This is a genomic window from Alcaligenes sp. SJTW-7 (assembly GCF_047716895.1).
Classification (GTDB): Bacteria; Pseudomonadota; Gammaproteobacteria; order Burkholderiales; family Burkholderiaceae_B; genus Alcaligenes; species Alcaligenes ammonioxydans.
Map to the genome: position 1 here is coordinate 2,462,149 of NZ_CP136682.1, position 57,671 is coordinate 2,519,819.

The 57,671-nt window shown below is 54.8% G+C and carries 43 protein-coding genes, 1 tRNA gene, 1 other RNA gene, 2 pseudogenes and 1 riboswitch (1 of these 48 running past the window's edge); of the genes and pseudogenes, 29 read left to right on the forward strand and 18 right to left on the reverse strand.

Going from position 1 to position 57,671, the window contains the following annotated elements; genetic code table 11:
* Positions 1 to 93: 93 nt before the first annotated feature.
* The 3 genes from RSQ48_RS11085 to RSQ48_RS11095 all read right to left on the reverse strand — a co-directional run bounded on the left by RSQ48_RS11085 (position 94) and on the right by RSQ48_RS11095 (position 4,149).
* Positions 94 to 1,512: a hypothetical protein gene (locus tag RSQ48_RS11085; RefSeq protein WP_415301789.1), complete on the reverse strand. Its 1,419-nt coding sequence runs from the start codon at positions 1,510 to 1,512 to the stop codon at positions 94 to 96.
* Positions 1,509 to 3,272, reverse strand: coding sequence for a VPA1262 family N-terminal domain-containing protein (locus RSQ48_RS11090; protein WP_415301790.1), 1,764 nt, complete (start codon positions 3,270 to 3,272; stop codon positions 1,509 to 1,511). Before RSQ48_RS11090 ends, RSQ48_RS11085 begins: the two co-directional genes overlap by 4 nt.
* A 100-nt stretch (positions 3,273 to 3,372) precedes the next feature.
* Positions 3,373 to 4,149, reverse strand: coding sequence for a hypothetical protein (locus tag RSQ48_RS11095; protein ID WP_415301791.1), 777 nt, complete (start codon positions 4,147 to 4,149; stop codon positions 3,373 to 3,375).
* A gap of 286 nt (positions 4,150 to 4,435) precedes the next feature.
* Here RSQ48_RS11095 and RSQ48_RS11100 point away from each other — a divergent pair, with 286 nt between their 5' ends.
* The 5 genes and pseudogenes from RSQ48_RS11100 to RSQ48_RS11120 all read left to right on the forward strand — a co-directional run bounded on the left by RSQ48_RS11100 (position 4,436) and on the right by RSQ48_RS11120 (position 12,251).
* Positions 4,436 to 5,998 (forward strand): type I restriction-modification system subunit M, encoded by a 1,563-nt coding sequence (locus tag RSQ48_RS11100; protein ID WP_415301792.1) that lies wholly within the window; start codon positions 4,436 to 4,438, stop codon positions 5,996 to 5,998.
* Positions 5,988 to 7,319 (forward strand): restriction endonuclease subunit S, encoded by a 1,332-nt coding sequence (locus RSQ48_RS11105; protein WP_415301793.1) that lies wholly within the window; start codon positions 5,988 to 5,990, stop codon positions 7,317 to 7,319. Before RSQ48_RS11100 ends, RSQ48_RS11105 begins: the two co-directional genes overlap by 11 nt.
* Positions 7,316 to 9,463: pseudogene (locus RSQ48_RS11110) on the forward strand (type I restriction endonuclease subunit R); the annotation flags it as partial. The gene RSQ48_RS11105 and the pseudogene RSQ48_RS11110, both read left to right, overlap by 4 nt.
* Positions 9,464 to 9,529: 66 nt before the next feature.
* A pseudogene (locus RSQ48_RS11115) lies at positions 9,530 to 10,534 on the forward strand (DUF3387 domain-containing protein); the annotation flags it as partial.
* Between the two features lie 229 nt (positions 10,535 to 10,763).
* Complete coding sequence (locus RSQ48_RS11120; RefSeq protein ID WP_415301794.1) at positions 10,764 to 12,251, forward strand: Fic family protein; 1,488 nt, start codon at positions 10,764 to 10,766, stop codon at positions 12,249 to 12,251.
* Positions 12,252 to 12,643: 392 nt separating this feature from the next.
* On the opposite strand, the gene RSQ48_RS11125 is transcribed toward RSQ48_RS11120, so the two are convergent.
* Complete coding sequence (locus tag RSQ48_RS11125; protein WP_415301795.1) at positions 12,644 to 12,871, reverse strand: DUF6471 domain-containing protein; 228 nt, start codon at positions 12,869 to 12,871, stop codon at positions 12,644 to 12,646.
* Positions 12,872 to 13,032: 161 nt separating this feature from the next.
* On the opposite strand from RSQ48_RS11125, the gene RSQ48_RS11130 reads away from it, so the two are divergent.
* From RSQ48_RS11130 to RSQ48_RS11140, 3 genes are read left to right on the forward strand one after another with little or no spacing between them, the layout of a single operon-like run.
* Complete coding sequence (locus RSQ48_RS11130) at positions 13,033 to 15,786, forward strand: DDE-type integrase/transposase/recombinase (RefSeq protein ID WP_415301796.1); 2,754 nt, start codon at positions 13,033 to 13,035, stop codon at positions 15,784 to 15,786.
* On the forward strand, positions 15,786 to 16,787 hold the full coding sequence (locus RSQ48_RS11135; RefSeq protein WP_415301797.1) for a TniB family NTP-binding protein: 1,002 nt from the start codon (positions 15,786 to 15,788) through the stop codon (positions 16,785 to 16,787). Before RSQ48_RS11130 ends, RSQ48_RS11135 begins: the two co-directional genes overlap by 1 nt.
* The gene (locus tag RSQ48_RS11140; RefSeq protein ID WP_415301798.1) at positions 16,784 to 18,124 is read left to right on the forward strand and encodes a TniQ family protein; all 1,341 of its coding nucleotides are present in this window, start codon (positions 16,784 to 16,786) and stop codon (positions 18,122 to 18,124) included. Before RSQ48_RS11135 ends, RSQ48_RS11140 begins: the two co-directional genes overlap by 4 nt.
* A gap of 278 nt (positions 18,125 to 18,402) precedes the next feature.
* Here RSQ48_RS11140 and ssrA read toward each other — a convergent pair.
* Positions 18,403 to 18,764: a transfer-messenger RNA gene (gene ssrA, locus RSQ48_RS11145) on the reverse strand.
* A gap of 144 nt (positions 18,765 to 18,908) precedes the next feature.
* On the opposite strand from ssrA, the gene sstT reads away from it, so the two are divergent.
* From sstT to RSQ48_RS11180, 7 genes are all read left to right on the forward strand, one after another.
* Positions 18,909 to 20,135 carry a serine/threonine transporter SstT gene (gene sstT, locus RSQ48_RS11150; protein WP_240208549.1) on the forward strand — a complete coding sequence of 409 codons (1,227 nt, stop codon included), beginning with the start codon at positions 18,909 to 18,911 and terminating at the stop codon, positions 20,133 to 20,135.
* A 160-nt stretch (positions 20,136 to 20,295) separates the two neighbouring features.
* The gene (locus RSQ48_RS11155) at positions 20,296 to 20,928 is read left to right on the forward strand and encodes a LysE family translocator (protein WP_240208548.1); all 633 of its coding nucleotides are present in this window, start codon (positions 20,296 to 20,298) and stop codon (positions 20,926 to 20,928) included.
* A 176-nt stretch (positions 20,929 to 21,104) separates the two neighbouring features.
* Positions 21,105 to 21,608, forward strand: coding sequence for a nucleoside 2-deoxyribosyltransferase (locus RSQ48_RS11160; RefSeq protein WP_003802946.1), 504 nt, complete (start codon positions 21,105 to 21,107; stop codon positions 21,606 to 21,608).
* A 128-nt stretch (positions 21,609 to 21,736) separates the two neighbouring features.
* A complete protein-coding gene (locus RSQ48_RS11165; protein ID WP_240208547.1) occupies positions 21,737 to 22,576 on the forward strand; it encodes a MurR/RpiR family transcriptional regulator in 840 nt (279 codons plus the stop codon).
* 202 nt (positions 22,577 to 22,778) lie between these two features.
* A complete protein-coding gene (locus RSQ48_RS11170; protein ID WP_240208545.1) occupies positions 22,779 to 23,090 on the forward strand; it encodes a DUF485 domain-containing protein in 312 nt (103 codons plus the stop codon).
* Positions 23,087 to 24,751 carry a cation acetate symporter gene (locus RSQ48_RS11175; protein ID WP_003802942.1) on the forward strand — a complete coding sequence of 555 codons (1,665 nt, stop codon included), beginning with the start codon at positions 23,087 to 23,089 and terminating at the stop codon, positions 24,749 to 24,751. Before RSQ48_RS11170 ends, RSQ48_RS11175 begins: the two co-directional genes overlap by 4 nt.
* 125 nt (positions 24,752 to 24,876) lie before the next feature.
* Positions 24,877 to 25,539 carry a response regulator transcription factor gene (locus tag RSQ48_RS11180; protein WP_003802940.1) on the forward strand — a complete coding sequence of 221 codons (663 nt, stop codon included), beginning with the start codon at positions 24,877 to 24,879 and terminating at the stop codon, positions 25,537 to 25,539.
* Here RSQ48_RS11180 and RSQ48_RS11185 read toward each other — a convergent pair.
* Positions 25,526 to 28,969, reverse strand: a complete 3,444-nt coding sequence (locus tag RSQ48_RS11185; protein ID WP_415301799.1) for a NahK/ErcS family hybrid sensor histidine kinase/response regulator — start codon at positions 28,967 to 28,969, stop codon at positions 25,526 to 25,528. The two genes, RSQ48_RS11180 and RSQ48_RS11185, sit on opposite strands and share 14 nt — an antisense overlap.
* A gap of 456 nt (positions 28,970 to 29,425) precedes the next feature.
* Here RSQ48_RS11185 and RSQ48_RS11190 point away from each other — a divergent pair, with 456 nt between their 5' ends.
* On the forward strand, positions 29,426 to 31,135 hold the full coding sequence (locus RSQ48_RS11190; RefSeq protein WP_131070706.1) for a sulfate adenylyltransferase: 1,710 nt from the start codon (positions 29,426 to 29,428) through the stop codon (positions 31,133 to 31,135).
* A 243-nt stretch (positions 31,136 to 31,378) separates the two neighbouring features.
* Here RSQ48_RS11190 and speE read toward each other — a convergent pair whose 3' ends face one another.
* A complete protein-coding gene (gene speE, locus RSQ48_RS11195; RefSeq protein ID WP_003802934.1) occupies positions 31,379 to 32,656 on the reverse strand; it encodes a polyamine aminopropyltransferase in 1,278 nt (425 codons plus the stop codon).
* A gap of 174 nt (positions 32,657 to 32,830) precedes the next feature.
* The gene (locus RSQ48_RS11200) at positions 32,831 to 33,835 is read right to left on the reverse strand and encodes a sensor histidine kinase (RefSeq protein WP_230406176.1); all 1,005 of its coding nucleotides are present in this window, start codon (positions 33,833 to 33,835) and stop codon (positions 32,831 to 32,833) included.
* A gap of 935 nt (positions 33,836 to 34,770) precedes the next feature.
* Between RSQ48_RS11200 and RSQ48_RS11205 the strand changes: the two genes are divergently transcribed.
* A complete protein-coding gene (locus RSQ48_RS11205; protein ID WP_003802931.1) occupies positions 34,771 to 35,394 on the forward strand; it encodes a helix-turn-helix domain-containing protein in 624 nt (207 codons plus the stop codon).
* A gap of 203 nt (positions 35,395 to 35,597) precedes the next feature.
* The gene (locus RSQ48_RS11210; protein WP_415301800.1) at positions 35,598 to 37,304 is read left to right on the forward strand and encodes a methyl-accepting chemotaxis protein; all 1,707 of its coding nucleotides are present in this window, start codon (positions 35,598 to 35,600) and stop codon (positions 37,302 to 37,304) included.
* On the opposite strand, the gene RSQ48_RS11215 is transcribed toward RSQ48_RS11210, so the two are convergent.
* On the reverse strand, positions 37,301 to 37,885 hold the full coding sequence (locus tag RSQ48_RS11215) for a TMEM165/GDT1 family protein (protein ID WP_415301801.1): 585 nt from the start codon (positions 37,883 to 37,885) through the stop codon (positions 37,301 to 37,303). The genes RSQ48_RS11210 and RSQ48_RS11215 overlap by 4 nt on opposite strands.
* Position 37,886: 1 nt before the next feature.
* Positions 37,887 to 38,063, reverse strand: a riboswitch (yybP-ykoY riboswitch).
* A gap of 90 nt (positions 38,064 to 38,153) precedes the next feature.
* On the opposite strand from RSQ48_RS11215, the gene RSQ48_RS11220 reads away from it, so the two are divergent.
* The gene (locus RSQ48_RS11220; protein WP_003802925.1) at positions 38,154 to 39,716 is read left to right on the forward strand and encodes a glycosyltransferase family 39 protein; all 1,563 of its coding nucleotides are present in this window, start codon (positions 38,154 to 38,156) and stop codon (positions 39,714 to 39,716) included.
* 5 nt (positions 39,717 to 39,721) lie between these two features.
* Here the strand turns inward: RSQ48_RS11220 and RSQ48_RS11225 are convergent, their stop codons facing one another.
* Positions 39,722 to 40,630 carry a LysR family transcriptional regulator gene (locus RSQ48_RS11225; protein ID WP_003802924.1) on the reverse strand — a complete coding sequence of 303 codons (909 nt, stop codon included), beginning with the start codon at positions 40,628 to 40,630 and terminating at the stop codon, positions 39,722 to 39,724.
* Positions 40,631 to 40,755: 125 nt separating this feature from the next.
* On the opposite strand from RSQ48_RS11225, the gene RSQ48_RS11230 reads away from it, so the two are divergent.
* Positions 40,756 to 41,382, forward strand: coding sequence for an FMN-dependent NADH-azoreductase (locus RSQ48_RS11230; protein ID WP_003802922.1), 627 nt, complete (start codon positions 40,756 to 40,758; stop codon positions 41,380 to 41,382).
* A gap of 323 nt (positions 41,383 to 41,705) precedes the next feature.
* Here RSQ48_RS11230 and ribA read toward each other — a convergent pair whose 3' ends face one another.
* The gene (gene ribA / locus RSQ48_RS11235) at positions 41,706 to 42,377 is read right to left on the reverse strand and encodes a GTP cyclohydrolase II (RefSeq protein ID WP_003802920.1); all 672 of its coding nucleotides are present in this window, start codon (positions 42,375 to 42,377) and stop codon (positions 41,706 to 41,708) included.
* Positions 42,378 to 42,687: 310 nt separating this feature from the next.
* Here ribA and RSQ48_RS11240 point away from each other — a divergent pair, with 310 nt between their 5' ends.
* Positions 42,688 to 43,200 (forward strand): hypothetical protein, encoded by a 513-nt coding sequence (locus RSQ48_RS11240; protein ID WP_003802918.1) that lies wholly within the window; start codon positions 42,688 to 42,690, stop codon positions 43,198 to 43,200.
* A gap of 77 nt (positions 43,201 to 43,277) precedes the next feature.
* Positions 43,278 to 43,976, forward strand: coding sequence for a cytochrome b/b6 domain-containing protein (locus RSQ48_RS11245; RefSeq protein WP_131070709.1), 699 nt, complete (start codon positions 43,278 to 43,280; stop codon positions 43,974 to 43,976).
* A 156-nt stretch (positions 43,977 to 44,132) separates the two neighbouring features.
* Here RSQ48_RS11245 and RSQ48_RS11250 read toward each other — a convergent pair whose 3' ends face one another.
* Positions 44,133 to 45,779: an ABC1 kinase family protein gene (locus RSQ48_RS11250; protein WP_415301802.1), complete on the reverse strand. Its 1,647-nt coding sequence runs from the start codon at positions 45,777 to 45,779 to the stop codon at positions 44,133 to 44,135.
* A 263-nt stretch (positions 45,780 to 46,042) separates the two neighbouring features.
* Here RSQ48_RS11250 and RSQ48_RS11255 point away from each other — a divergent pair, with 263 nt between their 5' ends.
* The 5 genes from RSQ48_RS11255 to RSQ48_RS11275 all read left to right on the forward strand — a co-directional run bounded on the left by RSQ48_RS11255 (position 46,043) and on the right by RSQ48_RS11275 (position 50,350).
* Positions 46,043 to 46,897, forward strand: a complete 855-nt coding sequence (locus RSQ48_RS11255) for a neutral zinc metallopeptidase (protein WP_003802913.1) — start codon at positions 46,043 to 46,045, stop codon at positions 46,895 to 46,897.
* 72 nt (positions 46,898 to 46,969) lie between these two features.
* Positions 46,970 to 47,045, forward strand: a tRNA-Lys gene (locus tag RSQ48_RS11260).
* A gap of 373 nt (positions 47,046 to 47,418) precedes the next feature.
* Positions 47,419 to 47,541 (forward strand): hypothetical protein, encoded by a 123-nt coding sequence (locus RSQ48_RS11265; protein WP_003802911.1) that lies wholly within the window; start codon positions 47,419 to 47,421, stop codon positions 47,539 to 47,541.
* A gap of 1,220 nt (positions 47,542 to 48,761) precedes the next feature.
* The gene (locus tag RSQ48_RS11270) at positions 48,762 to 49,100 is read left to right on the forward strand and encodes a P-II family nitrogen regulator (RefSeq protein WP_003802910.1); all 339 of its coding nucleotides are present in this window, start codon (positions 48,762 to 48,764) and stop codon (positions 49,098 to 49,100) included.
* A 14-nt stretch (positions 49,101 to 49,114) separates the two neighbouring features.
* Positions 49,115 to 50,350: an ammonium transporter gene (locus RSQ48_RS11275; RefSeq protein ID WP_131070711.1), complete on the forward strand. Its 1,236-nt coding sequence runs from the start codon at positions 49,115 to 49,117 to the stop codon at positions 50,348 to 50,350.
* 124 nt (positions 50,351 to 50,474) lie between these two features.
* Here the strand turns inward: RSQ48_RS11275 and RSQ48_RS11280 are convergent, their stop codons facing one another.
* Positions 50,475 to 50,927 carry a c-type cytochrome gene (locus RSQ48_RS11280; RefSeq protein ID WP_003802907.1) on the reverse strand — a complete coding sequence of 151 codons (453 nt, stop codon included), beginning with the start codon at positions 50,925 to 50,927 and terminating at the stop codon, positions 50,475 to 50,477.
* Between the two features lie 101 nt (positions 50,928 to 51,028).
* Positions 51,029 to 52,405: an adenylosuccinate lyase gene (gene purB, locus RSQ48_RS11285; RefSeq protein WP_059317963.1), complete on the reverse strand. Its 1,377-nt coding sequence runs from the start codon at positions 52,403 to 52,405 to the stop codon at positions 51,029 to 51,031.
* Positions 52,406 to 52,640: 235 nt separating this feature from the next.
* Between purB and RSQ48_RS11290 the strand changes: the two genes are divergently transcribed.
* A complete protein-coding gene (locus RSQ48_RS11290; protein ID WP_003802903.1) occupies positions 52,641 to 53,252 on the forward strand; it encodes a glutathione S-transferase family protein in 612 nt (203 codons plus the stop codon).
* A 59-nt stretch (positions 53,253 to 53,311) separates the two neighbouring features.
* Here RSQ48_RS11290 and RSQ48_RS11295 read toward each other — a convergent pair whose 3' ends face one another.
* Positions 53,312 to 54,163 (reverse strand): helix-turn-helix domain-containing protein, encoded by an 852-nt coding sequence (locus tag RSQ48_RS11295; protein WP_415301803.1) that lies wholly within the window; start codon positions 54,161 to 54,163, stop codon positions 53,312 to 53,314.
* 84 nt (positions 54,164 to 54,247) lie between these two features.
* On the opposite strand from RSQ48_RS11295, the gene RSQ48_RS11300 reads away from it, so the two are divergent.
* Positions 54,248 to 55,345, forward strand: a complete 1,098-nt coding sequence (locus tag RSQ48_RS11300) for an alpha/beta hydrolase (RefSeq protein ID WP_415301804.1) — start codon at positions 54,248 to 54,250, stop codon at positions 55,343 to 55,345.
* Here the strand turns inward: RSQ48_RS11300 and RSQ48_RS11305 are convergent.
* The 3 genes from RSQ48_RS11305 to RSQ48_RS11315 all read right to left on the reverse strand — a co-directional run.
* Positions 55,332 to 56,144, reverse strand: coding sequence for a sulfite exporter TauE/SafE family protein (locus tag RSQ48_RS11305; RefSeq protein WP_003802898.1), 813 nt, complete (start codon positions 56,142 to 56,144; stop codon positions 55,332 to 55,334). The genes RSQ48_RS11300 and RSQ48_RS11305 overlap by 14 nt on opposite strands.
* 9 nt (positions 56,145 to 56,153) lie before the next feature.
* Positions 56,154 to 57,269 (reverse strand): tRNA 2-thiouridine(34) synthase MnmA, encoded by a 1,116-nt coding sequence (mnmA, locus tag RSQ48_RS11310; RefSeq protein ID WP_415301805.1) that lies wholly within the window; start codon positions 57,267 to 57,269, stop codon positions 56,154 to 56,156.
* A 201-nt stretch (positions 57,270 to 57,470) separates the two neighbouring features.
* A protein-coding gene (locus RSQ48_RS11315; protein WP_003802895.1) for an FAD-binding oxidoreductase crosses the window boundary here: on the reverse strand, positions 57,471 to 57,671 show its end. It continues 1,221 nt past the right edge of the window; the window shows 201 of its 1,422 coding nt (coding positions 1,222-1,422); its start codon lies off the right edge, out of view; it ends in the stop codon at positions 57,471 to 57,473.

Below are 57,671 nucleotides of genomic sequence, written 5' to 3' on the forward strand. Positions count from 1 at the left end.
TCAACATAACGTAACCTTGAGAGCACCTACTCTGAAAGGACTAGGCCCAATCCCTAAGCGGCAACCGCTGCTTTAAACCTAACGCATACCACTCTACAAATCAATTAAACCTGAATTTATATCGTGGTAATGATACCTAATGCGGGAGTAAAGGTCTGCTTCAGGCTGGATTGGAGGGGGGAGTGTCGGAGTACCCCCATTTGCAAGCGTCATTCCATGCTGTACTAAGCGCAATCGAGATTTAAGTCTATTTCTCTCAGTTATCAAGGCTGTCGCAGAATCGAACCACTGTTGCTCCAGTGTCTCGATGGCGCTCAGAAGACTACTTTCCTCCGTTAAACGTATATTGCTTGGCAATGATGCGTAATACATAGACACAGGAAAGTCCAAGGCGCAGGCAACTGGAGCAAACATTACACTACCACTATCACACTGGCCGTAGTTCCACTCTAACCAGACTTGATAAGCAGCGGACCACATTCCCTCACTCGCTGACCCAGAACACGGGATAAGGATGGCGGCAACAGGTACTGCAGCTCTGTGTGAATATCCTAACGATAGTGCTTTAAAAAATGCAGTCCAGTGGTCTAGCGACAACTGCTGTAGCACAGCGGACAAAGCTGCTTCTAGGGATGAAAAGTTGCCCGGATATTTGAACAATGCCTGCATCCATGCCGTCCAATCTGCAGCAGATGTTTGCGCTACTTGATGCAGCAGCACCTGTAGCGTATTTTGGGAACTAACCGGTGAACTTGTCGTATGTTCTTGCCTGAAATTTTCGATGCTAACGAACTTGAAGAATAGGTTATCGACTCTGGGCGCTAGCACTAAGGCTTGGTCCCCAAGTGCAGAGCAAATCATGAGCGAAAAAAGAACATCATTTCGCCTTTCAATAATACCAGCAAGCACCGCTGGGTCAGCGTTGTACATGAACACCACTGCAACACAAACATCTGATGTGGGGAAGAAGTGTATGTGGCGAAGCACCTGCCACAGCCGTTCCAAATTGCGACTGCTAACACAGGATTCAATCTCCTGACGAAGTTCGGGGAATCGTAGCTCATTGAGCCCTGCGTCCACGCTCGTTCTCTCTAGTAATTGTCGTAATCCTTCCTTCAGACGGCTTGAGTCCAGCTGAGTCGCAACACAAGAAAATCCAGTGAAGCCTGCATCTAACGCTGCTAACGCTGCAAGTAGTGCGCAAAGCTTGTTGAGTGAGTTCGCCTCATTAGGGTCCCAATTGCGTAGAGCATTCAATACCCATCGCACTGCGGCCTCCCACGCAGCAGAAGCAGCCGCATCAGGGGACGTCCCCAACGTAATCATATTGCGCAGAAAAGGAAACTCATCGCCGGTGTTATGTCCTACAGTTTCAGCATCAAAGGTTTGTGGCAGTGAGTCCGAGCTAAGTTTAGCAAGAAACTGGCTCAATCCGACTGGTGCAGTGGAGGAGCCAGAGTTCAAGGCTGCTTGAAAGACAGACTGAGCAAGGCTCATCGCTGTAGGGTTCATGGCGTTCTCCAAACGAGATAGTCACTCCCGCTTAACTTATCCCAAAGGTCCAGAAATGCTTGTCTAATCAGCTCTCCGTCGGCAACCTTTTGGAGGATATGGTGCTTCTTGCCGAAACTGTTAATTGATGTTCCAAGAGACCAAGCTGTTGCCGGACCTGTTTCGGAGGGAAAAATTAAGAAACGGTCATGGAACGGCCAGCCAGCGTTCCCTTGGCGTATACGGAACTCCAAGTTCAAGTGTTTGTGATTGCCCATTGAGTTCATGAACATCTCAAGCTGTTTATCCTTCCAAGATTGCTTGGGAGGTGACGCTGCTTTTAGCTTGAGCCCTATACAACTCCCAAAGGAACGAGTGCGAAGCCACTTTTCTACCCTTTGGCAAACGGTGGCAACCTTGCAACAGATATCGCTATCCGTTGCTACAGGAGGTTCCGCCCCTGCTGTGAGCGCTCGTAAGTCAGCCTCTTTATGTGGGCAGTAGAAAAGCGTAGAAAGAATGTCTCTGGCATCAAGATATGGGTCCCACAACCATGCTCCAATCTTGCCATGAGCTCGAAGCAGTGCGTGAATGTCCTGGAGTGCATCTTCTGTACCTGCGCCAGAGAGCCCGCCGTATTGAACAAATTCCCTCCGTGCTTGGATACTCTTTAAACTATCTCTAAAAACTCTGTTCTCTCGCCATGGCTCACGTGGATTGGAAGTTGGGGTGCCAATAATGCTGGGACTTCGTTTATCAATAAGTGGAATGGTGACTGACTTTTGCACTCCATTTAACAGTGGGAGGCAGAACTCTCGAGTGCTAATGCTTTCTCCCACAACGTGAACATCCATACCGATACTCGTGATGAACGAAGTTTGCGCAGAGGCCCCAAGCACTAATTGGTGCTGGTCGTCCCATAGTACGTATCGAGCCCCACCTCCCGGTGAGTAAAGCGGGAAGGTCGCTTGCGAACCAGTAACATCTTTGGAGCCATAACCTTCCACAGTCGTGTCCTCATACTTCTCGCATGACACCCTTAACTGCCGTGCCGGCGTACCGTGGTGCCAGATTGGCTGTACAAGAAAATCCCCCTTTGACGAACTGGACACGCTTGTCGTCACGACTGTTACAGGGAATTGGATGAGAATATTTCCAAGACGGTCGGATAGACCATCAATGCCCATCTTTACGAAATTCATGACATCCGCCGCCAGTTGCTTAAGAAGCCTCGGTTCGTCCAGGAGAAATCTCACATCCGTTTTCTGGTTATCGAAAAGTTCAAGAACATGAGAACCCTCCCAGAAATTATTTTTAAGCACACCATTCCATGGGTGCGAAAATACTGCATCAGAAGCCACAAATTGTGGAGGTAGTGGGGTAAGTGCCCCGACCCTCAATGCCGACTTGCCTAATTTCCACTCACCAGTGTCGTCAAGATTCTGAAGCGCTTGGAATATCCTTTGAGTTGCAATTCTGTACCGCACAACCCCAAATTGCCAAGGTGTTTCTGGCAAGACAATGCGTTTTTTATCATTAAGGAATTTTGACTCTGAAAAGCCGCCTGTTGGCGGTTTAGCTAATTCAGCGACTAATAAACTCATGAAATTAGTTGCCTCTTTTGGTCTATCTTTATGAAAACCAACTATTTCCGTTACTTCGAAGCTCTTGTAGTTACCAATAACACCTGGAGACAGCAATTTCTGCAAATGACTTAACTGTTGGGCAATATTCCAAAGTGTTTCGCTTTCCTGTTGTTTATGTGACTGCCTGATGGCCATGGCCAGTAAACCTCTTTTTCTAGCGTGTTTTATAGTTTGTTTGATAGCTTCGGGGCAGCACAGGCCCATAGCAACATATGAAAAAAGAGCAAATTTATTGCTATAAGCCCAACGTTACGAATGGAGCGATAACCGATGCCGCCCATTTTGTTAACCAAGCAAGAGCCCAGAGAAGAATTGCTAAACCAGAAGTTTCAAACGCTTTGCGCACTACAACCTGCGTCCAATGCTCGCCCTTCCTACTAAACCGAACAGTTGGGAATATAATCCCAATTCCAGTAAGTGCCCTCATCTGAATATAGCCCCACAAATTGCTATAGACCAAGAACCAAAAAGCGAAAGAGAGCGCACGAGGATATTCAACGCCGCTAAGATACGGGGCTGATAGCGTTGCCAGCCACAAACACAGTAAGAGACCCGCAAAGACGCCGATAAGTTGCAACGCTAGCACCATCCACTGAGTTCGGATGACTGATGTCGCTGTACTCTTTTGACGACTCAATATCTCTTCTAGTGCGGTAAACGTAGTTTCCACCCAGTCCCTGGAGTCTCCACCCACGAGGATATGGGAGGAGGCATTAGCGTCCGTATCGAGCCTTATTTCTATTTGTGCTCCAACCTGGTAATTCGTTTTGACCCCAATAACGCTTTCCGCCTGCAACACGACCCTCTCTACCGTGCCAGCACTCTTGTAATATTCCCAAGCCTCATCCTCGGAGTATGTCTTGTATCCGCGATTATCGAATCTCACAACATATACGGGAGTTAGTTGAAAATCAGGGTCCTGAATATTTGCGTTGTGTAAGGCGATTCGTTGCAAAACAGCCCTATGTAGCTGTTGAATTGCCGCATCGTCCAAAACAATATTTTTAACCATCACATCACGTATAAAACTAGGCACCAGCGTTCACCTTCCCATATCTACGATTTAATCCTTGACTTCTGACAATACATGACTGATTAAATCAAATCAATACTGAATAGACCTGTACGTATGAGCTAAGCGGTACGGCACAAGGTAGGAGTCAACACAGCTGCTGCTGGACCTTAAGGCTTGAGTGTTGCTCACAACTGCCACTGAGCCCCTGCAAATTGCCAATGTCATCTCAGAATGTGCTACCTTCGTCAGCGTACTGATACTTATATGCAAAAAGATACATTTGATGATAGACGACATAAAAAGAACGCTATGGTCTGCAGCCGACAAGCTGCGCGCCAACATGGATGCCGCCGAATATAAGCACCTTGTGCTGGGCCTGATTTTCCTGAAGTACATCTCAGACACGTTTGCTGGGCGCCAGGATGAGCTACGCGCACGCTTTGCTGACGAGAACGACGAATACCACTTTCCCGACGCTAGTGAAGAAGAGCTAGCCGCAGAACTGGAAGACCGCGACTACTACATCGCCGCTAATATCTTTTGGGTACCTGAGGAGGCCCGCTGGGAAAGCCTGCGAGCAGCTGCAAAACAGCCTGACATCGGCAAACGCATCGATGATGCGCTGACAGTGATTGAGGCAGAAAACCCCAAGCTCAAAGGCATTCTGGACAAGCGTTATGGTCGAGCTCAGTTGCCCGATGGCAAACTGGGGGAGCTGGTAGACCTAGTGTCTACCATCGGCTTTGGTGACGATGCCAACGTCGCCCGAGACATTCTGGGCCAAGTGTATGAATACTTCTTGGGCCAATTCGCCAGTGCCGAAGGTAAAAAAGGCGGTCAGTTCTATACGCCTGCCAGCATCGTCAAAACCCTGGTTGCTGTCCTTGCTCCACACAAGGGTCAGGTGTATGACCCCTGCTGCGGTTCAGGCGGGATGTTTGTGCAATCTGAGAAATTCATCGAAGCCCATGGTGGGAAAATTGGTGATGTATCTATTTATGGACAAGAGTCCAACCCCACCACTTGGCGCTTGGCGGCCATGAACCTAGCCATTCGTGGCATTGATTTCAATTTAGGTAAAGAACCTGCGGATACCTTTACCCGCAATCAGCATCCAGACCTACGCGCCGACTTTATCTTAGCCAACCCACCCTTCAATATCAGCGACTGGTGGCATGGCAGCTTGGAAGGCGATGCCCGTTGGGAATATGGCGACCCGCCACAAGGTAACGCCAACTATGCGTGGCTACAGCACATGCTGCATCACCTAAAACCCACAGGTCGCGCCGGTATAGTGCTGGCTAACGGCTCGATGAGCTCTAGTCAGAACAACGAAGGCGTTATCCGTGCCGCCATGGTGGATGCGGATGTCGTCGAAGTCATGGTGGCACTACCTGGTCAGCTCTTTTTCAACACGCAAATCCCCGCTTGCCTGTGGTTCCTGGCTAAACAGAAAAAGCGCAAAGGCGAAGTGCTTTTCATCGACGCACGTAAGATGGGAACCATGATTTCCCGTGTACAAGCTGAGTTGGATGATGACGCTATCACACGTATAGCTGAAACCGTTGCTGCTTGGCGTGGCGAGGTAGAAGAAGGCGCCAGTATTACCGAATATCAAGACGCAGCGGGGTTTTGTCGTAGCGTGCCTCTGGCCGAGATTGCTGAGCATGGGCATGTGCTAACGCCTGGGCGCTATGTCGGGGCTGAAGAGGTAAAAGATGACGATGAAGCCTTTGCGGAGAAGATGCAGAAACTGACTGAAAAACTCGGTGAGCAGATGGCAAAAGGTGCTGAGCTAGATGCGTTGATTCGGCAGAAGCTGGGAGGGCTGGGGTATGAGTTCTGAATGGAAAAACTTCACCTTCGACCAGTTGAAAGCATCATCGAAAAGTGCTTTTGCAATGGGCCCCTTCGGCTCAAACATCAAAGCCGAGAACTTTGTGACAGCTGGAGTCCCCGTAATAAAGGGCGGGAACCTCAATGGGACATATTTAACGGACTCATTTTCTGACTTCCTCTGCCAAGAAAAAGCTGACGAATTAGCGTCGTCAAAAGCTCGCCCATTAGATTTAGTGATAACTCATCGTGGCACTCTTGGGCAAGTTGGCTTAATACCGGAAAATTCGAATTTCCCCGAGTATATTGTTTCCCAAAGTCAACTCAAGCTAAGCTTTGATAGAAAGCTCGTTGACCCGTACTTTATCTATTACTTTCTGCTGTCACCTCTTGGCCAACAACGATTATTAGCAAATAAGTCACAGGTCGGTGTACCAGCGATAGCGCAAGCATTAACAACAGTTCGACAAATAGAAATCAATTTGCCGTCGCTCAATCTACAAAATGAAATCAGCAAGGTATTAAGAGCACTCGACGACCGCATCACACTCCTACGCGAAACCAACAAAACCCTTGAGTCCATCGCTCAGGCCATCTTCAAGTCCTGGTTCGTGGACTTTGACCCTGTGCGCGCCAAAATGGAAGGGCGTCAGCCTGAAGGGATGGATGAAGAAACGGCGGCGCTGTTTCCCGACTCGTTTGAAGAGTCTGAGCTGGGGTTCATACCGAAGGGGTGGGTCAATGGACAATTGGGTGATGTAGCAGTTCTAAACCGCTCTGCAGTACCCGTAGAAAACTTCAATGAATCGATAGTTTATGTTGGATTAGAGCACATACCGCGCAAAGAGCTTAGCCTGACGTCCTGGGGCACTGCCGCGGGATTAGAAAGTACAAAGACAGCATTTTCTATTAACGACATTCTTTTCGGCAAATTACGCCCGTATTTTCATAAGGTAGTTCTTGCGCCTGTCGATGGCATCTGCTCCACAGACATTCTTGTCTGCAAGCCCAAACAAGCAGCTTCCCACTCATTTGTCACTTTGCATCTGTTTAGTGATGCTCTAGTGACGTATGCAGACCGTTTATCAAATGGCGCCAAGATGCCACGGATAAACTGGAAAGACTTGGCGGCCTACCCAATAACTATTCCAACAAAAATGGTCGCATCACACTTTAATATGACTACTCAACCGCTTTTCGAAAGAATGCGAGCCAATATTTTTCAAATCAACACTCTCGCAAACCTTCGCGACACCCTACTCCCCCGCCTCATTTCCGGCCAACTACGCTTGCCTGAGGCCCAAGAACAGGTAGAGGATGCTTTGTCATGACGGAAGACCAACTGGAACAGGAAACCTTAGGCTGGCTGGCCGATGTGGGTTATACCCTTCGTAGCGGTCCCGATATTGCCTACGACGGCTCGGACCCGCAACGTACTAGCTATACCCAAGTTATTCTGCCCCACCGCCTTCGAGCCGCCATCGACCGTTTGAACCCACACATTCCCGCCGCCGCACGCGAGGATGCCTTCAAACAGGTGGAAAACCTGGATACGCCTGTTCAGTTGCTTGCCAATCGTGCTTTTCACAAGCTGCTCACCAATGGTGTCAATGTCCAATACCAACAAGATGGTGAAACACGCGGCGATTTCGTGCGTCTCGTGGATTGGGACACGCCGCAAAATAACGAGTTCTGGGCTGTCAGCCAGTTCACGATTAAAGGGCCACACCATACACGCCGCCCCGACATTATTCTGTTTATTAACGGTTTGCCGTTGGTACTGATAGAACTTAAAAATGCGGTCAATGAAGATGCCGATATCTGGAAAGCGTACGGCCAGATTCAAACCTATAAAGAACAAATCCCAGATGTCTTTGAGTACAACGAGATTCTGGTTATTTCCGATGGCAGTGAAGCACGCTTTGGCTCACTTTCTGCCAACGCGGAACGCTTTATGCAATGGCGCACCATTGATGGTGTAGAACTAGACCCACTAGGCCAATTCAACGAATTAGAAACCTTGGTACGAGGTCTGCTTGACCCCACGTACTTATTGGACTACTTACGTTATTTTGTACTGTTTGAAGACGACGGCACGCTCATCAAAAAAATCGCTGGCTACCACCAATACCATGCTGTGCGGCTTGCCATAGAACACGTCATCGAAGCCTCTCAGTTGCAAAGTGACGCAAGCCAGCGCGGTAAAGGTGGTGTGGTCTGGCACACCCAAGGAAGTGGCAAAAGCATCACCATGACTTGTTTTGCCGCTAGAGTCATGCAAGACCCAGCGATGCAAAACCCCACCATTGTGGTTATCACCGACCGCAATGACTTGGATGGACAGCTCTTTGGTGTGTTTAGCCTCGCGCAAGACCTGTTACGAGAGCAACCTGTACAGGCCCATACTCGTCAACAATTGCGCGAGCTACTGAGCAACCGCCCTTCCGGCGGCATTGTCTTTGCCACAATTCAGAAGTTTATGCCTGGTGAGGATGAGGACACTTTCCCTATCTTGTCTGAGCGCAGTAACATCGTTGTCATTGCCGATGAGGCCCACCGGACGCAATATGGTTTTGAGGCCAAACTCAAAACCCGTAAGAGTAAATCTGCAGCCCCTACCGACTACTATCAGCCTGCAGCGAATGATGACGCTACTTTCGTTGAGACTGCCGTCGCTGAACCAACTGTCACTTATCAAGCAGGTTACGCTCAGCATCTGCGGGACGCCTTACCTAATGCCACCTTCGTCGCGTTTACTGGTACCCCAGTCAGCAGCACTGACCGCGACACTCGTGCAGTGTTTGGTGATTACATTCATATCTACGATATGCAGCAGGCCAAGGAAGATGGCGCCACCGTCGCCATCTACTATGAGTCTCGGCTAGCCAAGCTCAAGATGCGTCCCATCATGGAAACTCAGCATATAGATGATGCGGTTGATGAGTTGACTGAGGACGAAGAAGAACATACGCAGTCTAAGCTCAAATCCAAATGGGCGGCTTTGGAAAAGGTGGTGGGTGCTGAGCCGCGTATCGCTAGTGTCGCGGCTGATTTAATCACTCATTTTGAAGAGCGAGATAAAGCCAACCAAGATGGTAAGGCCATGATAGTAGCCATGAGCCGAGACATTTGCGTACACCTTTATAACGAAATCATTACACTACGTCCTGAGTGGCACGACGAAGACCCCGAGAAAGGTGCCATCAAAGTCATCATGACGGGTAGCGCCAGCGATAAGGCTTTACTGCGCCCACACATCTACAGCGGTCAGGTCAAAAAACGGCTGGAAAAGCGCTTTAAAGACCCTAAAGACCCATTGAAGCTGGTCATTGTGCGAGACATGTGGCTTACCGGCTTTGATGCGCCCTGCGTGCATACCATGTACATCGACAAGCCCATGAAGGGCCACAACCTGATGCAGGCCATTGCCCGCGTCAATCGGGTATTCCGCGACAAGCAAGGCGGCTTGGTGGTTGATTACATTGGTATTGGCAACGAACTTAAAGCCGCCATGAAGGAGTACACCGCTAGCAAAGGTCGTGGCAAACCAACAGTGGATGCGCATGAAGCCTTAGCTGTGCTTCTGGAAAAATTGGATGTGCTACGCGCCATGCTACATGGCTTTGATTACTCAGGATTCAAAACGGGTGGACATAGGGTTCTGGCTGGAGCCGCCAACCATATTCTGTCGATACGTCCACCAGCAGCTGAAAAAGACAGCAAGCTGGATGGCAAAAAACGCTTTGCCGATAACACGCTTGCCCTAAGCAAGGCGTTTTCCCTGTGCTGCACCTTGGATGAAGCAAAAACTTTACGTGATGAAGTGGCCTTTATGCAGGCCGTCAAAGTCATCCTAACCAAGCGTGACATCAGCACACAAAAGAAAACTGATGAGCAACGCGAAGCGGCAATTCGCCAAATCATCAACCAAGCCGTGGTCAGTGACAGCGTTGTCGACATTTTTAATGCCGTAGGCCTAGAAAAACCCAACATTGGTCTGCTGGACGATGAGTTTCTGGCACAAGTCCGCAATCTTCCCGAGCGCAACCTAGCCGTCGAGTTGCTAGAGCGTTTGCTGGAGGGAGAAATCAAAAGCAAGTTCGCCAGCAATCTAGTACAGCAAGCCAAGTTCTCTGACCTGCTTGAAAACGTCATCAAACGCTATCAAAATCGCAGTATTGAGACCGCTCAGGTTATGGAAGAGCTGGTTGATATGGCTAAGAAATTCCGGGAGGCCGCTCAACGAGGAGAGGAGCTGGGACTGTCCGACGATGAAGTACGCTTCTACGATGCCTTGGCCAACAATGAGTCAGCTGTACGCGAGCTGACCGACGAAACACTCAAGAAAATTGCGCACGAACTCACGGAGAACCTGCGCAAAAATATTACTGTCGACTGGTCAAGGCGCGAAAGTGTTCGTGCCAAGCTTAGACTCATGGTGAAGCGTATCCTGCGCAAATATAAGTACCCGCCTGACATGGCAGACTCTGCTGTAGAACTGATACTTATGCAGGCTGAGAGGCTTGGGGAAGAGTGGATGGTATAGCTGCTGCTGTTAGGCTGAAATAGCCTTCAAAATAGGCGGCCCTCATGGTCATTTCCATCTGCTACGTTGGGAAAGGCGCACGCGCTCAACAACAAGTTACGAGCGAATTTGCGACAAAAACCACAACTACTAAGCGGAAATGCGACAATTTGACCTTCACAGCGTAGAGTTATAGACGTTTTTACGACATGTTCTACATAAGCTACTTTAGTGAAAGACGACAGCGCCCATGAAGGTCCCCCGCTTCTCAGCTCCAGGTGAAGAGCTGTTCTTCACGTCTTCCTTGTCGGCTGCGGCAGCTCGAACCTTACAGAGGCGAGCTGCAGCGGGAAGGCTTATCCGCGTATATAAAGGTGTTTACGCGTTTCCTGCGTCCGATGATGAGCTAGCGGCAATCGTGCGGCGGAACTGGCAGCAGGTTGCCGCAGTTACTGTTCCTGGAGGCGTGGTATCTCACATCAGCGCCATGAAAGGTGGTGTCCTTCCCAGTGGCGAGCTAACCGTTTCGCACCCCACCGTTTTCAACAAGAAGGTGGTGCTTCCGGGGTTGACTATTAGAGTAGTACAGGGCCCCGGCCCCCTCCCTGGTGACTTGGTGTTAAGAGTCCCTGGTATTCACTACGCCGGTCGCACAAGAATGCTTCTCGAGAATATTGGCCGTAAGAGAAGCCTTCGAGCACCGAGGGAGGACGTCGAAGCCCTCTTGGTTTCAGTGCTCAACGTCTCGGGGGAAAAGACCTTAAACGATATTCGCGACCAAGCTGTAACGCTGGCTCCTGCACTCGGTGCTGAGAAGGCATTAAAGGAGCTTCTCAGCATCATCGAGGCATTGCTGGAAGCCCATTCCAAAGGAAGGCTGCGTACCCGAGAGGGCTTGGCAGTTGCCCCGGGCTTTCCTGTGGACCCAGAGCGAAGCGCTCGATTTGAAACGCTTGCCGCCTACCTTCGAACAAAGCCACTGCCACGCATCGAATCAACAACATCCGGCATGGCTAGGCAACACTTTGGGTTCATAGAGTCGTACTTCTCCAATTATGTAGAAGGCACGAAGTTCGGCATCGAGCAAGCACGTGACATTGTCATGAACAAGGTCATCGTACCCAATCGCGTAGAGGATTCGCACGATATCCTCGGTGTATTCCATCTAGCCATCGCCGCATACAGCCCTCCCATTGCTGGCCCGGAGTTTCTGGAAGGCCTTAAACGCTGGCATGCAGAAATGCTGAAGATGCGGCCTGAAGTAAATCCGGGAACACCTAAGCTCAACGCAAACTACGCGGGGACGACTAAGTTTGTAGAGCCTGCCTACGTGCGAGGCACGCTTGAGGAGGGTTCGCGTCTGGCGCTTTCCATCCCTGAAGGTTTGGCTCGCGCCGTGTACTATGCCTTCCTTGTGTCGGAAGTACACCCATTCGTCGATGGTAACGGTCGCTTATCGAGACTGGTTATGAATGCCGAACTCACGCGCACGGGCTTGAGCCGCATCATCATCCCGACTCTCTATCACCCTCAGTACGTCGACTGCGCCCGTGCACTTACCCGCTGGAATGACCCGAAGGGATTCGTACGAAGTCTTGTAAATATGGCGCGATGGACAAGCCAGTTCGACTATTCAAATCTGGACATGCTTATTCAAAGCCTGCGGGCAAGCAATGCGCTGGAAGAGTCACCTACTCAATTCCGCCTCTTGAATGCAGATGGAAGCTCTGAAACATAGACAAGCACACAGGCCTGGAGATGGTTACCCAGGCTGCGCATCAAGCAAGTGAGTGAGCCAGCACCTTTTCCAAGGTAAACATCCACTCCAACAACGTACGACTGGGCTTACAAAGCTGTATACCTCGTTTACGGGACTCGTGCGCCTAGTGGTCATGTAAGGCATCGAAGTCTAAATACAACACATAGACTGCGCAATTCGATTTGCGCATAGGGATAGTTTGTCTTCATTTCTTATTACCGGTAGCATCAAAAAATCAGTCCCTTATATGAACTGATACCGAAAAACGAACGCATACCGATGCTTTTCTTTCCAGCTCGTCGGCAAATTTCCTATTTATGAAAGGGTATGACATTTGCCAGGAGCCGGATATGCTGCGTTTTTCCATTATTTTACAAAGACTTAATTACTTCTCTTACTGCCAAATAGTAGGCTGCCGAAAACGTACCAGCAGTCAACTTTGCCGACAGTCCCTTTGCGGTTTCATTGATTCCCACCCCGGCCAGAGCCCGGGCGACGGCTTTCTGCGCCAGATTTTTCTGGGCCATCAGCACACGCAACTCCTGGCTTGCCAACTGCTCATAATCTTGCAGTCCTGGCGACACCATCTGCTTGCTCACTCTCATTCTTTGCCCTCAACGGATTGCACCTGCAATCTGCGTTACCCACACCTAAAATCCTATAATAAAGGGATTATTCCTATCATTAAAGGGTTTAATGCTGATTTTAGGTATCCGTTGCCTATACGCCTGCTCTCATAACTTTGTCAGAGGAGCAGGCCATGTTAACGACACCTGCATTCGAACAGTTACTGGACGAGCTTGGGCTGCCAGAGCGGGGCCGGCAACTCATTACTCAAGCGCGGCGACAGGCCCCAGTTCGTGAAGTCCAATCGCGCGGCAGCAACGTCATTACACTCTTGGCCAGTCGCAAGATGGAACGCGAGATTGCTACGGAAAGCCGTACCGTTGAATACGCTGCCGCGCTAAATCACGAGGTGGAGCCAGAGGTACTGGAATACTACCCCCAGCCTTGCACGTTAAAACTCGAGCTGATAGATAACGAGACTGGCGAAGTGCATGCCATTGACCACACGCCTGACTTTCTCGTCATCACGCATAAGCACATCCTGCTGCAGGAGTGGAAAACCGAAGAAAAGTTACTTCACCTAGCACGCAAATTTCCCTGGCGTTATCAAAAAGAAGGTGAGCACTGGCGCAGCCCGCAAATCGAACAAAGCCTGGCCCGAATGGGCATCGCCTACGAAGTGCACAGTGGTGCCGAGATTCCCAAGAATCGAACCAAGAATTGGGAAATCCTTGAAGACTACCTGCACGTCGGCGCACCACAAGTTTCCACAATCATCATTGATAAGCTTAAACAAGCACTTGCTGAACATGCCATGCTCAGCGTCGGTGATTTGCTCGAAGCCCCCTTCCAATTTCGTGCAGACGATATCAACGCCGCTATCGTCGAAGGACACGTAGCGTGCAACCTAGACACCGCCCTACTTAGTCAACCACACGACTTCATGCTGTACCGAGATGTCAGCTTGATGCGTTTTCAGCAGGCGTACTCAGCATGCGCACATGCGCCCACTCATGCACTGGGTTTCTCATTGAGTCTGAAGCCGGGCGCACAGTTTCGCTACGAGGGGCAAGTCCTGGAGGTGTCGCTACTCGGTGAACGAGAAGTTATCTTTCGCGTCGTCAATGAAGAGCGCAATATGACCGTGGATAAGGCGTGGTTGCTGGCCGCTTTTGAACAAGGTGCGCTAGTACCCTGCGGCAACGATGCGACTCCTGCCGTGGACGTCTATCCCTTGGTTCACTACAGTGCGTCGGCACTAGAACAGGCCAGCGCTATGGCTCGCCATCTAGCCATGCCGTTTGATGAAAAGACCACGCCTTTTTCAGAGCGAACTTACTACCGCTTAAAAGCTCAGCAAGCGTTGGCCAACAGCAATGGCAGTCATGAAATTTTGAGTTTGGCACCCCGCCATCACGAAAAGGGGAATCGCTCCGCACGTTTATCCGAAGCGCAGCTCATTGCCATGGAGCACATTCGCAAAACAGTCTACACCACGACTCGAGCCCCCAATGGGCGAGCCGCCTTCGAACAACTTCGTGCTTACTGTAGGCAAGAGAACACGCCTTGCCCAAGCTACCCCACTTTCTTAAAGCACCTACAGGCCCATGACGATGACCGGTCGCGCCGAACTCGATTGGGCAAACGCATGACCTACCAAGGCAAAAGCTTCCACTACTCACTGGACTACGATACGCCACGCCATGGTGTGCGGCCTTTTGAAAGCGTCCACATTGACCACACCTTGCTCGACATCGAGCTCAAGTGTCGACGTACCGGCCTAGACCTAGGCCGCCCTTGGTTGACCTTAATGATTGACGCATTCTCTCGTCGCATTATGGCCATCCACTTGGGCTTTCAGCAGCCAGACCGCGCCGCCGTCCTGATGACCATGCGTGCCTTTGTAAAACGCTGGAACCGCTTACCGCAGATGGTGGTAAGCGATAACGGCAAGGACCTGGTCGCCGCCGACGTCAAACACTTCTTAACCAGCATGGGCGTACATATCCGTTTACGCCCCGCTGGACAGCCGCGCGTCGGTTCTGTGATGGAACGCATCTTCGGGACGCTCAATACCAAATTGATACACAACCTGGACGGCAATACAGAACTGACCAAGCAGGTTCGCATGCTCTCGGGCTCGCATCTTCCAAAACGTCTATCGAACTGGAACTTGGAGAACCTGTACACCGTCCTGGAACACTGGGCCTTTGACTACTACGACCAGGAAGCGCACCCAGCGCTGGATGTATCGCCCCGCCACGCATTTCAACGAGCGGTAAAGGAAACCGGGGAACGGCCTCATAGAGCCATTCTCTTTAATCGAGACTTTTTGATTGCCACCTGCCCCTGCGTCGACCGCGGCTCTGAACGCAGCATCGACCGTCAGCGTGGCGTGAAAGTGCATAACTTTTACTACCAGTCACCCGCCTTTGACAGCTACTCGCTGACCAAAAAGAAATGCGTCGTGCGTTATGACCCGTATGACATCGCACATGTTTTTGTGCAGTTACCTAACCGCGAATGGGTCGAGGCTCACTGCATGCAACTTATGCACCTGCCACGCATGAACGTCAAGCAACTGGAAGCCATGAGTGCTGAGTACCTAACGACGCACTCTCGCGCGGCTCATCTGCGTCAGGACAGCATTGCCGTGGGCCCCTTTCTGGAATTCATTGCCACCATGAGGCCTGACTCTCAGACCTTCCGTCAGGCACAGCTCATCGGTGAAACCGAGTTTTTGCATGAGCGACTCGGTTTACTGGGCACGGCTGCAGACGGAGCCAGGCCCAAGGTATTTGGTCTGGAGCCCCTGAAAGCCATAGCTATCGAACAGTCGAGTGGCTTGGCATCTCGCCCCAGAAACACACAGCGCAAAGCAAAGCGAGAGTCTGCAGATAGAAGCAACCCTCTGCCCGACGAGCACCTGTATGGAGACCTCGACTAATGAGAGAGCCCACCCACACATACACATCAGCCAAAGTCGTTCTGGAACTACTGCAACGCCGGATTTCTCACCCGCGCATTAAAGAGGTCATTGATGAAGTAGAAGCCCTACAAAGTCTTGGACCAAATCATATCTTGATGGTGACCGGACCAACGGGGGTGGGAAAGACAACGCTCGCCCACTCACTGCTTACACGCATCTTGAAAAGTCATGCCGACGCCATGCAACAAGATGCCGGGCTGATTCCAGTGCTCCTCATCGAGGCGCGTGCCACCTCTGAAGCGGAATTTAACTGGAAGCTTTTTTACGCCGACATATTGGAGCAGCTCGAAGTCACCCCTGGAATGCCAGCAGGCGTTGAGTATGGTGTAGACCCACACACTAACCGCGTATATCGACCGTCTGGTCGCAGCAAGAATACCGCTGCCGGGCTGCGCAAGAAAGTCGAACGGGCATTGCAACACCGAGGCGTCAAAGTGCTGATGATTGACGAGGGCGGGCACTTCACCAACGTATCTGAAGTTCGCATGAAACGTCAGACTGACGCACTGAAAAGTCTTTCAAATTGCGCGGGATGCCAAATTATTCTGTTTGGCTCCTATGACATCCTGAGCATCAGCCGGCTCTCGGCGCAGTTGGCACGCCGTATTAAGGAAATCCACTTCGCTCGATACCGTAGCGACTCCATAGATGACACTCTCGTATTTGAGCGGGTACTGCAACGAATCGAGCATGATGCCCAAGGTTTTTTTGGTGGTTTGCTTCTGGAGAACGCCAAGCTGTTGCATGCCAACACCTTAGGGTGTGTTGGCACATTGATGGACGTCGTTCGTGGTTTTGCTTCACGGGCTCAACACGCCGACGCAGTGACACAAGACTTACTAGAGCGGTGCCTACTGACGGAAGGACAGCATATAGCCATTCTCGAAGAAATTCGACAAGGTGAATTGCGATTCGAATCTGAGTTCGTTAAGTCCGGAAAAGCAAGGAAGGTAGCATGAACCCCATACCTACACCACGCTCCGTCCTACATGCCTTAGCTCCTATCGGATTAGGAACATCAGATGTCGAAAGTTTAACGAGCTACTTTTGCAGGTTAGCCAATAGCCACTCCTGCTCCACCAACGATTTAACGCAGTTCGTCATTGACCGCATTGAACCTGGGCGCTGGGCAACCTATCAAGGTGTGGAAGGGAAAAGTCGCTTCGTCTGGCATCAACGGGCAATTTCTGGACTAGGGGACGGTGCCCTGACATGGGCCAGCGCCTTATCGGAGCTGACTAGCCAATCCTGCTTACATCGCTTGACGCTGTTACCCCTGCAGTCGGTGGTCGCACCCAAGGGGCTGATGGCCACACAGTCGCGCTGGTGCCCGCACTGCCTTCACGACGACCTAGAGCACAAAAAGACACCTTATTTTCGTCTGGTTTGGGATATAAGTTTGAACAAGGCTTGCACACGACATCAAACTGAACTTACCGCCTGCTGTCCTCACTGCAGACAAAGTAATGTGCGCCACGCGTCAAGTTACGTTATTCCGGGCTGGTGTACTGCCTGTAATTGCTTCTTGGGGCAACCAGAAAAAGTTGGACCAATCGAACACAAGAGTTCCCGTCAACTTGAGCTTGAGCAAGCAGCTCAGATTGGCACACTTGTGGCAACCACATCCAGCAATGCGTTTTCCCCTGATTTGGAATTACTGCACGACACGATTGATACCCTTATCGGAGAGCTTGATGCTGGGGTAGCAGCCCATTTTTCCAAACGCTTGGGCGTGCGTAAGGCGACGGTGCATTACTGGAAAAATTCGCGAACGCCGTTAACCTTGGACTCTATCGTTCGTTGTGCGGTGCATTGCAATCTTGATGTGCTCTCGTTATTGCAGGGCAATTTGACGCATTGGTCGCCCCCCAGTGAGGTTAAACAGCTTGCGCTCAAGCTGTTCTATCCATCAACAATTGCGAAACACGAACATAAAACGTACGACTGGTCAGCAGTTAGAGGGCATTTAGGTCTAGAGTTGCAGTCCAACAACCCAAAAAGTGTCGCTCAAATTGCCCGCTCATTAGGCATAGATGAACGTCTTTTGTACATTCAAGTGCCTATTGAAACGCGTCAGTTAGGTGAACGATATTTGCGTTTTCGCAATACACAACGCAACGAAAAACAGCAGGTGTTGCATCGACAATTGCACGCAGTGTGCACACAGATTCAACAACAAGGTAACAGCATCTCTATGGAACGGATTACTCAACTTGTCGATACTACGACATTGAACCGTGTGGAGAATTTGTACTCTGTATTGTCGGGCATCGCCGCCAACGACGAACACATTTGAGCTCAGCCCTTCTTAAAGCGAAGAAACCGCCAATCTTTGTGGCGGTTTTTTTTTACTCTGTGCAAAACAGAGCAACCTACTCCAAGGAACGATAGCCATTCATAAAAAACCTAACAAAAAAGCGCCTCAATAATGAGGCGCTTTTTTGATAACCCTTGACTATGCCATATTTTTTCGATAAATCATAATATGGCAATTCGTGAAATTAAGCATATGATGGCATTTATGCCAACTTATGCTTAACTCCACAGCTAAGTCATTGGTTTTTCAGGATTTCTTGGTGGAGTCGGGGGGAATTGAACCCCCGTCCGCAAGCCGTCCACAGACAGTTCTACATGTGTAGTCAATTAACTTTAAGTTTTAACCTTGGATTATGCCAATTGACAGGCCTTTCCTTGGCGATCCACTAAGTTTTAGAACCGGACTTCGTGGCGCAGCCCGATTCGATTCTTTGTAAATAACACTGCTGTAGGTTGCCCTACCTAACCCAAAGACAAATTAGTGCAGTGGCCCAGCCTTAAGCGGCTAGAGCGAAACGCTCGTCGTTGGCGTTTGTAGTTTTCCAGTGGATTTACGAGCGTACTGGTGCTCGACACGCCCTGATCTGCTTCTTGACCCACGTCGAAGCCATGTCGACCCCATGTGGATTAGTAACCATACCACATTGGCTACAAATTGCATAGCCCAAAGTGCTAGAATAAACCTCTTTCGCGCTCTGGCTGAGTCCTCGCCAGGGCGTTTTTCACGTACCTCATCCCTCCCCTTTTGTCTGGAGTCGCTTTTCATGGCCCACCCCGCCCATCAAGCCAGAGGCCTACTAGGCTTTATCCTGCATGGCAGCCTTGTAACGCAAATTGTGATCGGTTTGATCGCCGGTATTTTGCTGGGGCGCTTTGCGCCGGACGCCGCGCACTCCATCGCCCTGCTCGGTCAGTTGTTTGTCTCTGCCTTGAAGTCGGTCGCGCCCATTTTGGTGTTCGTGCTGGTGATGTCCTCCATCGCCAATCAAAAGGTCCAGTCCTCTACCCGCATGGGTCCTATCCTGGTGCTGTATGTGTTGGGAACTTTTCTGGCCGCTCTGGTGGCCGTCATCGCCAGCTTCGCGTTTCCCGTCACGCTGAAACTGGATCTGGCCAACTCTACCTTGAACCCGCCCGGCAATATTATTGAAGTCTTGCTCGACCTGCTGACCAGCATTGTCGTGAACCCGGTCGATGCCCTGCTCAACGCCAACTACATGGGTATCCTGGCCTGGGCCATTGCGCTGGGCCTGGCCTTGAAGCACGGCTCCCAAGGCTCACGTGATTTGCTCACTGATATGGCCAATGCCGTCTCCTCCTTGGTGCGTCTGGTCATCCGCTTTGCGCCTTTGGGGATTTTTGGGCTGGTGGCGGTCACCATTGCAGAGTCCGGTTTTGAGGCGCTGCGCCAGTACGGCCTGCTGCTGATCGTGCTGGTGGGTTGCATGCTGGTTGTTGCCCTGATCATCAATCCCATCATCGTGTTTGCCAAACTGCGTCGCAACCCCTATCCACTGGTCTTTACCTGCCTGCGTGAAAGCGGGATCACCGCTTTTTTCACCCGCAGCTCCGCCGCCAATATTCCGGTGAACATGGCATTGTGCGAGCGCTTGGGCTTGCACAAGGACACGTACTCGGTCTCTATTCCGCTTGGTGCCACCATCAATATGGCCGGCGCAGCCGTCACCATTACCGTTCTGACCCTGGCTGCGGTACATACGCTGGAAATCCCCGCCGACCTGCCTACCGCGCTGTTGTTGAGCCTGGTGGCCACCATTGCCGCTTGCGGCGCCTCCGGTGTGGCTGGTGGCTCTTTGCTGCTGATTCCTCTGGCATGTAATATGTTCGGAATTTCCAATGATGTCGCCATGCAAGTGGTCGGAGTCGGGTTTGTGATTGGGGTGGTGCAGGACTCCGTAGAGACTGCCTTGAACTCATCTACCGACGTGCTGTTCACGGCTGCGGCAACGCTCGAACCAGGCCAGGCCTGATTGAATGAGGGCCTAATGCAACGGGGGCCAGCCATTCAGGCTGGCCTTTTTTATGCTTAACTCCTGCTGAACGACTGCATCCATTCAAAACCCGGCCCTGCTCCCGCGTGGCCCCTCTTACCGCCCACTTTTGTCGCCCGGTTCTTTTCAAGGAGTCTTTGTGGATTTAACCAGTCTGTCTCTGTATGTCGTTGCCGTGGCCGCTGTCACCGTCATGCCTGGGCCGACCATGCTGCTCGCCCTGAACAATGGCGCCCATGGCGGCAAACGCATTGCCGCCTGCGGAATTGCGGGTGCCGCGCTCTCGGATCTGATTCTGATCGCCGCGGTAGGCGGGGGGCTGGGCGCCCTGCTGCTGGCTTCCGAGCAGCTTTTCACGTTGGTGAAATGGGTTGGCGCCGGCTATCTGCTTTATCTGGCCTATGGTCTTTGGCATGCCCCTGTAAGCGCCGTCCCGTCGCAACCCTCCACAGAGAAAGTCCGTACGGGTCGGGCCGCCTTCCTGCGTTCTTTACTGGTGGCTCTGTCCAACCCCAAAGCCTTGCTGTTTTTTTCGGCCTTTTTACCCCAGTTCATCCGGCCTGAAAGCCCGATCGCCATTCAATACATTACGCTGGCATTGGTCACCGCCCTGATTGATATTGCCTTAATGAGTGTCTACGCCCTGGGAGGACATCACGCCATGCGCCTGCTCTCGGGCCAGGCCATGCGCTGGCTGAACCGAGGCTGTGCAGGCATGCTGGCCGGGCTGGGGCTTGCCCTTAGCGTGTACCGCCGCAGCGAATCCGATTGAGTCCTGGTGGCCGGAAAAACCTCTCGCCGATGTTCTGCTCCCACGGTTTGAATCGTATATCATCACGTAGATCATGACCGACACCACAGGGCCTCGTTGTGCCTCCGCTGCAGATCAGCGCCCGGGCCCACGCGGCCCCTGGTTGCCTGCCTTCCCAAAACCAACAAGGAGCCACGATGAAGCGTATCTATTTAGCGGGTCCTGATGTGTTTTTCAGCGACGCTGTCGAGCGTGCCAAACTGCACAAGCAACTGGTGCGAGACTTTGGTTTTCAGCCTCTGCACCCCGTTGATCAGGAAGAGATTGAGGCCTCTGCCATCTATCACCACAATATCCGCCTACTGGATCAGGCCGATGCAGTCGTGGCCAATATCACGGCGTTCAGGGGCGCGGAGATCGACACGGGCACGGCTTTTGAAATCGGCTACGCGGTAGCTCAGGGCCTGCCGGTATTCACATACCGCTCCACAGCCGATACGGTACTGGATCTGGTGCGCGAGCACTACAGCCCAGTCGTTCTGGACCCTGCCAGCCAGACCTGGCGCGACCGCAACGGCGCCCTGATCGAGGACTTCGGTCTGCCTGCGAACCTGATGGTCGCGATCAGCACGGAATTTGTGCATGGCTCCTTGAGCGATGCCTTGCTTGCCGCACAGGATTACTTCAAAGCCATCAGCTGACTTTCTATAGAACAAACTACCGGCTTACCTTGTGAATCAATGACACGCCGTCAAACAAGACGAACCCAACCCGCGGTTCCCTGCAGGCTCGTTTTTCGCAACTCCAAAACAGGGCCTCGCCCCACACCATGCCCGACAAGCGCCCACTCTCTTTTCTTGACCGCGTCCGCGCCATCCTTACTGATCTACCCGCCTCCGAGCGCCGTCTGGCCCAGTTCGCGCTGGATTTCCCCGGTGATCTGTCCAGTTATAACGCCTCGGAACTGGCCAGCCTGGCGCAAGTCTCCAACGCAACCGTCACGCGCCTCATTCGTCGCCTGGACTACGCCAACTACGAGGCGGCACGCAGGCAGATTCGCACGGAAAAAACCGATGACACTCTTCTCTCGCCGAGCCCCCAACTGTCTGTGGGTGAGGCAAGCCTGCAATCCCATTTGCAAGATGGCTACAACAAGCTGAGCAACACGTATCGTCATCTGTCCCATTCCGTCCTGCAAGAGGCCAGCCAGGCCATCCGTGGCGCACGACAAATCTGGGTACTGGGCTTGCAGGCAAACTACTTTCTGGCAGGGCATTTCTACTGGCATCTGTCCAAGCTCATGCCCGGGGTGCGGCTGATCCCGGGCGCCGGTCAGACGGTCTGCGAATACCTGGCGGACATTCAGCACCAGGATGTCGTGATAATTTTCAACCTGCATCCCCGAGCTGAGGGCATGCCAGCGCTCATGCTTAGCCTGGAAACACGCTGCGCAAACATCGTGCTGATCACCGACCAGGACTACAAGGAACGCCCCAAAAGCCGCTGGCCCCTGCCCTGTCAGCCCGGTTCTGAACAGACGCCTGACAATGCGCTGGCGGCGGCAAGCCTATCTCATCTGCTGTTGTCCGAGATCGCGAACGTATGCAACGCCCTTGATCGGGATGAGTCGAAACAAGCACCATCACCGGCCGAGACAGTATTTGAATGACACGGGCAGGGGCACCCAAGAAGTCGCCCAACGCGCCGCCCTGCCCCCCCCTCCTCTACGACCAAAGTCGCCTGTCGGGAAAAGCTGATTCGTTTTATACATGCTGTACACAGAGCGCCCTCACGCGCCCACTCTCTGTACGTACTGTAGGTAGAGAGCCTCGATGCCAAGAATCATCAAACCCCATAAGGAGACACCAACCATGAATTCAGCCCATCCTGCCGTCACGGCAGTGACCCAACACCCGGCCTATCAAGAGCTGCTTCGAAAACGCAACCGCATGAGCCTGATCTTCTTTGGTCTGACCGTGATTGTGTACGCCGGCTTTATTCTGACACTGGCTTTTGACCCCGAGCTTTTCAGCCGTCCCGTCGGCTCCATGACAATGACGATTGGCGTGCTGAGCGCCGCCATTGTGCTGCTCAGCGCGGTTGTTCTGGTGTCCCTGTTCGTCTACATCTCCAACAAGGTCTATGACCCCCTGCTGGCGCAAATCATGAGGGACGTGACATGAAAACCTTACTCATGAGCTTGGGCCTGTTCAGCTTGGCCAGCAGCCATGCAATGGCCGCCTCGCCCGGTCAGGCCAATACCTCTGCCATTGTCATGTTCCTGATCTTCATTGCCGGGACCATGGCCATTACCTGGTGGGCCGCACGACGCACCCGCACCACATCAGACTTTTATACCGCGGGCGGTGGCCTGACCGGCTTTCAGAACGGACTGGCGATTGCCGGGGATTATCTGTCCGCCGCCTCTTTTCTGGGGATTGCGGGCATGGTGTACGTCAGCGGCTTTGACGGCATGATCTATGCCATCGGCTTTATGTTTGGCTGGCCGGTCGTCATGTTTCTGATTGCCGAGCGACTGCGCAATCTGGGCCGCTACAACTTTGCCGACGTGACCTCGTTTCGTCTGTCCCAAAATCCCATGCGCATTCTGGCGGCCAGCGCATCCTTGCTGATTATTGCCCTGTACCTGATCGCACAAATGGTGGGGGCTGGCAAACTGATCGTGCTGCTGTTCGGGCTGGACTACAACGTGGCGGTGGTCATTGTCGGTTCGCTGATGATGATTTACGTGACCTTTGGCGGCATGACCGCCACGACCTGGGTACAGATCATCAAGGCCGTACTGATGCTGGTTGGCGCCACTTTGATGACGGTTCTGGTGCTGGCTGCTTTCCATTGGGACGTGGATACCATGCTGGCGAAGGCCGTTGCCACTCACCCGACCGGCCATGCCATTCTGGAGCCGGGCGCGGCGGTCAGCCGCAACCCACTTAACGTGCTGTCCCTGGGCATTGCCTTGGCCTTTGGTACAGCCGGCCTGCCGCATATCCTGATGCGCTTTTTCACCGTGGCCGACGCCAAGGAAGCCCGTAAATCGGTGATTTATGCCAGCAGCTTCATTGGCTACTTCTACCTGCTGACCTTCATCATCGGCTTTGGCGCCATTGCCTTGCTGGTCAGACACCCCGAGTACTTCCATACCGGCCCTGACGGTTCCTTCAATATGTTGACCGACCTGATTGGCGGCACCAATATGGTCGCGGTCCACCTGGCCAATGCTGTCGGTGGCAACCTGCTGCTGGGCTTTCTGGCCGCCGTCACTTTCGCCACCATTGTCGCCGTGGTGGCCGGCCTGGCGCTGGCGGGCGCTGCCGCGATTTCGCATGACTTGTACGCCAACGTCATTGCCAAGGGACGAGCCACCGAGAAAGACCAGATGCGCATTTCGCGCATCTCCACCGTGGTCTTGGGCGTACTGGCCATTTTGCTGGGCATCATTTTTGAAAACCAGAACGTGGCCTTTATGGTGGGGTTGGCCTTTGCGATTGCGGCCAGCGCCAACTTCCCGGTTCTGGTGTTGTCGATCGCCTGGCGTGGCTGCACCACCCGTGGCGCCACCATTGGCGGCTTTCTGGGGCTGGTCACCGCCACCGCATGGGTCGTTTTGAGCAGCACCGTCTGGGTAGATGTCTTCGGATTTGCCGAGCCTATCACCCCTTTCCCCAACCCAGGCATTTTGTCCATCCCGCTGGCCTTCTTCTCGATCTGGCTGTTCTCAACACTGGATAACAGCGCACGCGCAGTCAAAGAGCGCGCCGCGTTCGAGGCCCTGACCGTACGCAGTCAAACCGGTATTGGGGCTGCCAGCGCCAGCGCTCACTAAGGCTTTGACGCTGATTCAGTCAGCATGCAAGAAAAAACAGGGCATTTCGGTGCCCTGTTTTTACGGATACACAGCTCATCCGGGCGGGCATCCTTGCAGATACTTGAACATGGCATAATCCCCACATGAATGAACTGCTCATTGCGGACGATCACCCGCTATTTCGGGAAGCGTTACGAGGTGTCGTAGCCAGTCTGTTTCCCGGCACGGCCATCTACGAAGCGGATCGCATCTCCAATCTATATCCGCTGGTCGACGACCATCCTGACGCCGATTTGCTCTTGCTGGACCTGGATATACCTGGGGCAATCGGCTTCAGTGCACTGGTCCATTTGCGTGCGACCTACCCCTGCCTGCCCATCATTCTGGTCACGGCCCATGAAGAGGCCCGCTTCATGCGCCGCGCCATGGATCACGGCGCCATGGGCTTCATTCCCAAATCCATTGATGCGCAAACGCTGGGTATCGCCCTGCAAGTCGTTCTGGATGGCGGCACCTGGCTGCCGGAAATCGGTTCTTCCGCCCCCGGCATCAGCCTGGACGAGCGTGAAGTCGCCGCGAAGTTGCGCGAGCTGACCCCTCAGCAATTTCGCGTACTGCAAATGCTCAGCACCGGGCAACTGAACAAACAGATCGCCTACGAGCTCAATGTCTCGGAGGCCACCATCAAAGCACACATGACGGCCATTTTGCGCAAGCTGGGTGCTTCCAATCGCACCCAGGCCGTCTTGATGGCCAGCCATCTTGGCCTGAACCAGGACGAATCCCAGGACGCTAATACGTTTTAATTTGCGCGGTCAAAAAAGCTCGCAGCGAAGCGGGCTTTACCGGCTTGGTCAACACCAGATAGCCATATTGTCGAGCTGCTGCTTTCAGTTCATCACTCCCATCCGCCGTCAACAACGCGCCTTGCGCATGAGGCAAATGCAGGCGCAACAATTGCAGTGCCTGCAAACCGTCCAGCCGATCATGCAAGTGATAATCCACCAGCAAGACATCGGGGTTCAAGGAGATGGTCTCCAAAGCACGATCTACCGTATTGGCGGTAATGATTTGCGCTCCCCAGCGGCCCAGCAGCACTTCCATGCCCGCGATAATATCCAGATCATTGTCCAGACACAGCACTCGCAAGCCCTTTAACGGCAAGCCATCGGCAGGCTTGCTGGAATCGTTACTTGGGTGACTGCTGGCTTGCGTCGCGTGGCTCAAGGGAACGCGAATGGAGAACATGCTGCCGCGCCCCACCTCGGATCGCACATCCAGCGTGTGCCCCAGCAAGACCGCAATACGCTGGCAAATGGACAGGCCCAATCCCAGGCCCCGGCCATCCCAGTCGAAGGCTTGCTCGTAACGATGGAACTCCGCATAAATCTGCTGAATATGATGCGGCGGAATGCCCTGGCCTGAATCCCAGACCTGGAACTCCAGCTCTTCGCCCCGAACCCGCACGCCAAACACCACCCGGCCTTCCTGTGTGTAGCGCAAGGCATTGGCCAGAAAATTCTGCAGCACCCGCCGCAGCAGGCGATGATCGCTATACACCGACAAAGGACGGGCGTGAATCCGCAATTGAATGCCGCGCCGAGCCGCCATGGGCGCATATTGATCCGCCAGATGCTGCAACAAGTGCTGAACATTGATCACCCCCAGATCGGGCTTCAAGGCTCCGGCATCCAGACGGGAAATATCCAGCAGACCCTCCAGCAATTCCTCCGCGGTACGCAAAGATGTATCGACGCGCTCGGCCAGATTGGGCATTTCGGCAAGATCGTGTGTATCGCGCAAGGCCGAAGCAAACAGACGTGCGGCGTTAATCGGTTGCAGGACATCGTGGCTGACAGCCGTCAAGAAACGGGTTCGGGACTCCTGAGCTTTTTCCGCCTCTTGCGTACGCACGGCGACGCGCTGCTCCAGACTGTCATTCATCTCCCGCAACTCACGCTCGACCCGCTTGTAATGGGTGATGTCGCTATAGCTGGTGACATAGCCGCCGCCGGGCAGGGGCCGGCCTCGCAGTTCGATCACTTGCCGGTCATTGAGCATGCGTTGGGTCACATAAGAGGAACCCTCGCGCATAAACTGAATCCGGCGAGCAATGGCCTGTTCCACCCCGATGCTCTCTACGCCATCGACCTTACCCCGTTCGGCATTAAAGCGAATCAGGTCGGCTACGGACCGTCCCACATACAACATACTGGGCGGGTAATCGAATAACTGCTGGTAGCGCTGGTTCCAGGCGACCAGACGCATATCTGCATCGACCACACTGACGCCCTGATCAATATTTTCCAGCGTCGCCAACAAGATATCCCGATTAAAACGCAACTCCTGACCGGCCTCATCCAGCACGGCCATGATAGCGGCCACCTCCATGCCTGAACCGCGCAAGGCACTGGTCAAAACCAGACGAGCCGAGGCCGCCCCCACCGCTGCCGCCAACAACAGTTCCGTGAAATGCACCCAGGCGCTATCTGCCCGCAGTCCCGGCTCCAGCGGCTGTTTCATTTGCCGTGCCTGGGTCTCAAACGCCCGCCTTGCCATTTTTTTACCAACAATCCGTTCAGCCAACACCTGCAGATCCTGCACCGACAAATCCCCATAAGCATGACGAGCTGCCAGGGTTTGCCGCTCCGCATAGGGATTCAGGAAAGGCTCGGCGCGCAGGCGCTCGCCCAGGCCCGGCCGCCGGCGCCAGGACACCCACAAGAATGCGCTGATATTGCATAGCAGGGACCAGAAAGTGCCGTGGGTTAAGGGGTCCCACCCTTCAACGCCAAACAGATGATAAGGTCGTAGCCAGGCCAATCCCCAGGGCCCCTGGTGCAGCCAGTCATCCGCCAACCATCCCACCTCGGCCAAGGTAGGCAACAGCAAGGTATAGACCCAGATGGCAAAGCCCAGCAAAAGCCCCGCCTCCACGCCCTGTCGGCTGGCTCCTCGCCAATACAGCCCTCCTATCAGGCCAGGCCCGAACTGGGCGACCGCCACAAACGCCATCAAGCCATAGGCCGCCAAGGTCGTATCGCTGCCGCTAAGCATGTAATAGCCGTAAGCCACGCCGGCCAGCACCATAATGGCGACACGCCGAATCCAAAGAACCGTAGAAGCCACTGTGCTTTGCTGATACTGCGCCCAGCCACGACGCAGCAGCAAGGGCATCACCAGATCATTGCTCACCATGGTCGAGAGCGCCACACTGGTCACGATGACCATGCCTGTCGCCGCCGAGAAACCACCGATATACACCATCAGGGCCAGTCCCACCTGGTTTTGCGACAAGGGCAAGGCGAGCACAAAACTATCCGGCGCCACCCCCTGGGCTCCAGTACCAAACAAGCTGACCCCGGCCGCGGCAATCGGCAAGACCATAAGACTGACCACGATCAGGTAGGCTCCAAACAGCCAGCGTGCGCGCCGTATGTCCACCACGTCTCCACACTCCACAATAGCCACATGGAACTGCCGGGGCAGGCAAATGATCGCCGCAAATGCCAACAGGGTTTGACCGACGAATCCCACCGGTGGACTGTTTTCGAACAAGGTGCTGACCGCCCCCACCATATCGAGCTCCGTGTGGGCAAACCAGCGCACCGCAAACAGGCCTACCGCGAGCAAAGCCACCAGTTTGACCACCGACTCAAACGCCACGGCCAGCATCAGACCCGGTCTGTGCTCGGTGGCATCGACTTGCCGCGTTCCGAACAAAATGGAAAACAGGGCCATCAGGATCGCCACGTACAGGGCCGGGTCGCCCAACAGGCCTGCATGAAACTCGGTCCCGGCCAGCACGCTCAGACTTAGGGCCACCGCCTTGTACTGCAGGGCCAAGTACGGCACGGCCGCCACCACGGCAATACCTGCCACCATCGCCGCCAGACGTTGAGAGCGTCCGTAACGACTGGCCATAAAGTCCGCAATGGACACGGTATTTTGGGATTGGGCGACCAGCGCCAGACGTTCGATGATTCGCCAGCCAAACAGCAGCATCATTATCGGGCCCAGATAAATAGGCAGAAAACCGATGCCGTACCGGACCGCCGACCCTACCGCGCCGTAAAACGTCCACGAGGAACAGTACACCGCCAAAGCCAGGCTATAGACCATGGGCCGCAGCCAGGGGCGCTGGGTATACAAGGGGTTTCTATCCCCGAACCAGGCAATCGCAAACAAAATCGCAGCGTAAATCAAGGAAGCCAACACCACCCAAGCCGGCGTCATCTGCACTGTCTCCTACTTTGGTATAACGCGATGATTTTTCTCGCGATTGTGAGTAATACTAAGGCAGTTCCGGCGGGATCTGCTCATGGAAAGCTAGGGCTTATCACCTATACCCAATTTGATTTTCAAGGCGGTTTTCCTGGGGCAAGCAGCAGCATCATGAGCCATGGGTAACGATCACCCCACCGGCCAAGCAGCCCGGCACGATGCCTGTTTCCTTGTCGTCATGCCGTATCAAACGACCGCAACACAACGATGCGCATACGGCATGCAAACCAGCGCGGCATCACCTGTTCGGACGAGGATTTTTCGTTCGACATCCCAAGAAGAAATAGAGCATTTGCAATCCAGGGGCCTGTCCCGCGGCCTGCAACTCATCTATCACTGGCAAACGAAAACGCCCCGACAAAAAAACTATCTCTCATCGTCACCGCGGGGCACCTTAAAGGAGGCAATATGAACCATTCCACATTGAATTTTGATCGCTACCCACAGCAACCGCACGGTGGAACGCTGGTCAACCAGGTCGTCCCGCAAGATCGCGTCAAGAACGAGATTGAACGTGCGCGCTCCCTGCCCAGCATCCGCGTGGATCTGGAGGCGGTGATCACCATAGAGATGATCGCCACGGGTGTGCTGTCCCCCAACAAAGGCTTCATGAACGAGGCCGACTACAACTCCGTGCTCAAAGAGGGTCGTTTGAGTAATGGTGTGGTGTGGCCTGTGCCGCTGAGCTTCGCCCCGATTGGCGATCGCAACCGCGACATTATTAAAAGACTTTCGGTCGGCTCTGAAGTGGCGCTGACCAATAGCGACAACGAGCCGGTAGCCATCCTGAGCGTCGAGGACATCTTCTCCTACGACAAAGAGCAACGCGCCCAGCAACTGTTTGGCACCACGGACAGAAACCATCCCGGCGTGGACTCCATTTACCGGCGCATGGGCGACGTGTCCCTGGGTGGCACCTTGCACCTGCTGCAGCGTGTGGACTGGGGCCCGTTCGAGAAGCTGCGGCGCGAACCCAAAGACACCTGGCGCCTGTTCTACGAAGACAAGAAATTCAATTCCGTGGCCGGCTTTATCACCGGCGCGAACCCGCTGCACCGGGGCCATGAATACATACACCGCAATGCGCTGGAAGGGATTGATGGCCTGTTCCTGCAGCCATTGGTGGAAATGGCCAAGCGTGAGTACGTGCGCCATGAGTTCCGCATGATGGCCTACCGGAATGTGCTGGATACCTACTATCCCAAAGACCGCGCCATCCTCTCGCCGCTGCGCGTCACCTATATTTTTGCCGGTCCGCGCGAAACCATTTTGCATGCCCTGATCATGAAGAACTATGGGTGTACGCATGCGCTGATTGGCCGCGATCACGCCGGCATTGGCAGCTACTACGACAAGTACGCCAGCCACAGCATTTTTGACCAGTTCAGTCCGCAGGAAATGGGCATTGATGTGCGTCTGTTTCACGAGGTGTTCTATTGCACGCGCTGCGCCTGCCACGCCACTTCCGAAACCTGTCCACATGACGAGCGCTTCAGACTGACCATCTCCGGCACCGGCATTCGCGAGATGCTGCGTCACGGCATCATGCCGCCCAAAGAGATCTGCCGCCCCGAATCCATTTTGCCCGCCATGCAGGGTGTTCAACCCAAAGGGCTATGCGAACAAGGGGAAGCCATCCAGCCCGTGGGCAAGCTGATCCAGAGCATGTTTCCCTACTACACGCACTATACGCGTCTGGGCGGGGCCAAGCGCAGCGAACCCCTGGACCCGACCCAACTGACGGTGCGCGATCTGGAAATAGCCAACCACGATGTGCGGCATCACGCTGCCGATATCTACAACGGGGTGTACACCGAATACAGTGCCGTCATGGATCACAACCGCAGCATGCAGGCCGCCTGGATTGAGGACGCACGCGCTGCCCTGCGCCTGCAACAGGAACGTCTGATCGGCGACCTGGAAGAAAAACAGCAGCAGGCGCCGGAGGAAGCCTCGGACGAATTCATGTACCAGGATAAACACGAAGTCGTGCGGGAGCTGCATTCCGCCCGCAGCCTGCTCGATGATATTCCGGCGGTGATCTCTGCCAAGCAGCTCAGCATACGTACCTGGAACGTACTGCCCTATCAGCGCTATCGTGGCGCCGATAAAGAATAGGACAGTCTGCGTCCCATACACGGCTTTGCACGGATGCCAGCCCGGCCAAACACCCCAGAAAAACCCGGGCACAGCCTGCCCGGTCAGGGGGTGCCCATCCCGTGACGAAGCGTTCAAGGACTTGGGTCGGTTCAACGCAGGTGTATTGCCGGCACAAAAAAAATCCCCTGATCGACACACGATCAGGGGTTTTTTCCATTGCATAGTTTGCCCGTCGTCAGACCCTAACGGTACAGAACCGTCTTAGCAGACCTCTTCCAGCTTGACTTCATTGACCGGCACCAGACGGCGGTAGAACGTTGGCAGTGCAAACAAGGCGCCATGCACATCGGCATTGTAAAACTGCAGCGAATCCTGATTATCGCGGCTCATGCGCTGCTGTAGACGATCCTGGATCTGCTCGGCAGAGAAAGCACGAGGGTTCAGTTCGTCAGATGCAATCGCCAGCCCCCAGTACGAGCCGTAAAGCGGAATATGCAGACCATAAGCATGAACCTGAGCAAATACGCTGGCGAGCGAGTGGCTCAGGTCTTGGACCTGCTGGCTTTCATGGAACGGCGATCCCAGATGCAGTACCAAGGCTCCACCACTGGCCAACGCACCTTTGCAGGACTCAAAGAATGCTGTTGTGTACAAGGGGCCTGCCGGTGTTTCCGGATCGGTCAGATCCAGATAGATCAGATCAAACCGGTCCTGGGTATTAGCCAAGAACTGAGCGCCGTCTTCAATCTGAATCCGTACCCGCGGGTTGTCAAACGCCCCCTTGTGAATGGACTGCAGGTGCTCACGAGCCACCTCGATTACCTCGCCATCCAGCTCCACCAAAGAGACATGCTCCAGGCTGGGGTATTTCAGCAGCTCTTCCAATGCGCCGCCATCACCGCCACCCACGATCAGGGCGCGACGGGGTTCAGGGTGTGCCATGGCGGCCGGGTGGATCAGGCCCTCATGGTAGAAAAATTCCTCGGCCTCGGACGTCATCATGCAGCCATCCAGACGCAAGGTGGTACCCAGGGTTTCGGAACGCAGCAGCTCCAGGCGCTGAAAGGCGGTCTGGCGCTCGAGCAGGCGCTCGGTAAAGCGAAAGCCATACAGGGCGTCTTTGTTCAGGTTTTCAGTCAGCAGCTCGCCCGCATGAGCCGGGCCATCCGCTTCACCACGCCACAAACGGTTGCGCTGGGCTTGGCCTGGCTTGAAAGCCTGTTCAATCCCGTTAATTAGACGGGTCGCCTTGCCGGAGTTGTCCTGCATGAAGTTGCAGACATAAACGTCCAGCGTCACGCCACCCCGCTCGGGCCAGGTATGAATGGCCAAATGAGACTCGGCCAGCAACAGGACGCCGGTTACTCCGCCGGGCTGCCCCTCGAACTCGGGAAATGCCTGCCACTCCTCACCCACGATCGTCAGCCCAGCATCAACAGTTTGCTGGCGGCAAAAATCAGCCAGTTTCTGGGCATCGATCAGCAGCTCGGGGCTGCATGCACATTGGTAAAGGTCTGCGGTCAAGTGCAAGCCTTGCATAATCGTGTGCTCCTTTAACGGATTTTGCGCTCCCTACCAACGAGATGACCGCAACGTAAAAACTGTAAAGCGAGGTGCACCTGGAATGGCGATCACCTCGCTTCATCGAAAAGAGCGCAAATTGTACCTTATATCAAACTTAAATATATGAAAATAACCCTATTTTAGAGAAGATTAAGGTATATACGCTGCGGAAGGCAGCAGAACCAACTCCATGACCAAATGAGCCCCGGGACCGGGGCGCTCCTTGAAATAGACTCGGCCACCATGATGCCGCAGCACTGATCGCAAGATAGACAGGCCGAGCCCACTGCCTTGCACCTGCTGACCGGGTAGACGAAAGAACTTGTCAAAGACTTTCTCTTTATAGAGTGGGTCAATGCCCGGCCCCTGGTCCAGCACTTCAATACAGGCCCATCCGGGTTCTCCAACTTGCAAACGCACGGTCACCATCGTATCGGGGGCGGAATACTTAAGCGCGTTCTCCAGGGCATTGCGCAAACCCACCTGCAAAGGAACCATATCCACACGAGCCCATAAGCCATGCGAAGGCAGCTCCAGACGCAGGCGGTGGCGCTGATCGTGAAAAGCACGCAGACTCAAACGCAACACGGCCCGTAAATCTGCTTCGCGCCACTCTTTGCCGTCGCCTGCCTCATACTCCAGACGGTTCAGGCGCGCCAGATCATTAAGCAGCACATCCACACCGCGAACTTTTTCATGTAATTGTGTGTAAATTTTGTTGGTTCGCGCCGTGGGCGGAGTTTCCAGCTGCAGCAACTGGATATAGCCGCTAATGGCGGCCAAGGGAGAGCGTATTTCATGGGCTGCCACCGCAAAACAGTCCGCACGCTCCCGCTCCTGCTGCACTTTGGCACTGACATCGCGAATCATCAGCAAGGTAGCCTTATCCGGCGCAGGCGCGGCGTAAGCATGAAACTCCAAGGCCCGTACCTGCTCCCCTTCCCCGTCTTGATGAAGATAAAAAAAAGGATTCTGAATCCGTTGAATTACCCGGCTAATGCCGGGCAACAGATAGGTCAAGTCCACCCGCAAACTTTTTTCCAGTCCCTGAAAAAAATCGAACAAGTCAGAGACCCCCTTTTTGATATCCGCCTGATCGAGCAAATCGCGCATGGCCCGATTGCTACCTTCTATATGTCCACAGGAGTCAAACATAATGACCGCGTCGGGCAAGGCATCGAGCATCTGTTCAGAGCGGCGTACTCTTGTATAAGCAAGCCGGGGCCGTACGGGTACCGCCGTTTTGCTAAACGAGCGGTGCCCGATCAAAAAACTCGCAAATAGTGTGAGCAACAATCCAATCCCCTATTTCCGTCCCAAAACAAGCACTGCGCCTGCCTCAGTGCATTTGTCATCACCATGCAGCAAAAAAGCAGGTCCAAGCCAGGAGCCAGACATTTTTTCGATGGGATGAGTGACATGCCGATGCTTTCGTGTCGGCCAAGGTGAAATTAACGATTAAGCGCCTAATAACTTTAATTTATGACAATTAAGCGCGACGATGGGAAAGGTATCTGTATTTTTAAAAAGATCGGCACCAGACGAACCCGTCCTACTGCTCAGAAACGTAAACAGCCGTACCATAAGGCGCATAAAATTTCTTTGAGAAAAACAGCAGTCTTGGACAAAATATCGCCCTATTTATTTCATAAACACTGATTAGAATCAAGGTTAGCATCCAAAATAAATGCTAGGGTGCTCACACCCTCTTGGGCTGCTCTCCTGCGGCCAGCTACGCGCTGGAACCCAATCACTGCGTCACACTCCAAGTGTGTTCAGCGGCCCACACTGGGTTCGTCCGGTAACACGACAGCGCAAGGGTTACGCGTAAAATCAGCAAGGCGAGTCCAGGTTCACAGGCCCGCCAGATTGAAGTGGCTCCCTGAAGAAGCATGAACATCTGAAAAACGGAGATATTAGAAGCGTGTGTGTCGAATACTCTGCCTATCACTTGGCATGAACAGGCCCCTTACCATTGCCATTATTAGTATTTTTCTACTTACTAATATCGTCTCTACACTCTGCATTGCTACATCGGGGCGCATTGTCTGGACTGCCCCGGTCTGGCCTGCTTTCAATTATTTGACTCCATGAACGACGCCGTTTACTCCACTCGGCAGGCTGCTGATTTACTGGGTGTGTCTGTACGCACCGTACAACTTTGGGTAGAAGCCGGGACCCTGAAGGCCTGGAAAACCCAAGGCGGGCACCGACGCATTGACCGTGCGTCCGTACAAGCCGTCTTGCAAGAGCGACAGGGGCACACCGGGGTGCAAGCCGCCGATCCCCCACTCTCCCCCGATGCACCCGCTTGCAGCGGTGAGCCGTGCTTGCGTGTGCTGGTCGTTGAAGACGACCCGGATTTGCTGGCGATTTACCGTATGGCTATGGAGCATCTGCCCTTTCCGATCGAACTACGTTGTGAGCAAGACGGACTAAAGGGTCTGATCGCCGCCGGCAACTTTCATCCCGATGTTCTGATTGTGGATTTGAATCTGCCCAAGCTCGATGGGTTTGCCATGCTCAAAGCCCTGGCAGACGCTCGTGAAACCGAACACACCCAGATCTATGTCATTTCCGCTTTGAGTGCGGCTGACATCCATGCCCGCGGGGGTCTGCCCAGCAACGCGACCGCTTTGTCCAAGCCCATCCCTATTGCCTTGCTGCTGCAGCTGCTCAGCGAAGCCTTCCACGCCCAGTATCTGCCATCCTGACCGCACGCCCTTCCCGGCACCCACACAGATCATTTATTTCAATTTCTATCGTTTTATGGTGAAAAACCTCATTTAATTATCATTTTTTTATTTTTTGACATAGAAAATGATTCAAATGATACTATTCACAAAAAAACGCAACAAGAAATTGATCAGTTCCATCTGGAGTCTGTTTCTGATCCAAAAGTGCAAGGGGGAAGGCCATGCGCAAGAATCTGCCCGTTACCGGCATCGAGACCGAGTTGCTGGACGAACAGTACCTGATTTCCAAGACCGATCTGGCGGGACGCATTGTTTATGCAAACCCGGCATTTGTGGAAGTCAGCGGTTTCAGTCGGCAAGAACTCATCGGTGCTCCGCACAACATCGTGCGCCATCCTGACATGCCTGCCGAAGTCTTTGCCGACTTATGGCATACGCTCAAGCAACGGCGCTCGTGGGTGGGGATCGTCAAGAATCGCCGTAAAGATGGTGGTTTTTACTGGGTCATGGCCCATGCCAGTCCGATTATTGAACAAGGTGAATTGACCGGCTTTGCTTCAGTGCGCGTGCGAGCCAAATCTCAGGATATTCAAACGGCTGAGCAGTTTTACCAGGAGTTGCGTCAAGGTCGCCTCGGTTCGCGAGCCTTGCGTGCTGGCCAGATCGTCGCCCGCAGTTGGCGGCGCCCTTTTGCCGCCCTTCGTTTCCTGGGTGGCCCCAGTCTGCTGGCGGCGTTCTTACGTAAAGGCCTGTTGAATCTGGGCATTACCGGCACCATCATCGCCATGATCCTGAATACGGAGATGCCTGAGCGCAGCATGTTTCTGTTGGCCGGTGCACTAGGTGCAGGAACCTTGGTGATCCTGGGCTACCAGGCGCTTTTGATGCGGCGCGTTCTGGGCTCATTCAGAACCGCCACCCACATTGCCCAACAGATTGCCGCAGGCAACCTGACCGTCAATACGCGTGGGCCCGAGGTCAGCAAGCTCGAAACACTGGGGCAAAACCTGGATTTGATGCGCAAAAGCCTGATGAGCATCAGCACGGATGTCGACAACAGTTGTGCAAACAATCAGCAAGTGGCCCGGCAACTGTCCGACAACAGCACCTTGCTGGAGGCCCGCACGCACGAGCAGGCCGCGTCCATACAAGAGACCACGGCCAGCATGAGCTCCTTTGGTCAAACTGTTTTGCAGACAGCGGAAAACGCTAAAGCCAGCCATGAGCTGGCCAGCCGCAGCGCTGATATTGCCAGTCGCGGCAACGAGGCGGTACAGAAGGTGACCGTGTCCATGCAGCAGATTCTGGAGAGCTCGCAACATATTGGCACGATCGTGGCGATGATCAACAACATCGCCTTTCAAACCAACATCCTGTCGATCAATGCCTCTATTGAATCGGCCCGAGCTGGCGAGGCCGGCAAAGGCTTTGCGGTGGTTGCCTCAGCAGTGCGCTCGCTGGCCCAGCAAGCGGCACAAGCGGCTGATGAGATCAAGCAACTGGTGACGCAAACCCAGGCTTTGAGTGCTGAAGGTGCAGACCATGCCGCCCATGCGGGCCAGACCATGCAGGAAATTCTGACCTCTGTGTCCGAGGTCGCCCATTTAATGGGCGAGATTTCAGCCGCCACCGGCGAGCAAAGTATCGGTCTGGGCCAACTGACTCAGGCCTTGCGGCAGGTGGACCAAATTACCAGCGATAATGCCGTGCTGGTCCAGGATCTGAGTGAAACCGCCCGGGAATTAAACCTGAACGGCGCCGAGCTGCAGGAAGCCATCAGCGTTCTGAATCATGGTGACAAGGAAAAGCCTCACCATGCCCCTGTTCCCGCCCATTCCCGTGCTCTGGCACCCGTTGTCACCTTGGAAAGCGCTCGTCGCCAGCCCGTTTCCCCAGGCCGGCCACGACAGCGGGCATCAGGGACCTAGCTGGCCTGGAAACCCAGGCTTTCTACTCCGCCCAGCAAGGCTACCAGGCCCAACACAGCAAAGATACAGGCGGCAATCCGGTGCACCAGTTGAGTAGGCAAACGGCGGGCGATGCGCTCGCCAAACAGAACAGCAGGCGCATTGGCCAGCATCATGCCCAAGGTCGTCCCGAGCACAACCCACCAGAACTGCTGATATTGAGCCGCCAAGGCAACCGTAGCGATCTGGGTTTTATCGCCCATCTCGGCCAGAAAAAAGGTAATCAAGGTCGTTCCAAACACGCCAAACCGTGTCCGTGTCGCTTCAGCGTCATCGATCTTGTCGGGGATCAGAATCCAGATGGCCATGGCAAGAAAGGAAATGCCCAGCACCCAGCGCAATACGTTCGGGTCCAACAGCGCAGGAACCCAGGTTCCAATGGCACCTGCCAAACCGTGATTGACAAGGGTTGCGATGAAAATGGCGAGAATGATGGGCCAAGGGCGTTTGTAGCGGGCCGCAAGAACAAAGGCAAGTAACTGGGTTTTGTCCCCAATTTCTGCCAAGGCAACCACACCCGTGGAGATAAACAACGCTTCCATAACAACTCCTGGCCGGATAAGAGACAGATGACCACAAACCCCCCCGGCCAAACGCGAAGGTCTATGGTCAAAAGTCTTGCCAGGCTAAGTTGCTACCAGCGCCATGACCTTGTGTAGGTCAAGTATGTTGACGCTGATCTTCGATAAGTCGAAGCGGCTACTCCCTAATGACGAAGCGCATCGTAGCCCAGATTATCGTCCCTGTCCAATTGAAGCGTTTCAACGTAGACACAGTACACTTGCTGATTTACACCTACGCACTCCAAGCATGACTGTCCAAACCCCAGCATCTGCCCGATCCGACGCCTATCAGCGCTCCGTATTGCTGTATTTGTTGTTTATGGTGTTGCTGTGGACCATTTTGATGGCCATCAGCCACAAAGCACCAGACCTGGACGGCATGGAAGAGCTGGTCTGGTCGGCCAGCTTCGAGCTGGGCTACCTGAAACACCCCCCCTTACCCTCCTGGGTGATGGCAGCCTTGACCAGTGTGGTCGGGCGCCCTGCCTGGCTGAGCTTCGCCGCCGGCATGAGCGCTTCTGTTCTGGGTCTGTGGTTCATCTGGAAACTGGCCTGCGAGTTTCTGAACCCCGAGCGCGCTTTTATGGTGCTGCTCATCAGCTCGGTCAGCATCTACTTTTCTTTGCGCGGAACCATTTTCAATCACAACACCGCTCAACTATGGTCCGTCACCGCAGCCACCTGGTTTTTCTATCGGGCGGGGCGAGACCAGAGACCGGCTGACTGGTTATGGCTAGGTGCCGTCGCGGCCCTGTCTACGGTCACCAAGTACAGTGCCGTTATTTTGTTCACGGCATTTTTCCTGTATTTTTTGCGCAGCGGTATGTGGCGACAGCGGCAGACCTGGGCAGGACTGGGTCTGGCTCTGCTCGCCTATGTGGTGGTGCTCTCCCCCCATTTGTACTGGTTATTCAAGAATGACTTCGCGCCGTTTCGCTATATGGACGGCTCCTTGGAGACCCACACCCGCTGGGAAGCCTACAAGGAATTACTCTCCTTCTGCCTGGATCAGCTCGGTCGGCTCAGCCCCATGCTGGTCGCCATGATTGCCCTGGGCATCTGGAATCGCCGTGATCAAAAACAGCGGAGCTCGTCTGATCCTGGCCTGCCAGGCACGCCGTCTTACGCTGTCGATATTTCCCAGCGTGACAAACAGTTTTTGCTGTGGGTAGGTCTGACACCGTTTGTCAGCACGGTTCTGGTTTCGGCCGTCCTGGGGACACGTCTGGTCGCCTCCTGGGCCACGACCTTTTTTGTCTTGTACGGTTTTTTCGCCTTGTGGTTCATGCGCGGCAAGGACAAGGTCCAATTGCGGCGGGTCGCCATTATTGTGATCGTGCTGCAGATTTTGCTGGCATCCGGCTACGCGCTGGCCCGAGGCCCGCTGGCCTGGTACAAAGGCCGGGATTCACGCTCTACCTTTCCGGGTCCTGAAATATCTGCCCAAATGCAGGCCATCTGGAACGAACATATGCCCGGCATCCCTCTGAAAGTCGTGGTTGCCGACACGTGGCTGGGCGGAAATATTGCGGTCCATGCCGGACAGGACGTGATGGTCTTCATTGATGCCGATCCCGCCGCCTCGCCCTGGCTGACCCTGCCTCGGGACATGGCGTGTGGGGCCCTCGTCGTGTACAGCCTGCAAACCCGCGGACAGCCACCGGCAGCCTTGCTCAAGCTATACGAGCAGGCCCCCATCAAAGGGCTGGCGCAACAGCGTTGGTCGTCCGAGCGCAGTCCCATGATCGACCTGAACTGGGCCATTGTGCCTGCCCAACCCAGCTGCCACTTGAGCACCCCCAAGCGGTAAGTCTGTCAAATCTGGGGATGATGCACCGGCAGTTGCTCACCCAGGTAATCCAGGAAATGCCGTACCGCCGGGGCCATGCCCCGGCGGGAGGCAAATACGGCATGAATAATGCCCGGCAATGGCGCCCACTGGGGCAGAACCTGCACCAAACGCCCGGCCTGCAAGGCCTCGCAACACATATAGTCGGGCAAAATGCCCACGCCTATTCCCTGCTCCACCCCCTCGCGCAAGGTGAGCAAATCGGAAGCCATGTAACGGGGCCGATGCGTTATCGTCAGACTGGCGCCATCAGGACCATACAGCTCCCATTCATTCTGACCTTGCCGGGCCGACATCGCGACTGTGGGCAACTTGAGTAGATCTGTCGGCCCACGCACCGGCTCAAAAAGCGCCAGCAACGCAGGCTGAGCAACCAGAATGGAGCCGGTCTCCCCCAGACGTTTGACGATATAGCTGGCGCTGTCGCTCAAGGTGCTGCGCACCCGCAAAGCCACATCGATACCATCGGCTACCGGGTCCACCACGCGATTGCTGACCTCCACCTCCAGCTCGACCTGGGGGTAGCGAACCAGAAACTGCGCAAACACCGTCGACAGCACCGTATGTGCCAGGGTAACCGGGCAACTGATCCGCAAGAGCCCGCGTGGCTCCTGCTGCACCTGCGCGACGGCCGCATAGGCGGCTTCGGCCTCATCTCGCATGGCCTGACAATGGCGCAAGAACACCTCGCCGGCCGGGGTCAGCGACAGGCTACGAGTCGTGCGTTGCAACAAGCGCACGCCCACCTCGGCCTCCAGACGGCTCAGGCGCCGCGATACACGCGACGGGGGCATGCCCAGGTGCCGGGCAGCCGCGCTAAAGCCGCCCCGTTGCACCACTTCGGTGAACAGCACCATGTCATTTAAGTCATACATACAGGATAGTTTTCCAGGATTACAGACAAAAGTAGAATAATCTTTCTCAGAAAAGCCGGCTTATCAAAGGCAGGGTCATCCAACATAATGACAAGCATTCCTTCATCGCTTTGGATTCCAACATTATGAAACTGCTACACGTAGACTCCAGCATCACCGGCGCCCACTCCGTTTCCCGCGAACTTTCCCAATTTGTGGTGGATCAGTTGCGCCAGCAAAATGAGCAGGTAGAAGTGGAGCATGTGGATCTGGCCCTGAACCCTCCTCCTCACTTCTCGGCTGATTCACTGGGAATGCGCCTGGGCCTGGACCCTGCCACCCTGACCGAACGTCAGCGCGCCGAGAACGCGATCACCGAACAATACCTGAGCCAGTTCCTGGCCTCGGATGTGGTTGTGATTGGCGCCCCCTTCTACAACTTCACCATTCCCAGCCAGCTTAAAGCCTGGATGGATCGCCTGGCCCAGGCAGGTCGCACCTTCCGCTACACCAGCAATGGCCCAGAAGGTCTGGCGGGTAACAAAACGGTTTATCTGGTCTTGAGCCGTGGCGGCATCTACTCCGAGTCGGAGCAGGGCCAGGCCATGGAACACCAGGAAAGCTACCTGCGTGTGATGTTTGGCTTCATGGGTGTGACAGATCTGCGCATCGTGTACGCAGAAGGTCTGGGCAAGGCTCCGGAGCTGCGAGAGCAGATTATAGAAAACGCCAAAGCCAGTGTCAGCGCCTTGCTGGAAAAGAGTACGGCTTAAAAACAAACGCGGTCCAAGCCAATAGGACCGCCACAGGGCATCGCCCGGAAACGGGGGCTTGTTTCACCCCCCAAAGTTCAGGCTAACCCGACCCATTGCCAGACGGCGACCCCAGTCCCGTCTGGCTTTGTTTTTATAGCGTCTGGCCTTTTGTCACAGTCCTGCTTTGTGTCTCTAGCGTCCAGCCTATTGATCCGTCTCCGGCGCACCACCCAGGTCATCGTAGGCTGGCGCCCACAAAAAAAGGGCCTGTGAAGGGCCCTTTTTCCAAGCGAGAACGTCCAGGCTGAAGCCAAAGCGCCAGCGCCCAGACTGGCACTGCGCTACTCGTCCGTTTCCAGCCAGTGGCCCAGGCGCAAGCGCTTGGTGTTCAGATAACTGGCATTAAAAGGATTGCCTTCAATTTGATGTGGCACACGCTCGACCACATCAATCCCGATTTCCTGCAGGGTTTTCACCTTGCGGGGATTATTGGTCATCAAACGTAGTTTCTGGATGCCCACATGGGACAGCATATCCTTGCAAATATCGTAGCGACGCATATCGGCCGGAAAGCCCAGTTTTTCATTGGCCTCGACCGTATCCGCCCCCTGATCCTGCAGGTTATAGGCGCGAATCTTGTTAACCAGTCCAATACCGCGCCCTTCCTGGCGCAGATACATCAAGGCGCCACGGCCTGCAGTGGCAATCCGTTCCAAAGCCAACTGCAACTGCGGCCCGCAATCACAGCGCAAGCTGAACAAGGCATCGCCCGTCAGGCATTCGGAGTGGACACGGGCCAGGACGGGTTCGCCATCGGCTACATCGCCCAGGGTTAACAAGACATGTTCTTTTTGGTTACTACGCTCAACAAACACATGAATCTGAAAAACAGCCCAAGGTGTTGGCAAACGGCTGGAACTGACATAGTCCAATAAATCGCCGGGTTTGGCCTGCGGGGCGGCAAGCGTGGAGCCCGATTCTGATACCAGTGCGGCATCCGGGATGGATTGCATAATAAGTCTCTGCTGCAACGAAGAAATGCGGCTGAACCCCATACAGGGCAACTTATCAATCATAGCCCAATTCAGCCTGTTTCTTTATGTCTTTGACTCGATGCTTTTCAGGACTAATCGAGCCTGTTTACCCAGGAGATCACAAAGCAAGACTGACCTTATGTGCCTATCCTTATAGCGAAAAGTTCTGCGATCCGGTATTCTACGCAGCATGTAAATACATAAAATGTTATGAAACTTACAAATACAGATGATCTATGGCGCTTTGTGTTGCTCGCCTAGCCCGGATCATCCTCAACCGTGATCGATCATGCCCGCCTCTACGGTCTTTATTCGCCATGTTGTGATTGGGCTGACCTTAGCCCTGCAACCGTTTGTCGCCCATAGCGCGGCAAGCCAGACCTGGCCGCAACCGCCTTCGCAATTGAGCCTGGACAGCCCCTACGGAACATTGCATGTCAGTCAAAGCGACTATATTTATGAGGCCCAGTTGCAACTGGACGCTCAGATCATCGCCCCTGAACTCAAAGGCCTGATCAATATCCCCTACGCGTTCCGACAGCCAAACGAGCAAACCGCGCTGATCTCAGTCGACAAGGGCCTGGGGGGCTGCTCCATCAACTACCACTGGGTGACCGTCTCACCCAAGGGCTACAACGTCTCGCCTGCCTTTGGTTCCTGCAGTGCGCAAATACGGGTTCGCAATCATGGTCGCACCTTGATCATGGAAACCCCCAATCAAGATACTCCCGGCGTCATCGACGAGTATCGCTACGACGGTCGCAAAATCAGCTTGCGCAAACGTCGTCAGCCCAAACCCTAAAGCAGGCGGCGGGGTCACGCAGATTTCAGAGCAACACTGACTATAATCAGGTGTCTCTGTCTCTGCGGATTTTCCCTATGCACGCTTCCTCGACTCGCCCTTTACTTATCTGGGACTTACCCACCCGTCTGTTCCACTGGCTGTTGGTAATCAGCATTGTGGGCTGCTTTGTGACCATCAAGGCTGGCGGTCTGTGGATGGACTGGCATGTACGCTTTGGTCTGCTGGCGCTGGGGCTGTTGGCCTTTCGCCTGATCTGGGGCCTGGTCGGCGGTTACTACTCCCGCTTCAGCCACTTCCTGCCCAATCCGTCCCGCAGCCTGCGCTACCTGCGTGACAAACCAAACCTCTATCCGGGCCACAATCCTGTCGGCGCCTGGTCTGTCTGGATCATGCTGATCGTCTTTGGTTTCCAGGCGGTTTCTGGATTGTTTGCCAATGACGACATCTTCACCGCCGGCCCGCTGGCTTATCTGAGCAGCGACTGGTCCAAGACACTGACAGGCCTGCACAAAGCCAACGAAGGCATCATGCTCGCCATCATTGGCTTGCATGTCCTGGCCATTTTCCTGTATCGCGTGCTGCGTGGTCAGAAATTAACCAGTGTCATGGTCAAAGGCACTATGCCTGTTCCGGCTCAAGCCCCACTGCCTGCCAGTACCGACACCTGGAAAACCCGTTTGCTCGCTCTGATCATCGCCGCACTGATCGCCGCGGGTGTGTATTGGCTGACTGGTCTGGCCCCCACAGGGGGTGGCATGGATGACTTTATGTAAGCTCGACTTATCCCCAGAAACTGTGAATAAACCTGGGGATAATGCGGGGACTGTTTGGGCTGAGCCGCATTTTTACTGGCCGTCTTTTAAACTGGGCGGTGACTAGCCGCTTGAGCACTCTATGCACAAAAGACCTGAAATCGGCGTCGGTGTTGTTTAACGCCGCCGCCAAAACCCCCATAAAACCAGAACCAGACCCAGCAAGGCGGCCAGCAGGCCTGCCCAACTGAAAATCGTCAGCCCCAGCCAGGCGGGGCCGCGCGTCACCAGCACCGGCCCCAAAATCAAGACAAAAGCAGCCGTTACTATGGCGATTGCCAAACGCGTTGCCACCTTTTCCAGTGAAGCAGCCAGACGGGGCATCCCCTCAACTTGAATGCGCGCTGAAATCTTTCCTTGCCGAACCCGATGCATCAGCAGGCGCAGCAACTGGGGGGCGTCCATAGCCAATTGACGAGACTCCAGCAGGCTGCGTTGCAAGTCCGCATACACCCGGCCAGGCGAGTACTGTTTGCGCATCAAGGCCGAGATGACCGGTTGCGCGACTTCGACCACATCAAATTGAGGGTCCAGGCGTTTCAGTACGCCATCGGCGGTAATAAAAGCCTTGAACAGCAAGGCCAGGTCAGGCGGCAAAATCAAATGGTTTTCACGCGCCAGAGCCATGAAATCCAGCAAAGCAACCGAGATGGACAGAAGCCCTTTACTTTGTCGGGCTACATAACGCTGAGCACTCTCTTCCAGCCGACTCCAATCAAAATCTTCTGCTCCCGACCAATCCAGCAAGGTGGTGGCCACTCCCTCTGCCTGCCCATCCACAATGGCACGCAGCAAGATCAGCAGTTGTTGACGACGACGCTCTGTTAAATGACCCACCAGGCCAAAGTCAATAAAGGCGACCTTATTGCCCGGCAAAGCCATCATATTGCCGGGGTGTGGGTCGGCATGAAACAGCCCATCCTCCAGGACCATATGCAGAAAAGCCAGTGCACCACGGCGGGCCAACAAAGGACGATCCGCCTCAATGGCCTGCAACTGTGCCTCTTGAATAGGCGAGACCCCTGGCACAAACTCCTGCACCATGACGGTCGCGCTGGTCCACTCCATATAGACACGCGGAACCACAATGTCTTGGAAGGGCTGCATGTTCTCGCGCACCGCCACGGTATTGGCAGCTTCGCGCGTAAAGTCCAGTTCATCGGCAATCGCCTCCGCCAAGGCTCGCACAATATCGTAAGGACGATACTCGGGCAGCAAGCCCTGCTGCTGGACCAGGCGGGCAATCTGTTTCAACAAACGCAGGTCGGCTTGGATCAAGGGCTCCAGACCGGGGCGCTGTACCTTCACCACGACCTGTGCACCATCACGCAGGCAGGCGCGATACACCTGCGCCATGGACGCCGAAGCCAGCACCTGCCTGTCAAAACTCGCAAAGGCCTGCTCCACGGTTTGCCCCAAGGCCCGTTCCAGCTCGGGTTTCATGGTTTCCCAAGGCACGGGCGCGGCATGACCTTGTAGCTTTTCCAGCTCCTGGGTCCATTCCAGCGGCAACAAATCATTGCGCGTGGCCAATATCTGACCGAGCTTGATAAAGGTAGGCCCCAGTTCCTCCAACGCACGTCGCAGGCGCTCCGGTGCCGAACGTTCAGGCATCTCCGTCGCCATCGGGGTTTTGCTGCCGGGCAACAGCTCCGATAAGCCCAGCCGATGCATCACATCGCCAATCCCATATCGAGCAATGACTGCTCCAATGGCACGGACTCGTGCATGGTCGCGCAAGGCCAATAAGGTTCCTCCCAACATACTGCGTCTCCCGTAGGCTAGGCCTGAAGAAACTAGCATACCCCAGTGTCTGCCTGAACCACTTGTCCACTTATCCACATTTTCAGTGGGCAAGCACGGGGATAGCCTTTGGACAAGTCCCATTAATCTCGGTAATTCAATAACTTGTCATCAGGGGGTAAGGAACGCCCCGCTGCTCGGAACCGATGACAAGAATCGAAAACGAGTCGGCCACAGCCTCGAAATCAGAGTACATTGACGTTTTCAAATTCAAGGAGAGCGTGATGCGTCTGGATAAGTCTCGCTCCAGCCGTAATGTCGAGGACCGCCGTGCCAATGGGCCACGCCTGAGCGGCGGCAAGATCGGCCTGGGGACCATTGTTCTGGCCCTGGTGGCCATGTACTTCGGGGTCGACCCCAGCGTGGTGCTGAACCTGGCCGAGGGCCCGACTCCCGCCCCACAATCTCAACCGGTTCCCGCCTCGGATGCGCAGGGACAGACTATTGCCAAAATCCTGGGTGAAACCGAGGATGTATGGCGCGATATTTTTGCCAAGCAGACCAATGGCAGCTACCGCGATCCTGTGCTGGTTCTGTATCGTGGATCGACTCCCACGGCTTGTGGTGCAGGCCAATCGGCAATGGGACCGTTTTACTGTCCTGCCGATCAAAAGCTCTATATTGACCTGGGCTTTTTTACCGAGATGGAACACGCGATGGGGGTCAAAGGCAACTTTGCGCCCGCTTACGTTATTGCGCACGAGGTTGGTCACCACGTTCAGAATCAACTGGGCATGATGCGTCGCGTAGATGAAGCCCGTCGCAGCGGCTCGGCCTCACAGGCTCGTCAGGCTTCCGTGCGCCTGGAACTGCAGGCCGACTGCTATGCGGGCATATGGGCCAATCACGCCGATGCCCAACGCCAGATTCTGGAGCCGGGGGACATTCGCTCCGCACTGGATGCTGCTCAAGCAGTAGGCGATGATACGCTGCAGAAGCAATCTCAAGGCTATGTGGTGCCCGATTCCTTTACCCATGGCAGTTCGCAACAGCGCATGGCCTGGTTCATGGAAGGGTATAAAACCGGTCAGTTAAAAATGTGTGACACGTTCAGTCGGCCCGATCCGAAGCTTGGATAAACGTAAAATTATGTAACCATGTCTTGTGGTGAATAATTTCCGTTCTATAATCTTTTTCTTCGCAGGAAACGGGGGTCGTTAGCTCAGTTGGTAGAGCACTGGACTCTTAATCCATTGGTCGACAGTTCGAGTCTGTCACGACCCACCAAGTATCTTGCGACTTACAGAAGATTTCTCTGTAAACGTTTGCTCCGCAAATCACACATTGCTCCGCAAACTCGTAAATTAGCCCGCCATAGAGCGGGCTTTTTTGCGTCCTCACCCTCAAAGGCCAACTTAGACCATCCAGTGTCGAGCTGCTCCAAGGTGCCCCCCCCCAATCAGCCAACTCACACGCCATGTGTCAACGCTACACAGCCGGGTTATCGGGACGGAAGCCTGATCGTCTTTCTCGACACGCAGACTTGCCGTGACTTGCAACCGAAAAAAACGGGCAAGACCTTCCAGGTCGTCATAGTTGTTTACGATGTCTGCGCCAGAAATCCGATACGCTGGAAGATCACTTTAGCCAGGAGATGTTCATGCTAAATGCGATTGATCCCACCAAAGCTCCCGACACCACGCCTCCAGGCAAGACGCCCAACCCCGAACCTGATCCCAAAAAGATCCCGGGCAATGAGCCTCCGGCCCGGAAAAAACCGTAAACCTTTGCTCGAGGCGGGCTGCTTCGCCTGCGTTCGAGCCCTGCGCTCATATCCTCAACGGGTCGCATGTCATTACATTGAGATGCGGCCTGAAATGGTTGCTACATTTTCTGCAGTACAGTGAATCGTGGTGACATTTATTACAAGCCATCACTCCACGATGATTGGCCTGCCAAATTGCAAACGCTATTACATCAACCGCAAAATTATTTGAGGAGCATTGTATGGCCCAGCTAGATCGCGGCACCATGTGCATCATGTGCCAAACCCTTCCACTCTCGCAACCTAACGCCCAACGACATCCCTACCTCAAACCCATCCGACGAGTCGACGACGCCGACGAACAAAGCACGGAAAGTCTTTACCACTGCACCGTTTGCCAGACCCACTGGCTCTATCAACGTGACAAATGGGACGCCTGCCTGGGATTCAAATTATGGCAAGGAGGCCTGCAGGCATTTAACCGACGGCATGTACCACTTACCTTCCCCTCAAAGAGCACATCGGGCGCAAACAGCCCCTTGCACCCCGGCCCCGGCCTGCTTTCCTGATTCTTGCGAGTTGTAGAACTGGCCACATCCGTACCCGGGCAGCGCTTAGACGCTGGCTGCCCTGTCAACCGCCCTCTCCTGAGTCCTTGTTGCAGGCTGACCCTGCTCGCCGCGTTCACCAAGATCGTGACGCCGCGAGGCTCTCCCCCCTACAGACCAGACACTTTCGCGATACAAACAGGCTTACCGTGCCTGTTCGCGGGCGGGGCATTTTTTCAAACCGAATGTTGCAAAGTTAAGACTATTCAAAAAAAAAATCGGTACACAATGCGCACTTGTTGCGCCGCAACATATATTATTTTTCCATAGTCGTTGTTCCTGCGGTGGTGAGATGAGCGGAGACAGGCGTCACAGAGCGCTGCTGTTATCTCGCTGCCCACCGACTAGGCAAGACCGGGGTCACGTGCCTAGCTAGCTTACTCGCCTTGCCGGAATTGTGTTGCTCTTCAACCTACAACACAGGTCCGCTTGCCTACCACTTGCGTTCGCGCTGTCACACACCTTGCTGACAGCCGGAGAGTCGCTCAAACCGGCCATGCCCGGTTGCACTCAAGCCATCCATCAGGATTACCCATCCTGGTCGGCCCCCTCTCAACCGTCTCCTACCCCCCTTCGGTGTTCCTTTGCATTCGTCTGGCTGGCTTGCCTGTGCTTACTTCAGGAACACCTATGAAACTGATTACCGCCATCGTCAAACCCTTCAAGGTTGACGAGATACGCGAGGCCCTTTCCGATCTGGGCATACAGGGGATGACGCTGACCGAGGTTAAAGGGTTCGGTCGCCAGAAAGGCCACACCGAGCTCTACCGCGGTGCGGAATACGCGGTCGACTTTCTGCCCAAGATACGCATTGAGCTGGCCATTCCCGACGAGCAGTTACCCAGCGTGCTGGAAGCCATCCAAAGTAGTGCCCGCACCGGTCGCATCGGTGACGGCAAGATCTTTGTCCAGCCGCTGGACCATGTCATCCGCATCCGCACCGGCGAATGCGATGAGCAAGCCCTGTAACCGGAGAACCCCTCATGAACAACGCTGATCTATCGTGGATGCTAGTCTCCACGCTACTGGTACTGATGATGGCCGCGCCGGGCCTGGCCCTGTTTTACTCAGGCATGGTGCGTCAAAAAAATGCCTTGTCCATGTTGTCCCAGACCTTGCTGGTATTCAGTCTGGGCGTGGTGCTTTGGTTTATCTATGGCTATTCGCTGGCGTTTACGGCAGGCAATCCGTTTATCGGCAGTCTGGACAAGGTCTTTTTCAATGGCCTATTCAATGCCGCTGACCAACAGTTCTCCATGTCGGGTTCTTTGCCTGAGCTGCTGTTTGCGTCCTTTCAAGCCACCTTTGCCGGTTTGACTTGCGCACTGGTCGTAGGCAGTCTGGCCGAACGAGCCCGCTTGTCGGCTATTTTGGTCTTTACCGTGATCTGGTTCACACTGGCCTATCTGCCCATCTGCCATATGGTCTGGTTTGCCGACCCCCAGCACGGCGGCTTGCTCAACTCCCGTGGTGCGCTGGACTTTGCCGGCGGTACGGTCGTGCATATTAATGCCGGGATTGCGGGACTGGTGGGTGCCTGGCTGATTGGTCCGCGCCTGAATTATCGTCGTGAAGCCATGCCGCCTCACAACCTGCCACTGACCTTTATCGGCGCAGCCTTGCTGTGGGTGGGCTGGTTCGGCTTTAACGCAGGCTCGGCACTGGCGGCCAATGAAAACGCTACCCTGGCCTTCTCTAACACCATGTTGGCTGCCGCTATTGGCGTCATCGCCTGGGTACTGGGCGAATGGATCAGCAAAGGCCATCCCTCCTTGCTCGGTGCGTGTTCAGGGGCAATTGCCGGTTTGGTGGGCATTACCCCGGCTGCCGGTTTTGTCGCACCTCTTGGCGCACTGGCCATTGGATTGATGACGTCCCTGGCTTGCCTGTGGGGCGTGAACGGCCTGAAACGCTGGCTGCGAGCCGACGATACGCTGGATGTCTTTGGCATTCACGGCTTGGGAGGGATTGTGGGCGCTCTGCTCACCGGCTTGTTCAACGCTCCCGTTCTGGGGGGGCCAGGTACCGCCGCCGGTAACAGTATCTGGATGCAGTTGTGGATTCAGCTCGAAGGCGTACTGCTCACTCTGGTCTGGTCGGGCCTGGCTGCCTGGATTGCCTTTAGCATTGCCAAAGCCGTTTGCGGTGGCCTGCGTGTCGACGCCGACCATGAGCGTGAAGGTCTGGATATCCGTACCCACGGCGAAACAGCTTACTAACACTGAGTACCGATCATGATTTGTGTTTATCTTGCCAGCAGGCAAACTGCCCCCTTCAAACACAGGCACAGGCCTAAAAGAAAAAGCCCTCTTTCGAGGGCTTTTTTACACGCAAACCAGCCGCTTATTTTTCTTTGCGGTAGGCATCATGGCATGTCTTACAGGACTTGCCCACATTGCCGAATGCCACACGGAAGGCATCGAAGTCACCCGAATCGGAGGCCACTTTCAACTTATCGATCGCAGTAGTGAACTCGTCGGTTGCTTGCTTGAAACCTTTAGCATCGCTCCAGGCCTCGGCTTTGGTCTCGCCGCCTTCCGTACCCGGTCCAAAAGCACTCCAAGGCAAAGCAGCCAAAACCGTCAATACTTCCACGTTCTTTGCGATCGCAGCCGCATCATACGGTGCTTCTTTTTTGGCTACAGGAGCCATGCGACCAAAGTGCGAGCCGATCAGGGCCATGCTGGCCTGACGGTAATCAATGGCTTGTTCTGGCTTGGCAAACTGGGCCGTAGCAGGCGCGACAAACGCCGCGCACATGGCGGCAGCGGCGGTCAGAAACGCAAATTTCTTCATGTGAACTCCTGTGTGATGAAACATAAAACACTTCATAAAGCACTAGCTCAAGAAAGCCGAAGGCAGCTGCCCCCCTATTTTTCAGGTACAGCCGCCTGGATTCAGATAGCCTTGGCCAACTGTACCGCCACGCCCAGATAGCTGCGTGGAGTCAGCTCAAGCAAATAGTTCTTGGCATCGGCGGGCAGCTCCAGACCACCAATAAACTCGCGCAATGCTTCCTCAGTAATACCACGGCCACGTGTCAGCGCTTTGAGCTGCTCGTAAGGCTGGGGCAGACCATAGCGGCGCATCACGGTTTGAACTGGTTCGGCCAGGATTTCCCAGCAGGCATCAATATCTGCATCCACTGCAGCGGCATTCAACTCCAGTTTGCCCAGACCACGCAGGCAGGCATCGTAGGCGACCACGCTATACCCCAGGGCCACGCCCAGGTTGCGCAGCACGGTGGAGTCGGTCAGGTCGCGCTGCCAGCGGGAGATGGGCAGTTTTTCGGACAGGTGACGCAACATGGCATTGGCCAGACCCAGATTGCCTTCCGAGTTCTCAAAATCAATCGGGTTGACCTTGTGCGGCATGGTGGACGAACCAATCTCGCCCTCTTTCAAACGCTGCTTGAAGTAGCCCAGGGAAATGTAGCCCCAGACGTCACGGTTGAAGTCCAGCAAAATGGTGTTGGCACGGGCAATGGCATCAAACAGGGCAGCCATCCAATCGTGCGGCTCAATCTGAATGGTGTAGACGTTTTGCGTCAAGCCAAGCCCACCCAGCACGCTCTTGCTAAAGGCAGGCCAGTCAATGTCGGGGTAAGCCGAGAAGTGCGCATTGTAATTGCCCGTCGCACCGTTCAATTTGGCCAGAGGCTCAACGGCGGCAATCGCCGCAATCGCGTTCTGCAAACGGGCAGCCACGTTGGCGAACTCTTTGCCCATGGTGCTGGGGCTGGCAGGCTGGCCATGCGTGCGCGAGAGCAACGGCTGTTCCGCATGCAGACGGGCCTGCGCCTTGATGGCATCGCACACTTCTTGCAACTGAGGCAGGATCACCTGCTCACGGGCACGCGTCAGCATCAAGGCATGCGACGTGTTGTTGATGTCTTCAGAGGTGCAGGAAAAGTGAATGAACTCGGCCGCCGCGGACAATTCGGCGTGATCGGCCACTTTTTCTTTAAGCCAGTATTCCACGGCTTTCACATCGTGGTTGGTAGTGCGCTCGATCGCCTTGATGCGAGCGGCATCCTCTTCCGAGAAGTTCTGCACCAGCGTCTTGAGTACCTCGCGGGCCTGGGCAGAGAAAGGCGGCAATTCGGGCAAACCTGCATCGGACAGGCCGATCAGCCAGGCCACTTCGACCTCCACGCGATGCCACATAAATGCGGCTTCGGACAACAGGCCACGCAAGGGGGCGGTACGGCTGCCATAACGCCCGTCCAATGGCGACAAGGCATTCAGAGTGCTCAGGGTATCGGCTATGTGCATCGTTCTACAGAAAAGAAGGGGGAATAAAGTCAGCCCGCATTCTAACATTGCGCACTGGCAGCCGGATGCCACGTGTTCGGCATAGGGACAGAATCCACCAGCCACCAGGCTATTTGACGAATAAACCACAGTTTTAAGACATTGTTCCACGCTATGGGGTCATGCCTTCTTAGCGAGGCGTTCGCCCGGAGGTTCCTGCTATACTTTTTGAGCCTGCAACTTTTGATAGCTTTTTATGAAACTTCTAGCTTCCCTCACAAGTCCATACGCGCGCAAAGTGCGTGTTGTCATGGCGGAAAAAAAGCTCGATTACGAGCTGATTCTGGAGGATGTGTGGGCCGATGACAGCGATATTCTGAAACACAATCCCCTGGGCAAAATCCCCTGTCTGATCATGGACGATCAGGCTAATTTGTTTGACTCCCGCGTGATCGTCGAGTATCTGGATACCCTCTCGCCCGTCGGCCGCCTGATTCCTCAAGCCGGACGTGATCGCGCTGCAGTCAAATGCTGGGAAGCCATTGCCGATGGCTTGCTGGATGCCGCCGTCGCCATCGTGGTGGAAAACCGCCGCCCCGAAGCACTGCGTCTGCCCTCGTGGATTGATCGTCAGAACAGCAAGATCACCGCCGCTCTGCAATCCATGAACAACACCCTTGGTGACCAGTCCTTTTGCATGGGAACCAGCTTTAGCCTGGCCGATATTGCCGTGGGCTGCGCACTGGGTTATCTGGACCTGCGCTTTCCGGAGCTGGACTGGCGCTCGCAGTATGGCAATTTGCAACGCCTGGATGAGAAACTCCAGACGCGCCCCTCGTTTGCCAGCACCTTGCCGCCTACGCAGTGAGCGTTGCGACAGCAAACCAGGGCCCATTCTTCTGAATGGGTTTTTTTATGTCTGCCGACTTAGCACTCGCCCAGTAAACGGTACATCCAGAAGGCCTCGTCAGTCTGTAGACGCTGGGTAAAACGGGCTGGCGAATAACCCGTAATCCGTTTGACCTCCCTACCAAAATGAGACTGGTCACTGTAGCCGGCTTGGAGCGCAAGCGCTGACCAGTCCGTCTTTTCCTGCTGCTGCAGCAAGTCAAAGGCACGCTCTACGCGCACATACAGTTGCAGTTCACGCTGACTTTGCCCAGCCCACCGCTTGATCTGTCTTTGCAATTGGCGCAAACCCGTTCCGGGGCGCGTCATTGCCGCCCTCATCGCCAAGGTTCGTAACCAATCATGTAAGTTGGCAGACCCCGCTTTGCTGCCCAGGCGCTCAGTAGGCGTGCAGCGATAAATGGCTGCTTCCAGTTGCTCGAACAGCCTTCCCTGCCCAGGCTGCACCTGCTCCAGAATCCGACAGGCCGCAGCCGGCAAGACCTGATCCATGGGCAAGACCTGATCCATCAAGGCATGGGGCTCAATACCAAACATCTGTCTTACGGCATCGGGGTAAAGCCCAATCGAAATGGCATGCACGGGGCCCGGAGACCAACTCATGGACGGGGTGCGCGAGGGCCCAGCCAGCACCATACTGGACAAAGCCTCTGACAGAACCACCGGACCGCCCTCAGCCAGCATCCGAACCCTATGCAACTGGCCATGAAAAATCCACGACAACACCACCAGCGGCGAGGCCGGATAACAATTCAAACGCTGCTCAGGCAGCAAATCCAGCCCGCGGGTGTCCCGCTCTACCCCCAGATGGATGCTGGCCGCGGTATGGCGGCGAGGACGATGCAGGCAGGCACGAGACAAAGTGGTCATGAGACGTCGCTTCCGTTCTATCCGGCCCGAGCAAGGCCGGCCACACTGACTGCTCTTCTTGTATCCTACTTCAGCTTCCTCTCCATGCCCAAAATCATTCTGCAAGGTTCCTGGTCCCACCGTTGCCGCAGCGTCCTTACGTTGTGGGCCACCACGGTGGATGTTCTGGCCCGACGGGCCATAGGCAGGCCACAAGTCCACGGCTGGACCATCTCCTTTGAGATCGCCACCCTGTTCTATCGAAAGCAGTTCAATCACGCCTTTCGTCTGGACAACATCGCTCAAAGCCGGGCTTACTTCGACAGTCTGTACACAATTGCAGAACCGGACCTGCCGGTACGGGTACAGGCCAGCACCGCTCAAGAGCCAAGGGGACACTGGTTTATTCCCGAGCATGCTGACAAGACCCACACTCTTTTGTACTTCCATGGCGGCGGCTATGCTTTTTATCCCGCGGTGTCACTGCACTTTATTCGTCTGCTCGCTCATCGCCTGCAAACCACGATTTTTGCCCTGGACTATCGCCTGACCCCGGAGCATCCGCATCCGGCCCAACAGGACGATGCGGTGCAAGCCTACCGTTATTTGCTCGCCCAAGGCTTGCGCCCCCAAGACATAGTCCTGGGTGGCGACTCAGCGGGCGGCCATCTGGCACTGATGACCTTGGTGAGAGTGCGACAGGCGGGCTTGCCCCAGCCTGCGCTGGCCCTGGCCCTAAGCCCCTGGACTGATACCGGACGACGAGGGGCCAGTCAGTTTGGCCATGATCGCTACGATATGGTGCAGGGCTACCAGACACTGCGGTATGGGCAGTGGCTGAAAGGAGAGGGGCCCTGGAGCAATGCACAGCTCTCTCCCATCGCCCAGGATCTGCGTCATCTGGCCCCTCTCTATATCCAAGCAGGCGGCAAAGAAATCATGGTCGATATGATCCGCGATTTTGCCCGTGAGGCACACCGGCAGGGAGCCCAGGTACGCCTGGATGTGTGGCCGGACATGACGCACGAGTTTCATGCGTACGGCCGTACTTTGCCCCAAAGCGAGCAGGCACTTACCGCCCTACGGTCGGCGATGCGATGGACACAAGGGGAAAGTTTTGAGCCGCTAGAGGAAACCGAGCGGGATGCACTGGACTTTAGCGATGGCAAAGTCCAGTCTGAGCGCCTCATCAAGCCTGTGTAATGGCCTGCGCAATCATGTAGAGCGCCAGCACCGTCAGCATGCCGGCAAAAATGCGCTTGAGCGTCATCTGGTCAATCTTGTGGGCCAGACTGGCACCCAAGGGGGCGGTACAGATGCTGGTGGCCGAGACAATCAGCAAGGCAGGCCAGTAGATAAAACCAATCATGCCTGGATGACTGCCAAAGCTCACCTGACCGGACCAGATATAGCCCACGCTATTGGCAAGGGCGATAAAAAAGCCCAGCGCGGCGGAGGTCGCAACCGCCTGCCGAACCGGCACATTGCCGCGTAGCATAAAAGGAACGGACAGAAATGCCCCGCCAGCACCCAGCAGACCGGACACAAAACCGATCAGCGCCCCCATGGCGGCAATCCAGAAAGGAGCCGGCAAGGATCGGCCTTGCACCGGGGCCGATTTACGGGCCATTTTGGAGGCCGAATACAAGACAAACGCCGCAAACACAATAGCCAGCGCCGTGCTGTCTATCATGGCGAACACCGCACCGCCCGACAGCAGCCCTCCCACTATCAGGCCGGGCACCATCACCTTGACCACATCCCAACGGATGGCGCCGTGCTTATGGTGAGCCCGCACGCTGGACAAGGAAGTAAACAAGATGGTGGCCATCGCCGTGGCGATCGAGGCATGAACGGCCAACTCCTGCGGCACACCAAACAGGGGCAGCAGAAAGGTCAGGAATGGCACCAGAATCATGCCCCCGCCAATCCCCAGCAGACCGGCGGCCAAGCCAATACCGGCACCCAGCACCAGCAAACTGATGACTAAAATGGGTTCCATGCCCGCCTCTTACTGAATAATGCCGCCGCCCAGGCAGCGCTCACCGTCATACAAGACCACGGACTGGCCTGGAGTGACGGCCCATTGAGGCTCGTCAAAATGTAAAGACAAGCTATCACCGTCGGCAGCCAGAATCGTGCAGGCCGCATCGGCCTGACGATAGCGCGTTTTGGCGTGAATCGGGCCCAACGCGGGTGGGTGACCTGCAACCCAGCTGGTCTGCTCGGCTTTCAATTCGGACTGTAACAACCAGGGATGATCATGACCCTGCACGACATACAGCGTATTCGTGGCCAGGTCCTTGCGGGCGGCATACCAGGCGTCGGCAGTCCCATCTTCGCGCTGCTTGCCCTTGACGCCACCAATGCCCAAACCCTTGCGTTGGCCATAGGTGTGGAAAGCCAGGCCCACGTGCTGGCCCAGCACCTGCCCTTCCGGTGTCTTGATCGGACCGGGCTGAGTGGGCAAGTAACGATTCAGGAACTCGCGAAAAGGACGCTCGCCGATAAAGCAAATGCCGGTTGAGTCTTTTTTAGCCGCATTGGGCAGCTTCAATTCCTCAGCAATACGGCGCACTTCCTGCTTGTTGATCTCGCCCAACGGGAACAGAGTGCGCGACAGTTGCGCCTGGTTCAGGCGGTGCAGAAAATAGCTTTGATCCTTGGAGGCATCCAGACCTTTGAGCAATTGATAGTCTGTGCCGCCCCCAGCCATGGGCACGCCACGCACACGGGCGTAATGGCCGGTGGCAATCCAGTCGGCACCCAAGGTCATGGCGTGGTCCAGAAAAGCCTTGAACTTGATTTCGGCATTGCACAGCACATCGGGATTCGGGGTACGACCTGCCGAATACTCTCGCAAGAACTCCGCAAACACGCGATCTTTATATTCCGTAGCAAAGTTGACTGCCTCGATTTCGACACCGACCAGATCAGCCACACTGGCCGCGTCCAGCCAGTCCTGGCGCGAGGAGCAAAATTCGGAGTCATCGTCGTCTTCCCAGTTCTTCATGAACAGGCCGACGACCTCATAGCCCTGCTCTTTAAGCAACCAGGCCGAAACGGAGGAGTCCACGCCGCCGGACATTCCGATAACGACGCGACCTTTTTTGGTGGAAATAGTCATTGCAGTGATGATGAGCGGGGCCACAGCCCGCAAACCCACGGACCGGCGCGCACCCGACTAACTAAAAAAAGCATTGTACGCCTGCCCTGACGCAAGTACAGGGACAGGCCGTCCCCGCACGGGGTTTCTGACAAGCTGTGCCGCCCCGGTCACAAAAGCCCAGGCTGGACAGACTGGGCTTGGTCAGGGGCAAGCGCGCGCTCAGGCCTGAGCGCGTGCGGGTAACATCTTCCCGGGATTCATGATGTTATGCGGGTCAAGCGCCCGCTTGATGCTGCCCATCACGTCGAGCGCATCTTGACCGTGTTCGGCCAGCATGAACTCCATCTTGTGCAAACCTACGCCGTGCTCGCCGGTACAGGTACCTTGCATGGCAATCGCCCGTTCCACCAGCCGGCGGTT

Excerpts from the sequence above, each read along its gene's own strand:
- RSQ48_RS11295 (WP_415301803.1), bottom strand. The coding sequence starts at position 54,163 with ATGACCACTTTGTCTCGTGCCTGCCTGCATCGTCCTCGCCGCCATACC.
- RSQ48_RS11290 (WP_003802903.1), top strand. The coding sequence starts at position 52,641 with ATGAAACTTCTAGCTTCCCTCACAAGTCCATACGCGCGCAAAGTGCGT.
- RSQ48_RS11245 (WP_131070709.1), top strand. The coding sequence starts at position 43,278 with ATGCACGCTTCCTCGACTCGCCCTTTACTTATCTGGGACTTACCCACC.
- speE (WP_003802934.1), bottom strand. The coding sequence starts at position 32,656 with ATGCAAGGCTTGCACTTGACCGCAGACCTTTACCAATGTGCATGCAGC.
- RSQ48_RS11165 (WP_240208547.1), top strand. The coding sequence starts at position 21,737 with ATGCCCGACAAGCGCCCACTCTCTTTTCTTGACCGCGTCCGCGCCATC.
- RSQ48_RS11120 (WP_415301794.1), top strand. The coding sequence starts at position 10,764 with ATGAAGGTCCCCCGCTTCTCAGCTCCAGGTGAAGAGCTGTTCTTCACG.
- RSQ48_RS11215 (WP_415301801.1), bottom strand. The coding sequence starts at position 37,885 with ATGGAAGCGTTGTTTATCTCCACGGGTGTGGTTGCCTTGGCAGAAATT.
- RSQ48_RS11300 (WP_415301804.1), top strand. The coding sequence starts at position 54,248 with ATGCCCAAAATCATTCTGCAAGGTTCCTGGTCCCACCGTTGCCGCAGC.
- RSQ48_RS11205 (WP_003802931.1), top strand. The coding sequence starts at position 34,771 with ATGAACGACGCCGTTTACTCCACTCGGCAGGCTGCTGATTTACTGGGT.
- RSQ48_RS11240 (WP_003802918.1), top strand. The coding sequence starts at position 42,688 with ATGCCCGCCTCTACGGTCTTTATTCGCCATGTTGTGATTGGGCTGACC.
- RSQ48_RS11225 (WP_003802924.1), bottom strand. The coding sequence starts at position 40,630 with ATGTATGACTTAAATGACATGGTGCTGTTCACCGAAGTGGTGCAACGG.
- RSQ48_RS11190 (WP_131070706.1), top strand. The coding sequence starts at position 29,426 with ATGAACCATTCCACATTGAATTTTGATCGCTACCCACAGCAACCGCAC.
- RSQ48_RS11250 (WP_415301802.1), bottom strand. The coding sequence starts at position 45,779 with ATGTTGGGAGGAACCTTATTGGCCTTGCGCGACCATGCACGAGTCCGT.
- RSQ48_RS11135 (WP_415301797.1), top strand. The coding sequence starts at position 15,786 with ATGAGAGAGCCCACCCACACATACACATCAGCCAAAGTCGTTCTGGAA.
- RSQ48_RS11085 (WP_415301789.1), bottom strand. The coding sequence starts at position 1,512 with ATGAACCCTACAGCGATGAGCCTTGCTCAGTCTGTCTTTCAAGCAGCC.
- ribA (WP_003802920.1), bottom strand. The coding sequence starts at position 42,377 with ATGCAATCCATCCCGGATGCCGCACTGGTATCAGAATCGGGCTCCACG.
- RSQ48_RS11180 (WP_003802940.1), top strand. The coding sequence starts at position 24,877 with ATGAATGAACTGCTCATTGCGGACGATCACCCGCTATTTCGGGAAGCG.
- RSQ48_RS11275 (WP_131070711.1), top strand. The coding sequence starts at position 49,115 with ATGAACAACGCTGATCTATCGTGGATGCTAGTCTCCACGCTACTGGTA.
- RSQ48_RS11175 (WP_003802942.1), top strand. The coding sequence starts at position 23,087 with ATGAAAACCTTACTCATGAGCTTGGGCCTGTTCAGCTTGGCCAGCAGC.
- RSQ48_RS11130 (WP_415301796.1), top strand. The coding sequence starts at position 13,033 with ATGTTAACGACACCTGCATTCGAACAGTTACTGGACGAGCTTGGGCTG.
- RSQ48_RS11210 (WP_415301800.1), top strand. The coding sequence starts at position 35,598 with ATGCGCAAGAATCTGCCCGTTACCGGCATCGAGACCGAGTTGCTGGAC.
- RSQ48_RS11170 (WP_240208545.1), top strand. The coding sequence starts at position 22,779 with ATGAATTCAGCCCATCCTGCCGTCACGGCAGTGACCCAACACCCGGCC.
- RSQ48_RS11255 (WP_003802913.1), top strand. The coding sequence starts at position 46,043 with ATGCGTCTGGATAAGTCTCGCTCCAGCCGTAATGTCGAGGACCGCCGT.
- RSQ48_RS11185 (WP_415301799.1), bottom strand. The coding sequence starts at position 28,969 with ATGACGCCGGCTTGGGTGGTGTTGGCTTCCTTGATTTACGCTGCGATT.
- RSQ48_RS11305 (WP_003802898.1), bottom strand. The coding sequence starts at position 56,144 with ATGGAACCCATTTTAGTCATCAGTTTGCTGGTGCTGGGTGCCGGTATT.
- RSQ48_RS11105 (WP_415301793.1), top strand. The coding sequence starts at position 5,988 with ATGAGTTCTGAATGGAAAAACTTCACCTTCGACCAGTTGAAAGCATCA.
- RSQ48_RS11090 (WP_415301790.1), bottom strand. The coding sequence starts at position 3,272 with ATGGCCATCAGGCAGTCACATAAACAACAGGAAAGCGAAACACTTTGG.
- RSQ48_RS11220 (WP_003802925.1), top strand. The coding sequence starts at position 38,154 with ATGACTGTCCAAACCCCAGCATCTGCCCGATCCGACGCCTATCAGCGC.
- RSQ48_RS11100 (WP_415301792.1), top strand. The coding sequence starts at position 4,436 with ATGATAGACGACATAAAAAGAACGCTATGGTCTGCAGCCGACAAGCTG.
- RSQ48_RS11265 (WP_003802911.1), top strand. The coding sequence starts at position 47,419 with ATGCTAAATGCGATTGATCCCACCAAAGCTCCCGACACCACGCCTCCA.
- RSQ48_RS11095 (WP_415301791.1), bottom strand. The coding sequence starts at position 4,149 with ATGGTTAAAAATATTGTTTTGGACGATGCGGCAATTCAACAGCTACAT.
- RSQ48_RS11230 (WP_003802922.1), top strand. The coding sequence starts at position 40,756 with ATGAAACTGCTACACGTAGACTCCAGCATCACCGGCGCCCACTCCGTT.
- purB (WP_059317963.1), bottom strand. The coding sequence starts at position 52,405 with ATGCACATAGCCGATACCCTGAGCACTCTGAATGCCTTGTCGCCATTG.
- RSQ48_RS11140 (WP_415301798.1), top strand. The coding sequence starts at position 16,784 with ATGAACCCCATACCTACACCACGCTCCGTCCTACATGCCTTAGCTCCT.
- sstT (WP_240208549.1), top strand. The coding sequence starts at position 18,909 with ATGGCCCACCCCGCCCATCAAGCCAGAGGCCTACTAGGCTTTATCCTG.
- RSQ48_RS11160 (WP_003802946.1), top strand. The coding sequence starts at position 21,105 with ATGAAGCGTATCTATTTAGCGGGTCCTGATGTGTTTTTCAGCGACGCT.
- RSQ48_RS11280 (WP_003802907.1), bottom strand. The coding sequence starts at position 50,927 with ATGAAGAAATTTGCGTTTCTGACCGCCGCTGCCGCCATGTGCGCGGCG.
- mnmA (WP_415301805.1), bottom strand. The coding sequence starts at position 57,269 with ATGACTATTTCCACCAAAAAAGGTCGCGTCGTTATCGGAATGTCCGGC.
- RSQ48_RS11200 (WP_230406176.1), bottom strand. The coding sequence starts at position 33,835 with ATGTTTGACTCCTGTGGACATATAGAAGGTAGCAATCGGGCCATGCGC.
- RSQ48_RS11270 (WP_003802910.1), top strand. The coding sequence starts at position 48,762 with ATGAAACTGATTACCGCCATCGTCAAACCCTTCAAGGTTGACGAGATA.